Source organism: Photorhabdus hainanensis (assembly GCF_018448965.1).
In the GTDB taxonomy this organism is placed as follows: domain Bacteria; phylum Pseudomonadota; class Gammaproteobacteria; order Enterobacterales; family Enterobacteriaceae; genus Photorhabdus; species Photorhabdus akhurstii.
The window spans coordinates 57,672-112,678 of the sequence record NZ_RCWD01000018.1 but is presented as its reverse complement, the minus strand read 5'-3'; the positions used below and the strand labels follow the sequence as shown (position 1 = coordinate 112,678).

Genomic DNA, 55,007 nt, shown 5'->3' with positions numbered 1-55,007 from the left:
CATCACGAGTGGTGTCGTGAAGACGTTCAAGTTTGATTTTTTGTTCTGATGTAATAAATATTTTCATAGCGAGGATAATGATCTCCATTTCGGATAAAATCAAGCATCTTCAATGATTACGGGTATATGCAAATAGAGTTTCTATTTAATCGACGCAATTAATTAAACGTATTAAGAAACAATTTTATCTATATATTCCACCTCCACTATTCTTTCCTTTTCTTATTAATAGCTTGACTAGCTGACTAATTTAATTCGAAGGTATTACGTGACCATAATAAATATTTTCAAGATATTGCATCTCATGCGAATAAACGTATACTGCCTCCGGGTGCTTGAGACTTTCTGTCTTGAGCATTATGTTCCAGGCAGAAAGAGAAAAGCCCCATCCGACTATAAATCGAAATGAGGCTACTCCATATGCATCAACAACATAAGGCTAGCCTCTTACCTGAAAAAAAGCAAGGAGAGAAGGCGATGAAGCCGCAAAAAATCGCAATATTTAGTTTGATCATTATTTGTGTGACATTACTCATATTCACGTGGATAACCAGGGGTTCAATCTGCAAACTCCATATCAAACGAGGTAATACAGAGGTTGCGGCAAGCATGGCTTACGAATCCAGCGACAGGTAAGGCAACCTTCGGCGGGAGGTTTTTACTCCCGCCTTTTGAGATGTTGTTATGACTTGGTTCTCAGGCACCCTTCATATTTAAGTGGAATTTAACGCAAATTAAAACTGCTGAAACTTTAGCATTAATTAATATATCAGCATTTATAGATTTAAATAAGAATTTTCAATTAGATCTTTCCCTATTAGAGTATTAATTCTTTTAAGATAATTCACCATTCCTATTCATCAGATATATACAATCAAACAACCCATAATATTATAAAAACATCGATAAGTTACATAAATATATATACTTCTTAAAGGTTATCACAATTAAATTTAATACGTAAATAAATAACCTTTTCACTTAAATAGTAGGTTATTTATCCATACAATAACCTACTTTCACTTTTGTTTTATATTTTATCCAGGCAAAACTGATGTAGTTAACCGAGAGGTACAGCACAAATGTTGCCGCTCATCAAAAATATCAATTCGCCACACTTGGTGATTACGGCCAATATGAAGAGGTTTACACACGCCTTTTACTTCACCACTACGAACTGACCGAATATGGTTAGCATTAATTTCCAATCCAACAACTTTTTTCTCACCTTCGGAACAGAGATACCCAGCTAAAGAACCGAGTGATTCTGCCAGCACAACAGATGCCCCGCCATGCAATAAACCAAATGGCTGACGGGTGCGATGATCAACCGGCATTGTGCCTTCAATATAGTCATCACCGATATGCGTGATTTTTATGCCCAGATGGCCCATCATACATTGGCTATTTACTTGATTCAGGCTATCCAGTCCAATATCACGTTTCCAAATCATGGGATTATCTCCAATAAAGCTTGCAACGGATGCTTAAGTACTTGCCCTTCTATCCGTTTAACCTGACTGCGGCAGGAATAACCGGAGCTTAGACAGCGCTCCAATGGTAATTTCTGTAAGGCAGGTTGCCAGGATAATTTATAGATACCAATAGAGTGTTCTATGTTTTTGTTTTCATGACCATAGGTTCCAGCCATGCCACAGCAGCCTACACTGATATTATCCAGCTTGCTACCCAACCGATGGAAAATTTTTCCCCATTGTTGACTACTGCCCGGTAGCATAGTCACTTCAGTACAATGTCCAAATAGATACCATTTATCACCTGATTTTTCTTCATGATCACTTTTTTCTGGCAAGGCGTTAATCAACCATTCATGAACAAGCTGAACCTCAAACTTTCCACGCTGTTCTCCCAGAATTTCTTTATATTCGTCCCGATAGCACAAAACCAGCGCCGGATCGACACCGACCATAGGAATTCCCAACTCAGCAACCCGATTGAGGAAATCTGACGTCTTCTTGGCCGTTTTAGCAAAACGGGATAAGAATCCCTTGATATGTTGTGCTTTACCGTTTGGCGAAAATGGCAGTAGTACTGGTTTATATCCCAATTTCTCTACCAAACAGGCAAAATCAGCTACAACTTTAGCGTCGTAATAGCTAGTGAATGGGTCCTGAACGATCAATACATGTTCGTTACGATGAACCTGATCCATTTTTTCAAGCTGTTCTAATGTGGTGGAACGCGCACAATGACCCGCCAGTTGTTGGTGCAACGTCGGGCTGGATAACAAGGGTAAATCCACCATGCCGATAGTTTGGCGACTCAATTCTTGTATCCACGGCTGTTTCAGGAAGAAATTAAAGACCCGAGGAACTTTAGCCATTAATGGCGTGCTGCTTTCCGCACTCGCCACAATATGATCACGTAAAGGGCGAAAATAGCGACCATGATATAACTCAAGAAAACGTGCGCGAAATGACGGAACATCAATTTTAATCGGGCACTGTGTTGAGCAAGCTTTGCATGCCAGACAACCCGACATTGCCTCTTTCACTTCATGAGAAAAGTCATACTCCCCGCGCCATGCCTGCCAGCTATTGTGAGTCTTCTCGATCAACCCACGCAAACTTGGTCGTTTTTGTTCTAATCCCTGTTTCAGTAACGTCGGGTCCACACCCTGTTCAGTCAAAAGACGCAACCACTCACGCACGAGTGTCGCACGTCCTTTCGGCGAATGGATACGTTGCTGGCTCACTTTCATCGATGGACACATCGGGCTTTTTACATCGAAATTAAAGCAAAGCCCATTCCCATTACATTCCATAGCGCCACGGAATGTATTCCTGACATTTACCGGAATTGTCCGATCATATGTTCCTCGCTTAACGGCATCGACTTTCATCATAGGGGCATCAATCCCCATCGGCGGACAAATTTTACCCGGATTCAAGCGGTTATTCGGGTCAAAGGCAGCCTTAATCCGGCGTAATTCTTCATACAAGATGCTACCGAAAAACGCAGGACTGTATTCAGCACGAAATCCTTTACCATGCTCTCCCCACAATAAACCACCATAACGTGCCGTAAGACTGACAATTTCATCAGAAATCTGTTTCATCAGTATCTCTTGCTGAGGATCACACATATCCAGCGCTGGCCGAACATGCAACACCCCCGCGTCTACATGACCAAACATTCCATAATTGAGATGACGGCTATCCAATAGCTGTCGAAATTCTGCAATATAATCAGCAAGATACTGTGGCGGCACACACGTATCTTCCACAAAAGGAATGGGTTTCGCCGCACCTTTACTGTTACCCAACAAGCCAACCGCTTTCTTGCGCATTGCATAAATACGCTCAATATCAGCTAACTCTCGGCAAATTTGATAGCCAATAACCCCTGCTTGCTTGCTCTCCATCAGTTCATCAAGGCGCTGACAAAGTGTTTCTACTTGACGGTCTATCAAAGGTTGATCGTCGCCGCTGAATTCTACAATATTCAACCCCTGCATATCTTTGTCAGGAACATCAGTGATCAATTCCTTAACTGAATGCCAGACGATATCCTCACGCGCCAAATTCAGCACCTTAGAATCCACGGTTTCAACCGATAACGCCTTTGCCTCCACCATAAAAGGGGCATTACGCAATGCAGAATCAAATGAATCATATTTCACATTCACCAACCGCCTGACTTTCGGCAGCGGGGTAATATCCAAAACCGCTTCGGTAATAAAAGCGAGCGTTCCTTCTGAACCAGTTAAGATACGCCCCAAGTCGAATTTCCGCATATCGTCGCTGAAAACATGGCGCAAATCATAACCGGTCAGAAAACGATTGAGTTTAGGGAATTTTTCAACAATAAGTTCACGTTGTTCACGGCAACGACTAAGCACCGTGTTATAAATACGACCGATAACCGAATCTTCTTGCGCAATCGATTCCGCCTGGGCGATATCCATAGCGCGGGTGTCAAGTAATTCCCCCCCTAACAGAACGGCCCGCAGGCTAAGAACATGATCAGAAGTTTTACCATAGACGAGTGAACCCTGACCGGATGCATCGGTATTAATCATGCCGCCCAATGTCGCACGGTTGCTGGTTGAAAGCTCTGGTGAAAAGAAATAACCGTATGGACGCAAATATTGGTTCAGTTGGTCTTTAATCACCCCCGCTTCAACTCTGACCCAACCTTGCTCTGGATTAATCTCAAGGATACGATTCATATAACGGGACATATCCACCACAATGCCATCATTAAGCGACTGACCGTTTGTGCCTGTACCGCCACCGCGTGGAGTAAATGTCAAATTCTGATACTCTTTTTCACCGGCGACACGAGCCAATAAAACCACATCGGCACTGTATCGGGGGAAAACGACAGCCTGTGGTAAGAGTTGATAGATACTGTTGTCTGTCGCCATTGTCAGACGATCGGCATAACTGCTTGCAACATCTCCGGTAAATCCTTGTTCCTTTAATGTATCCAAGAACTTCTGTGCGACCTCACTGACGTGCGGCGCTTGTGATATACGTGGGATCATTGTCGTTTTGACCCTTTTAAAATGAGTGTCCACATTGCTCCATTTATACTATCTTTGAATCAGTGCCTTAATCAGCCGTAACCATTTACCACCGTTAACTGATTTGTCTGAGAAGGCAAGCGTTTACCTTATCATAATATTCACCTATTTTGAGTAACCTATAGATAACATCCTATTTATTCATTATCTTTAGCGCCACTCAATCCCTGAGAGAAATTAACTTATGGACAAATCTCAACCGCATTATGACCTGCCAAAGCTACTCTTTACTTTAATTTTCTTGTCACTGTTAATTGTTACGAGTTTTTGGGTGATAAAGCCCTTTATCTTCGGTTTTGTCTGGGCGGGCATGGTTGTTATCGCCACCTGGCCACTATTAGAAAAACTACAGAACAGCTTATGGGGTAAACGCTGGATTGCCGTCTCCATCATGACGCTACTGCTAATTCTATTGTTTGTAATCCCTGTCGCATTACTGGTCAGTAGCTTATTGGAAAACAGCGCGCCATTAATCCAATGGGCTAAATCCCCCTCCCATTTTCAGATACCGACAATGACTTGGCTGAATAGTATTCCTCTGGTTGGCGATAAACTTTACAGCGGCTGGAACTCACTCATTACTGATGGTGGAAATGTCCTGATAGCTAAAGTCCAACCTTATGTTGGAGAAGCAGCAACCTGGTTCTTTACTCAAGCGGCAAATGCCGGGCGCTTCGTGTTCCATCTCGGCTTGATGGTGCTATTCAGCGTACTCTTATATTTGAAAGGCGAACAGGTGGCGCTAAGTATTCGCCATTTTGCCATTCGCCTGGCAAGTAAACGCGGAGATGCCGCCATCCTGTTGGCGGCGCAATCCATCCGTGCCGTAGCGCTCGGCGTAGTCGTTACCGCGCTGGTTCAAGCCATTATCGGCGGTCTCGGCTTGGCTGTTTCAGGCATTCCTTATGCGACGTTGCTGACCGTACTGATGTTTGTCTGCTGTGTCGCTCAACTTGGCCCATTACTGATTTTAGTTCCTGCTGTCGCCTGGCTTTATTGGACGGGTGATACAACCTGGGGAACCGTACTACTGGTCTGGAGCTGCATCGTAACAACAATGGATGGATTTCTTCGCCCATTTTTAATTCGTTTGGGCGCAGATTTACCTATGGCGCTGATATTAATAGGCGTTATTGGTGGAATACTCTCATTTGGCATGATTGGCTTATTCATCGGCCCCGTTGTATTAGCGGTTGCTTATCGTTTATTAATCGCATGGATGAATGAAGTCCCAGAGCCTGAAAATGATTTAGCCGAAACGGAAAAATATCTGGAACAAGAATTGTCAGAATAATTTGTATGATATACCCGTTATCTTTCAAGTTGCCTCTTTGTTGGCTGCGCTCACTCACCCCGGTCACATAGTTATCTATGCTCCCGGGGATTCGCTCCCTTGCCGTCGCGATCCATCTTGAAATCCATAGGGTATAATTAATTCTGACTTACACAGCGAAAGAGAATTTAGCTCTTTCGCTAAAGCATAATCTTATAAAACTTACCACTCTTTTGCGGCACTTATTCATTAAATATAAATATTGTGAAAAAAATGTTAAAATTTAGTTAAATTTAGCTCATTTTAGTCGTAAATAATACGGAAATTAGGACAATTCTTAATGAATAAACCATATAACTAAATTAATATAAACGGGCTATGAACGAGACGTTTATTTCTCCTTTTGATGATTCTACTTGTTAGAAGCTCCTATATTGCTGTGTGTAGTCCTTGCCTATCACGCCCATGATAGGCTTTTTTTTTCGTTACTTTTCCACGGAAACTGTAATCAGCAACCTTAATCGTAAGAAAACCCGCCATTATTTTGACGGGCCTTTAATGCCAATTGCGTATTATTCTCAATTAACTCACTTTTGCTAATCCTAACCAAGTTTTTACAACGGTATCTGGATTTAATGACAGGCTGTCAATACCCTCTTTCATCAACCAGTGAGCGAAATCCTGATGGTCTGAAGGCCCTTGACCACAAATTCCCACATACTTGTTTTGACGTTTGGCCGCCTGAATAGCTAATGAGAGCATGGCCTTGACCGCATCATTACGTTCGTCAAATAGTTCAGATACCACCCCAGAATCCCGATCCAAACCAAGAGTCAATTGAGTCATGTCATTAGAACCAATAGAGAAGCCATCAAAATGTTCAAGGAACTGTTCTGCCAGAATTGCGTTGGACGGAATCTCGCACATCATAATGACTTTTAATCCATTTTCGCCGCGCTTCAACCCTTGGGATGCCAGTTCAGCAATAACCGCTTCAGCCTGAGCTACCGTACGAACAAACGGGATCATAATTTCGACGTTGGTCAACCCCATATCATTACGTACGCGTTTAACGGCCTCGCACTCCAACGCAAAACAGCGACGGAAACTGTCAGAAACATAACGCCCCGCCCCACGGAAACCTAGCATGGGGTTCTCTTCATCAGGTTCATAAATGTCACCGCCAACCAGATTGGCATATTCATTAGATTTAAAGTCGGACAAACGCACAATAACCCGTTTCGGCCAGAACGCAGCCGCCAGAGTGGCAATCCCCTCAGTCAAGCGCCCAATATAGAATTCAACCGGATTGTCATAACCGGCCATCAGCGATTTTATCTCCTGCTGTAACTCCAGAGTTTGCTGATCAAACTCCAGTAATGCGCGAGGATGTACGCCAATCATCCGATTAATAATAAACTCCAAACGAGCAAGACCTACGCCGTCATTCGGCAATCGGGCAAAATCAAATGCACGATCTGGATTGCCGACGTTTAGCATAATTTTTACATCAAGCTCCGGTAACTGATCGACCTGAGAACTTTGTACAGTAAAGTCCAGTTGATTCTGATAAACAAAACCCGTATCACCTTCCGCACAGGAAACTGTCACCGGCTGATTCTCTTTCAAACGTTCCGTTGCATCACCGCATCCAACAACCGCGGGAATGCCCAATTCACGGGCGATAATCGCTGCGTGACAAGTCCGTCCGCCTCGGTTAGTCACAATCGCAGCGGCTTTTTTCATAATAGGCTCCCAATCGGGATCGGTCATATCAGTGACCAGAACATCACCCGGTTGGATGCGATCCATTTCATTCAAGTTGTGAATAACTTTTACTCGACCTGCGCCAATACGATGACCTATGGCACGCCCTTCCACCAATACCTGACCTTGTTCATTCAGTTGGTAGCGCTCCATAACCTGCTGGTTTGAGCGGACAGTCTCAGGACGCGCCTGAACAATGTACAATTTGCCGTTATGACCATCTTTAGCCCATTCAATATCCATTGGCCGGCCATAATGTTTTTCAATTAATAATGCCTGACGCGCTAATGCCTCAACTTCTTCATCCGCTAAAGAGAAACGATTGCGTTGTGATTCTGCTACATCTTCGATACGTACCTGCTTACCATGTTCTTTATTGTCAGCATAGATCATATGCAGTTTTTTAGAACCCAGATTACGCCGCACAATTGCCGGTTTTCCCTTATTCAGAGTTGACTTATGAACATAGAACTCATCCGGGTTCACTGCGCCCTGAACAACCATCTCACCCAATCCGTAAGCAGAGGTAATAAAAACAACCTGATCAAATCCTGATTCAGTATCAATAGTGAACATCACACCGGAAGAGGCGAGATCGGAACGCACCATACGTTGTACACCCGCGGATAGCGCAACTCCTCGATGGTCATATCCTTGATGGACACGATAGGAAATAGCGCGATCATTAAACAACGAAGCAAACACATGCTTGATAGCAACCATCACCGCATCAATGCCTTGCACGTTTAGAAAAGTTTCCTGCTGCCCGGCAAAAGAGGCATCAGGCATATCTTCAGCGGTGGCCGAAGAACGTACAGCAAAAGAAGCTTCTGGCTCTCCTTCAGACAACAGTTGATAAGCATCCTGAATATCTTTTTCCAGTTGTGGCGTAAATGGCGTATCAATCACCCATTGGCGAATTTGCGCACCGGCTTTAGAGAGTTGATTAATATCATCAACATCCGTTTCATCCAGCAAATCATAAATACGCTGATTGACGCCACTTTGTTCCAAGAAATCATTAAATGCCTGTGCTGTCGTAGCGAAACCATTCGGGACAGAAACCCCCAATTCTGACAGGTGAGTGATCATTTCTCCCAGGGAGGCGTTTTTACCACCAACCCGGTCAATATCATGCATACCTAATTGGTTATACCAAAGCACATTACGCGGGGTGAGGTCATTATTGGGCATTAAAACAATCCTTTTAGCATTTGGGTACAAATCGGAAAATTGGCGCTGCATAGAGCAGCCATAAATAGATTAACACAATGTTTTCGCACACATAGAAAGGTGAATCGATCAACCCAACACATTATTTTTTTCTTAGGTATACTTTGCAGAAAATCGATACCCAGTTTTATTCAACTAAACAATAAAAGGTCACTATAAGTATCATGGCGGAATTCAGATTAGCAACATCAGCGGAACGTAATAATGTTGAAGGCGTTGAGAATGTTGAACGTACCGTTTTCTTTATTTCAGATGGCACGGCAATTACCGCGGAAGTATTGGGCCATGCTGTCTTATCACAATTTCCCATCAAAATAACTGCTTATACGCTTCCTTTTGTCGCAAGTGAAACCCGCGCAAAAGAAATAAAGCAACAAATAAACCAGATATATCAAGATACGCGTATAAGACCTTTAGTTTTCTATTCCATTATCTCTTCTGGAGTGAAAAATATTATTACCAGCAGCGAAGGATTTTGTCAGGATATTGTACAGACACTAGTTGCCCCATTACAGCAAGAAACCGGATTGGAACCCAAACCCGAACTTAATCGCACCCACGGTCTGACTGAAAAGAATCTCAGTCAGTACGATGCGCGCATAGCGGCTATTGATTATGCCCTGGCCCATGATGATGGTATCTCTCTGCGTAATCTTGATCAGGCACAGGTTATCCTATTGGGCGTATCCCGCTGTGGGAAAACACCCACCAGCCTCTATTTAGCCATGCAATTTGGTATTCAGGCGGCAAATTATCCTTTCACTGCGGATGATATGGACAATTTACAATTACCTACGACATTAAAACAATTTCAGCATAAGTTATTCGGTTTAACTATAAGCCCTGAACGGCTGGCGGCGATTAGGGAAGAACGTCGAGAAAATAGCCGTTACGCGTCATTAAGGCAATGTAGAATAGAAATTTCAGAAGTTGAAGCTTTATTCCGTAAAAATAAGATTAATTATCTTAACACCACCAATTATTCTGTTGAAGAAATCTCGACCAAAATAATCGACATGATGAAGCTAAACCGACGAATGTTTTAAAAATATATCAATAGGAATAATGGAAAAAAATTTATCATATGATTAATTATATCATTTGTTTAACTTAGTCGTTTTCGTTTATTGTAATTTCAATTACCTATAGATCTGCCTGCTAATGTGAAACGAACTTTGAGAAAATATATGTACAAAACAGATGGTTTAAAGACTTACCGTGTCGATAGTTTGGTAACACCTCAAGCTCTTGCAATTCAATTTCCCGTCTCCGAAAAAATCGCTAACAATGTTACAGCGTCACGGAAACGCATTGCCGATATTCTCTGCGGGAATGACCCACGGCTTATGGTAATCATCGGTCCTTGTTCTATTCATGATATTGATGCTGCTTTAGATTATGCACAGCGACTGAACAGATTGCGTGAAAAATACCAGCACAGACTGGAGATTATTATGCGCGCCTATTTTGAGAAACCGCGCACAGTAGTAGGCTGGAAAGGTTTAATTTCAGATCCCTATCTCGACGGCTCTTGCCAGGTAAATCGGGGAATTACTTTGGCCCGGAAATTACTGGTCGACGTCAATGAATTGGGTTTACCCACGGCAACCGAATTTCTGGATATGGCGACCGGCCAATATATTGCCGATCTGATCAGTTGGGGCGCTATCGGAGCCAGAACAACAGAGAGCCAGATTCACCGTGAAATGGCCTCCGCCCTCTCCTGCCCTGTTGGCTTTAAAAACGGAACGGACGGCAACATTCGTATCGCCATAGATGCAATCCGCGCAGCCAGTGTCTGTCACACATTTCTCTCGCCTGATAAGCACGGTCAAATGACTATCTATCAAACCGAAGGCAACCCATACGGCCACATTATTATGCGTGGAGGCAAACAGCCTAATTACAGCGCCCAAGATATCGCTATAGCTTGTACCCAGCTACGCGAATTTAATTTACCAGAACATTTAGTTGTCGATTTCAGTCATGGAAATTGTCAAAAAATACATAAACGCCAACTGACTATAGCAAAAGAGGTGGGCCAACAGATTCAAGAGGGTTCTACTGCTATTGTCGGTGTGATGGCTGAAAGTTTTCTGGTTGAAGGCACCCAGAAAATCATTCAAGGACAACCGCTAAATTACGGTCAATCGATCACAGATCCTTGTCTAAACTGGCAAGATACAGAACAACTTATTGACATTCTCGCCGAAGCAGTAAGTTACCGTTTCTGAATCCTTATTCTGAGTTAGCCTTTATTCATTCATAAAAGGCTAACTGACAACAAATTAGGTAAATTTTATTAATATGATGATCATGACCACCAAAAATATTGCTTGAAGTCGCCTCCCCATATAACGATAATAATTCTCACTATGATAATAGTTAGTATTCGCAAAGTGGTTTTATGACTAAAATATGTCACCAACGTTCTTGCATTACGCTTGAAGAACGATACAGCACCTATCCTACTGAAATTGTAGAAATTGGCTACATTGACAGTAAACAACTATTAGGTGAGCTAGGAATTACCAGAATTCGTCACCAAGGAGAATTCTACCAATTACGCCAAACTAAAGCCGGTAAGCTGATACTAACTAAATAAAATAATAACTCAGCCAGCCACCCAGATCGCGTATCGGGGCAGCCAGCTATATCCATAACTCATAAAATATTATTATGGAGATTCGTCTGATGTCTCAATCTGCAAGATCAACACTTAAACTATCAGCGTTAAGTTTAGCGATTATTAGTACTATTTCTGCTCATGCAGCAACAAAATCGTCCGATTCCGGCAGTGATAAATCATCATCCCGTGATGTGATAACTGTTTATGCCACAGGTAATGAAAGGGATAGTTTCGAAGCTCCCATGATGGTCACTGTGATAAACAGTAAATCACCACAAAGTCAGACAGCAGGTAATGCTAACGACCTCATCAGAAAAATACCCGGCATTAACATAGCCGGTACAAACCGTGCTAATGGGCAAGATGTTAGTCTGCGCGGTTATGGTCCAAAAGGTGTTTTGACATTGATTGACGGTATTCGCCAAGGTACCGATACCGGTCATATCAATGGTACGTTCCTGGACCCGGCATTAATTAAACAAGTCGAAGTTGTACGCGGCCCTTCCGCCCTACTTTACGGCAGTGGCGCCTTAGGCGGTGTGATCGCTTATCAAACCGTTGATGCAGCAGACCTTTTGCAAGCAGGTCAAGATCACGGATTCCGCGTTTTCGCCCGCGGTGCAACCGGTGACCATAGTATGGGCTTCGGTGGTGCGACTTTCGCGAAATCGGAATCCCTGGATGGCGTATTTGCCTTCAGTACCCGTGATTCAGGTAATATCCGCCACAGTAATGGCGTGGTTGGCGATAATGATGAATTTATCAGTAACCTGATGGCAAAAGGCAGCTGGAAAATTGATGACAACCAATCCTTGAGCAGCCAATTACGTTACTACCGTAATGAAGCTAATCAACCTAAAAATCCACAAACTCTCACCGGAAAAAATAAAGACCCTGGCAGTTGGACTGACCGCACGACAACTCAACGTGACGCCCAACTTAGCTACCAATTAAATCCAGCGGAATATGATTGGTTAAATGCTAAAACTGACCTCTATTATTCTGATATCACTATTGATGCCCGTACTAAAGGAAAAGGGTTCGAAGGCCGTAAGCAGAAAACCTATGGCGTAAAATTGGAAAACCGCTCCCGCCTGTGGACAGATAGCCCGCTGGCGCATCAATTTACCTACGGTGGTGAAACTTACAAACAGAAACAGACCCCAAACGGCAATACAGATAGCTTCCCTGACGCTGATATCCGCTTTTATTCCGGCTGGTTGCAAGATGAGATGACGCTGCGCGACCTGCCAGTCTCTATTATCGCCGGCACTCGCTATGACAAGTACAAAGGAACCAATTCTAAAGATGAGGCTGTCAGCGCGGATAAATGGTCTTCCAAAGGCGCTATCAGTATCACGCCAACTGACTGGTCGATGCTGTTCACCTCTTATGCCCAAGCTTTCCGCGCCCCGACAATGGGAGAAATGTATAACGATTCTATGCACTATCCCGGAAACTTCTGGACTCCTAATCCAAATCTCCGCCCAGAAAGTAATGAGACGTGGGAGTCTGGTTTTGGTTTACGTTTCGATAATCTACTGGCAGATAATGACGAACTGAAATTCAAAGCGAGTTATTTTGATACTAAAGCTAAAGATTATATTAAGTCAGATGTAGTCAATCGAGGAAGGAATACAACATCTATCAATATATCTAGAGCCAAGATCTGGGGATGGGATGCTTCCATAAACTATGAATCCAATCTGTTCTCCTGGGAACTGGCTTACAACCGCACAGAAGGTAAAGATGAACAAAGCGGTGATTCTCTAGATAACCTTAGCCCAGATACTATCACCAGCATCTTGGATATCCCTATTGCACAGACCGGTTTCTCTGTCGGCTGGGTAGGTCAATTCACCAAGCATACTAATTTCAAAGGTAAAGATGCCAGAGGTAGAGATCCTAAACAACAAGCTGGCTACGGCATTAATGATTTCTATGTCAGCTATCAAGGTGAAGGAATGCTAAAAGGTGTGACTACCACGGCAGTTTTGGGCAATGCTTTTGATAAAGAATACTACTCGCCACAAGGAACGCCTCAGGATGGCCGCAACGCCAAACTGTTAGTCAGTTACCAGTGGTAATTAAATAAATATATTTCAAGGAGTTAAACTGTGAATTCGTCACTTTATGAACGTTACTTGCAAGCCAAAGCTGATAATAAAGCCAAATATGCCCGTGATTTGGCGGCCTATCTGAATGTCAGTGAAGGTGAATTATTGCATAGCCGCGTTGGCATCGATGCCAAACGCCTTAATGTTGACGCCCCAACTTTACTGGAAGAGTTGGCTATTGTTGGTGAAACTAAAGCGATCACCCGCAACGATTTTGCTGTTCATGAACAGATTGGCCGTTATGAAAATACACGTTTCAGCAGTCATGCAGGGCTGGTCCTGAATCCTCGTGAAATCGACTTAAGAATATTCTTTGAACATTGGAATAGTGTATTTTATCTGGTTGAACCCGCAAAAAATGGTATGCGCCACAGCATTCAATTTTTTGATCGTCAGGGTGATGCACTGCATAAAGTTTATGCAACAGACAATACTGATATGGCAGCCTGGGAAACACTGATTGAAAAATATCAGACAGAAAACAACCCTGAATTGGTCATCAAACCTATAGAAGAAACCACCTATTCAACCGTAACAAATGAACTGAAAGCCCAGCTTGATGAAGAGTGGCGAGCAATGACTAACGTTCATCAATTCTTCACGTTACTTAAACGCCATAACCTGAACCGCCAGCAAATTTTCAATGCGGTACAGGATGATCTGGCTTACAAGGTGGAAAATTCCGCACTGAATGAGCTTATCAACACCGCTTATAACGATCAGAATGAAATCATGATTTTCGTCAGCAACCACGGCTGCGTACAAATTTTCACCGGAAAGCTGGAACGTCTGATGCCATATCAGGAAGAAAACTCAGATCAGAAATGGATTAATATCTTTAACCGCAATTTCACACTACATTTAATAGAGAGTGCTATCGCTGAAAGCTGGGTAACTCGTAAGCCAACAGAGGATGGTTTTGTCACTAGCCTTGAGCTATTTGATGCTAATGGCAACCAAATTGCTCAACTGTTTGGTCAGCGTACAGAAGGCACTCCTGAACAAACTCAGTGGCGTGAGCAAATAGCTGCTCTGCCAAAACTGCAATCAGAACAGGAAGAGTGTATAGCATGAAACAATGGCTTCTGACATTTGTCCTCGCGGTATCATCGTTCAGTGCTTTTTCCACTGAACGGATCGTCACTATCGGTGGCGATGTATCTGAAATTGTTTTTGCACTTGGTGAAGGTGAAAAAGTTGTCGCCAGAGACAGCACCAGCCAGAAACCAACCGAATTGCTTACTTTACCCGATGTCGGCTATATGAGAATGCTCAACCCTGAAGGTATTCTCTCTATGAATCCGACACTGGTTCTAACCAGTGAGTTGGCAAAACCTTCACTGGCGCTTAAGCAACTCCAGGATTCTGGCGTAGAAGTGATTCAGATAACCGGAAAAGCAGCGTTAGAAGCCGTTCCTGAAAAAATTAAGACCGTCGCTAAGGCGGTCAATCAAGCTGAACGTGGTGAACAACTGATTCAGCAATATCAAAAATCGCTGGCGGAAATACCGACAACCGCATTGCCCACCCGTATTCTGTTTGTCATGAGTCACGGGGGTATCATGCCAATGGCCGCCGGGCAAAAAACCGCCGCGGACAAAATGATTCGCGCTGTCGGCGCCACTAATGCCATGCAAGGTTTCAATAATTATCGTCCACTTTCCCAGGAAGGTGTTATTGCCAGCGCACCAGATCTGCTATTGGTAACGGAAGATGGGATTAAATCAATGGGCGGTTTGGATAAAATCTGGCAATTGCCCGGCTTGAAACATACCCCTGCCGGCCAGAAACAACAGGTTTTAATTGTAGATGATATGGGGCTACTCGGTTTTGGCCTCGAAACCCCCTCAGTAATGAAACAACTCAGACAGGCGGCGGAGAAGACTCAATGAGCCGTATGAAGTCTCCGGGATTGGGTTTAGCGTTTCTTTGTTTGTTATTGTCCGGGCTGGCTATCGGCTCTGCCAATATTGGCGCATTATCATTATCTTTCAAGACATTATGGGAATCTTCCATTAGTGATCCACAGTGGCAAATCTGGCTTAATATCAGATTACCGAGGGTGCTATTAGCCATACTGGTTGGCTGTGCTTTAGCGGCTTCCGGCGCTGTAATGCAAGGATTATTTCGCAATCCACTGGCTGATCCTGGTCTGCTAGGTATCAGCAGTGGAGCCGCACTGATGGTTGCAATGGCAATTGTTCTGCCCGTTAGCCTACCATCTGTAATTGCTATGTACGGGCATATTATCGCTGCTTTTATTGGCAGCCTACTAATTTCATTACTGATTTTTTCACTCAATAAATATAACTACGGAAATCTGGCCCGCTTATTACTCGCCGGGATTGCTATCAATGCCCTTTGTATGTCTGCTATTGGCGTCCTGAGCTATCTCAGTGACGATCAACAGCTACGGCAATTCTCCTTATGGATGATGGGTTCACTCAGCCAGATAGAGTGGCCGACGTTGGCAATTACCGCTTCTTTAATTATTCCCGCCACTATCCTAACTTTCAGCCAGGCCCGTAAACTGAATTTGCTGCAATTAGGAGATGAAGAGGCCCACTATCTTGGTATAAATGTCCAGCGCACTAAATTCCAGTTATTACTACTCAGCGCTCTGCTTATTGGCAGCGCTGTTGCATTAAGTGGTGTTATTGGATTTGTTGGGCTAGTTATCCCACATTTGATCAGAATGCGATTTGGCGGTGATCATAATTGGCTGCTTCCCGGTGCTGCGTTAGGCGGAGCTTCTCTTTTGCTTACCGCGGATACACTGGCAAGAACATTGGTCTCCCCGGCAGAAATGCCCGTTGGCCTTATCACTGGTTTAATCGGCGGTCCATATTTTCTATGGTTGATACTCAAACAACCGGGGAACCGTGCATAATGGATGCCATAAAAAACAATATTTCTCTGCAAGCACAGAATTTAAGCTACTCAATTGGCAACCAGAAAATAATTGATAATGTTTCGCTCTCGGTAAATAAAGGCGAGATTGTCGCCATCATTGGGCCAAATGGCGCTGGGAAATCCACATTATTGCGACTATTAACGGGATATATAAAACCTGAACATGGACAATGTTATTTACATGGAATACCCATTGAGCAATGGCCGGCGGAACAATTAGCCCGTACTCGCGCCGTCATGCGTCAACATAACTCACTCGCTTTCCCTTTCAGTGTGGAAGAAGTGATCGCTATGGGACGCTCTCCTCATGGTATCCATCATAAACAGACAGCGATCGATACCGTTGTTGAGCAGACGGATTGCCAGGAGTTACGTCATCGTGACTACCGGCAACTCTCCGGTGGTGAACAGCAAAGAGTACAACTCGCTCGCGTCCTGGCTCAACTTTGGTATCCAACACCAATAGAATGCTGTTTATTTCTTGACGAACCGACATCAGCCCTGGATCTCTACCACCAGCAACATACTTTGCGTCTGCTTTACCGACTAACTCGGGAACAACCTATGGCTATGTGCTGTGTTTTACATGACCTGAATCTTGCTGCTCTCTATGCAGATAAAATCTTTCTGTTACATAAAGGGAAACTTGTCGCTGCGGGTACACCAGAAGAGGTACTAAATGATCATACTTTGAGAAAATGGTATCAAGCAGATCTTGGTATTACCCGCCATCCCGAAACCCAGCAACCTCAGATTTATTTGAGGCAATAACAGCAAATCTGACAGGCAAATTATTTCAATCTCTTGCCTGTCTTACTTTTCACTTACGAAATTTTATTGCATCGGGCAGATACCAGAAAGTTGCAATCAGGCACAAGCAATAACCCAGAAGTTCACACCCCTCTTCAACCATATTTTTCACAGTTCGATCAAAATTTTCGAGCATCAAACCTTGCCATAATTCTCCCATACCAAACAAACGGGAAAAAACCAGTACACACAAAATACCCGCAACCATCATGCTGTAACTTTGATGGCGCGTAAAATGCACAAGCCCAACCAATGTATCCCGGCCTTTACGAACAGCATAAAAAATACAAATTAACGCTAACGGAATAGCAACCCATGCCCAGGCGCCATGAAATATTTCATCGAAAATAGTATCCAGCTCCCTTATCAATAAACAAGCAAAAAAACCTGATATCAAGATTAATGCGGGGCGCAATTGACTATTCTTCTTTGCTTCTAACAGGAATATAGCAGAAATAACAAGCAGGATACTTTCCTGAGAAATTTCAGTTAATGAACTCTCTTTCACCCCATTTTGCAAATAAATAATATCAATAAAGAGTGCGCCTATAACCATAGTTAAAATCAGAGCATAAAGAACAAAAAATGCCAATTTTTTCGTTAAAAAAATCAAGTCCGATTGCATTACAACCTCCATTAAATTAAATGACGAACGATGATACTGTTTTAAATAAATTAGTGAAGATCATTTGATGCTAATTATTATTAAAACAAAGGAAACTTGCGCAAATGATAATAATTATCAATTATAAATAGCACTTTTTGCCTATAGATATCCCGGATTTATTTTAAAATACACACATTAGTAACCATCGTTATTATCCTTATAAGAATAACTAACGAAATCTAATGTTTTAGCAACTAGCCCACCATTAGTGGGAGGTGAAAATGTCAGAAAATGTAGTAAATGATATTGTCAGATGGCTCGAAACTCAGCTCGAACGTAACGAAGGTATAAAAATAGCGACCATTGCTGACAAAAGCGGTTATTCAAAGTGGCATCTACAAAGAGTGTTTAAAGAAGTGAAAGGCTATACCCTGGGTGAATATGTTCGCAAACGGCGTTTACATGAAGCAGCAAGATCTCTACGTGAAGAAAACTTACCAATCCTTGATATCGCCTTACAGTATGGGTTCAGTTCTCAGGCAACATTCACTCGGATCTTTAAAAAACACTTTAATACCACACCTGCCAGATTCAGAGAAAATGGCAATCTACCTGAATTAATGTACTTCTTAGATCATAAGCAATAACCGAGTCCATAATAACCTCATTGATAGTATTCCCTAATGGTCAATATTTTATTGACCATTTGATTTTTATGCTATCTGAATTCATTAACATCCTAATTGTTCAAAAAACCAAATAAGGATTTTTCAGAGAACTATTGGCTAACTTAAATGACTATAAGATTCATTCAGTTTTATTAATCCACTGCGAATAAACCAATTAGTATAATTTAAAAATAAAAATATTTTCATATAAATCATAACAATAATGTGAAATATCTTTATCTAACCAGCAAGCAGATAAAAAACACCATCTTGCCTATTTTTAGGCAATGTATATTAACGAAAGATCCTTATTTTTTATTAAATAGTATTAATTAGAATACCTTTTTAACAACACTTGACAACCCAGAAAAATAAAACTAAAAAAATATACATCAGGGATTTATAAATACCTTTATCCTCAAGCTCAATGTATGTTCAGTTATTAAAAATTAAAAACCCCGAAGATTAAACATCAGGGTTTTTATTCAAAATTAATTCCAATTCACTATTTATCCCAATGGACATTATTTTGCTGACAGTTTGAATACGGCCAAAGTTTAAAATGGAAAATAAAATAATTTAATGGGATAGACTTTTAATACCTTTAACGTAAATAATAGCGAATAATATTTTCTATAGGAATTTTCACTCCGATCATTCCTAGTTTTTACCGTCCTTTATTATCCACCAGTTCCGCCACCAGTTCCACCGCCAGTTCCGCCGCCAGTTCCGCCGCCAGTTCCACCACCAGTTCCACCGCCAGTTCCACCACCAGTTCCACCACCAGTTCCACCACCAGTTCCACCACCAGTTCCGCCGCCAGTTCCACCACCAGTTCCGCCGCCACCTCCCTTATCCTCCTTAATTAATACGCCGTTGATATATCCATGTTTATTATATTCATATCCGGTAGTTCTAATAGTGACTTTCTTTGAATTAAGATGTGCAAGAATCAAAGCTATTAAACTACCACTCCCTTGATAACCACCATCAGAATTATCCAAAAGAAAATCCCTTGAAGCGCCTTTGTCATCAACAATTATTATATGAACATTGTTTCTGGCTATCTCTGGAGCAATTTGAATGGAAGACACAGTTACATCAGAAATCGTTACATTAGGTGCAACTATATTATTAGAATTATTTTGATCAATCATAATATATTATTCCTTATAAGGTTAAATTCACACCAAGTTATAAATATAGAAAACCATATCAAACTAAAAAACTTAACTAATTTACTGAACATCCATATTCAACCATCATAATCCATAAACTTATAAAAAATAAACACACTTTTCAACTTTAAAAATAGTGCAGAACCAATAGTGCGTCAATAAAAGACCAAAGAAAATAAAAACCAAAAAAAATAAGCATTCAACATTAATTTATAATAACAAATTAAATTACCGTATATTTTTTATTTTTAACCTAGTGCTAGATAATCCATATATTACGTTATTTACACTAAACATACAGTAAAGAAGAAACCTTCCTAATAGTAGTAGCTAGTAATTATATAATCAACAGAAAATTCAAGTTAAAAAATATAACAGATAGATAATCAAAAATTCATACAGTTATAGCAATAGAGAAAAATATTTCGCATTGAAATCAGATCAGCTATTAAAAATCATAATAACCGATTGAATAACAGCCACCACATCAGGAAAAATGTCAAAACACAAAATGAGCCAGATATCTTTAATAGAATAATCTGGCTCATTACTTACTACTTGATAGTAAATTCAATTGACCATGCGTAGGCCACAAAACTAGTAGAAGTGATGGCCGCATGACAAACAGCTCCCCCTACTCGGCATTGTTCCCTTATTCAGCTTTAGAACTTTAGCGCCACTAACATATGTATTCACGAAAGTGGTCATAAATTCACAGGTCTTAAGCCCTTATAATAATAACGCTTTTTGCAAGGAACTACCGTTTAAATATATTGTTTATCTTTACTATAGACATGATAACCCTCATTATTATTAATATATTATTTATTCTGTTTTCATAAAAATAATTCTAATCATTGATTAAACTTTTAATTAATGAATCAAACTCCGACGGATTATTATCTAGTAGCCACTGCATAGCTGACTCGTGATCAATGAATGGTTTATCCTGAGATAATTTAAAACGACCTTCAATGTATTTCGGCACAACGTTCAGTCCCAGAATTCCAGGTAAATTCTTAACTACGCGAGGATCTTCCTTATTTGGTCGGAAAGAATCCTTACTAATAGCCAAACGCTCACTGGTTTCTAGCAAAGTATTTAAATTCATTGAAGATTCTACAATAATATCAATACTGGCATCCATATGTACTGCCGTATAATTCCACGTAGGCAACTGCCTATTCTTATAAGCCTCAGGAGGGATATAACTGGATGGTCCTATGAATACAATATGCGCATCAAATGAAACAAGATCATTAACCATAGGATTACGACGATCTGTATGCCCGAATAACATATTATCAACACCTTGGAATAAAGGAATATGGCTAGTAATGAAACCAGTGCTCATATAACGCGTTATTAATGCCAGAGGGTATGCATCAATAAATCGCCATAATAACTCTACATTTTTGCAAATGAATTCATGATAATGGAACGAGAAAGTTTTCATAATATTAATTATCCTCTAAATTTTCTTCATCAATTTCAACATCTATTTAAATAATATTTCCATTCTTAATGTTATATATTTCACTCTCAATAGACAATTAAACCATTTCTAGCACAAAATGTTAGGCATATTTCTTATACCCATCTGGCTCGAGATAAATGTTGACTTAACGAATCGACAATTGTTTTAGAACGCAATGCAAGCAAACTAAATGAACCAGCATCACCCATACCATGAGTCGATTCACACAATCCATTTAAATAAATAGGAGTAAAATCCCCCTTCGTTAAATATTTCACCCTGTAATCTCTTCCTATAGACAATATATCTCCCTGATTGGTCAGTAATTTCTTAATAGGTAATAATAACTTAGGATAACTCTCCTGGCGTTCTCCAGTGCCTAAATCAAGGAATCCAGTAGCAAGTACAACTAAATCAAAACACTCTTCAAATTCATTGCTATTAATAAAGTTTCGACTTTTTAGCAGTATGCCATTTGAAATACTCCGGCAATCCACTATTTCATTGCAAGTTAATATCTGCATTGAATTTTGATGTGACAGTTTATTTTCATACTGTTTAATATACAATTGATTCAAAACATCAATATCTGCCGACGAATAATTCGTATGTACCAATTCTCGACGAAGGCGAGCCTTATTTTCCGGCGTAGCTTCATAGAATGTATCGACAAATTCAGGGAAATAAACTTCATCAGAGAAAGGACTCGTGTCTTTCTGCCGGAATCCAAAATTCCGGGTGACGCCAACGAGTCTTTTGATATCATTTTGGGTACTGGCGTGTAATAGAATTTCTACTGCGCTTTGACTGCCGCCAATAACCGCAACGCTTAAAGAATTACTGTATTTCCTGGCCTGATCTAATGAAGGCAAATAATGGTTAAGATGAACAACACGCGCATCTTTCAATTGATTAAAAGGTTCAGGTATGAAAGGAGTACGGCCGGGAGCAAGGACAATACTTCTCGCTCTATAGATATCTCCTTTAACGGTATTGACACAATAATGATCTATATATTCACTTTGGCTATCCAGAACAGGCAAGATCTCTGTCGCCTCACAATCGTAATCAACCTGATCATTGAAAAAATTCGCCGCCCAACTTATATATTGCGCATATTCTAAACGCAAAGGATAATGCAAAGGTAAATTAAGGTGCTGATATAATCGATCAGTTTCATAAAGGAAATTGGTGAACGAATAATGACTTTTGGGATTTCTTGGCGTAACCAAATCACGCAACGGATGATTTTGAATATCAGATCCCGGCAACATCATTCCTGGCTGCCAACATGCGCTTTGTTGACGCTCAATAAACCGGACTGAAAAATGCGGGGCTAATTCCTCTAAAGCAATAGATAAAGCAATATTAGCAGGCCCAAATCCAATACCCAAGATATCATAAATTGATGAAGAGTTTTTCATAATCTCTCCTTAAATTATTTTGCTTCACGATGGCTGATAATTATAGTTTGAGCAAGCAATAGAAAATGCTGTTCTTAAACGCTCTACAATATTATTTACGTCTTGAGGAGTAATGATCAAAGGAGGCAACATCCTCAAAACAGCACTTTGCCGCCCTCCACTCTCGATAATTAAGCCTGCATCAAAACAACACTTTTTTACCATTTGAGCTAATTTTCCATTAGCTAAAGGATGCCCAAGCGCATCAGGAGGAGAATTTAAATCAATTAATTCTAAACCCAACATAAGCCCCCGACCACGCACATCACCAATAGCAGGATAATCATCTTGTAATTCAAACAATCTGTTTTTCAGGAGATTACCTGTATAGTTAATCTGATCGAGAAGATTTTCTCGCTGGATGAAATCTAAGGTAGCAGCGCCACTGACTAAAGCAATCTGATTACCTCGAAATGTACCGGCATGCGCACCCGGCAGCCACTGATCATATATGTCTCGATAGAGAAGCACTGCAAGCGGATATCCTCCCCCTATCGCTTTAGAAAGAATAATCGCGTCAGGCGTGATATCAGCGAATTCATAAGCAAACATATCACCCGTACGCCCAATTCCTGTCTGTACTTCATCAATAACCAGAGGAACATCATGTCGCGCGGTTATTTCCCGGATCTGGTGTAACCAATTAGCACTCGCCGGAATACAGCCACCTTCACCCTGAATAACCTCAACCAGCACCATTGCAGGTTTGGTTATACCACTTTCTGGATCACTAAGGAGATTTTCCAGGCTTACAAGACTCAAGCGCTCCGTTTCGCTGACACTGGTATTTGCACCAAAGGGGCTACGGAAAATATATGGATAAGGTAGAAACTGAATTTCAGCAGAAAGCCCTGTCACAGATCTCTTTGGCGCCAAATTACCCATCAAAGAAAGTGCGCCATGAGTCATACCGTGGTAAGCCCCCTGAAATACAACAATAGAACGCCGTCCGGTGGCTGTTTTAAATAATTTTAACGCTGCTTCTATCGCATCAGTCCCCGTTGGACCACAAAATTGTATTTTTGCCTGACGAGCAAAACTTTGAGGCAATATTTGATAAAGCTGTTCAACAAAGTTGATTTTCGCGGGGGTTGCTATATCCAAAGCCTGCTGTAATTGACCAGATTCCAAAAACTCAATAACTTTTTGCTTTACAAAAGGATGATTATGCCCAAGTGGTAAAGCGCCGGCACAAGCTAAACAATCAATATATTCTTTATTTTCACTGTCATATACATAAGACAATTTCCCTTTACTTAATATCCTGTCTATATTTCGCGAATAAGTACGCGCATTAGATTCGCGATCGACAAGTCGATATAATCTAAAATCATTATTCATTCTAATACCTTTTTTAAATAGGAAACTAAAAATGAGATTCTCTTGTTTCTGAGAGAATGACTTCACATGCTTTAAGCCCCAATATTTTTAACCATCGACGGTATTCCAACCCCATTCGATCACTACTGAGATGCATTTCTTGCCGTGGATCAAGCGGCAATCTTACTGGTCGTTGAGATTCAACAATAATTCTGTCTTGTTCAAATACGGTATCTTGTCTGGAAAGTATTTGTTCCAATGTAAGGTCATGACCAAAATTAATTGCAACAATCAGCCATATAATACATTCATCTTCATCAACTGGGGTCGCATTGAAGAAAGTACAAAAACGCTCAATATCCCCGGTCTTTTTCTCAAAATAAGCAGTCGTAGGATTGAGTACTGAGTAGCAATAACGTGCAGTAACCGGTATTCCCCGATGGTCGCCATAAGGTTGAAATACACTAATTTCAGAAGAATGAAGCCCACGATCATCTTGATTAACAGTATATTTCTTTATCTCCTCTGGAGCATCAGGCAAGCCGTTAAGATTGGCATGAACAAAAGGAAAATGCGAGGCATCTATAAAGTTTTCCAATGACCTTAACGCATTAGCTTTATAATAATAAGGGCCTGCAACCACTTTCCTGAAATTGGGTTTATCCCATTCTGGAAAGAAAGGAATAGGACGCAATGGTTCTAACAGGCTTACCCATATAAAACCATATTTTTCTTCTGCATAGTGACAGAAAATCAATCTCTTTGACGAAGGTGGGATATTATTCGGATGCGCAGGTGTAAAAGTACAATTCCCTTTAGCGTCATATCGCCATCCATGATATGGGCACTCAATATTCCCATTTTTAATACAACCTAATGATAGTTTAGCGCCCCGATGTCCACAATAATCTTTCCATGCGTGTATTTTATTCTCATTATCTCGCCAAAGCACCAATTCTTCACCTAATAAACGAATCGCTTTTGGTCGATTATTTTTGACCTCCTTAGAATCTGCAACAACATGCCATTGATTATTTAAAGCACAATAATCAAGCTCCTCTCTATTCCATTTTCCTGAGTACAACATCGTAACCTCCACCATTAATATATACCCGTTATCTTTCAAGCTGCCTCTTTGTTGGCTGCGCTCACTCACCCCGGTCACATAGTTATCTATGCTCCCGGGGATTCGCTCCCTTGCCGTCGCGATGCAACTTGAAATCCATAGGGTATAATAGGAGTTTAAATAGTGTAATAATGCTGATAGAAATACGATTTAAATAATATGACTATAATGTTTCTATATTATTAGGTTCAAAGCGCCAACCGTTATCTACCCAACCATTCAAATCATAGTCAGATAAACATTTATTCACTAAATCATTACATTGATCCATTATTCCAGTGGCTTCACAATGTTTCAGCATATCAAGGCGAATTTGTTCATGATTACCAGCATAATTATGTTCATATAGTTCATGACGCCCGGCGAACTCACTCCCTAATGCATCCCAAAGAAGTTTAATGAGTTTCTGGCGTTCAATAGCAGATTGGTTAGTACCCTGATAATAGCAATCAATCAGTGGCCTAACCTCCGTATTTTCAATATCCAACCAACTTGAAACTTGCATAATAGGCGAGCCTCCCAATATCGTGTTGAATATAGGTTTTAACTGTGACATGACTTGAGTGCTGAAATATCTCACCGTTGTGGCCACATCCAATTTAGGTATTACAGAACCGTCGTCTCTTTTTTCGGGATTTTGACAAAGATTTTCTGTTAACGACCACATTAGGTTGCGTATAGCAACAATATCAGCCAAATGGCTCCTGACTCCTCTGAATTGATCTGAACCATTGGATTTCAAAACATTAGCAAATAGCCCACATATCAGATCCATTTTAACGGCCAATCTTGTACCTGACTGCAAAGGGTAACGATTAAGAAAACCAGATACTGAATAGAAATTTCGTGCTCTCTCTATATCTCGATAAATCAATACATTTTCCCACGGAACAAAAACATTATTGAAAATCAAGACGGAATCATTTTCGTCAAAACGACTCGATAAAGGATTATCAAACGGGCTTAATGCCGACGACTCATAAGATTTTCTACATATTATTTTTAGATTGGGAGAATTCATTGGCACTATAAGACATAGAGCAAAATCCTCTTCCCTGCCCTTCTCATAATGGGTGGCGCTGTTTTGTGCAACAAAGGTAGCATTTGAAATTGCCGCACTCGTCGCAACCATTTTTACCCCTTTGACAATGATTCCCGCATCAGTTTCCTTTTCGACATGCAAATAAATATCTCTCATATCTGAAACATTCTTAGCCCTGCCAACAGGGGGATTAACTAATACGTGGTTAAGAAATAGTACCTTCCGCGCACTTTTACGATACCAGGATAGAGCGTTATCACTAAACGAGCCATATATTTCAGGAGTCGAACGCAACGTAGCCGTAAACCCTGCTTTATAATCTGGTGTTCTTCCCATAAATCCATAGGTTAATTTTGCCCAATGTGCTATGGCATCTCGTGCTTTTAATAAATCCTTAGCGGACTTGGACGGCATGAAATACCGATGCGTTCGATAGCCGTCAGGATCAATATCGGTTAATATCTCCTGAGAATCTGAATTATGTAACGCGTCATAGAGTCTAGATATCGAATAAGCACTATTACGGAATGCCTTATGTGTCGTAACATTACGCACTTTTTGCCCATATATTAATACATCACGCCCATCATCTAAGCTACTAAGATATTCTTCACCGGTCATCATTTCATTCTTATCAACACTTGCCATACTATTACTCCTTATAACTCTCTATCTTGAGTATTAATAAAAATATTTAACTATTAACATCACACCAGAAACTAATACTACAATATTAACCAGTTTCAAGAATTGCTCACGCGACATTCTCAACGTAATATACCGACCAAATGTAATACCAACTAACATGCCAGGAGCAAGTACCAACACCAACAAAATTAAATCAGTATCGAAATATACGCCAGCTAAACCAAAAATTACTACTCGCGTTAATGTACTGAGACCAATAAGCGTTGTTTGAGTGATACGCATAGCCTCTTTATTTTCAATCCGCCCGCTTAGATAAATAGCATATAGAAAACCACCGCTACCAAATAATGCACTGAATACGCCGCCAATTAATCCGAAAGGGAACGAAGCAGTCGATGAGAAATTCCGATTTGGTTTTAAGCCACTCAAAGAGTAGACAGAATAGAGAACAACAAATACACCTAAGGCAAGCAATAATATTTCAGGTTTAGTTTTAAGTAATATCGCCGCACCAATAAGGCTACCGAAAATCATCAATGGAACAAGGCGTTTTAATTCTTTCCAATCGGCTTTACGTCCGTCACGACTAACATTAACGATCGCGGCAAACATATCTAGTAATGCCAGCAAGGGAACAATTTTAGCCACCGGAATATATAACGCTAGTACCGGGCTGGCAATTAAGGCCGTACCAAAACCAGCAATTCCAAATATAATGTAAGCAATCAACAAAGCACCGACTATTACGGCATAATTTGAGTAAGTTAAAGCATCCAACATTTTTTTCTTAGCCTATTTTATAAGTGGTTAATGAGATCATATTCACGCTATAGAACAGCCCAAACCATATTGTTTCAATTGACTAAGGCGGCTGCGTGTACGCGAAATATCCGCCAGTTCAACACCATCAAACATTTTATCATCCAGTGGGCGACAGCCGATCAAAAAGAGCTGGCAGCGTTGGTCATAAAGCACATCGACCACATTAATAAAACGTTGTTGAGCAGCGCTGGAGACCTGACCTAATTCAGGAACATCCTCAATAATCCAGCATTGATAGCGTTCACTTAAAGCCAGGTAGTCCATTACCGCTGTCGGACTGCTGCACAGATCTTGGAAAGTCAAATGAATTGTGCCATTGGCAGCAGATAATACAGACAACATACGGTAGCCAACTTTTAGATCTATAGTCGACATAAGATGTTCTGGCAAAGACAGCTTAATACGTTGTTCTTCATTCCCAGGCCAAACATAAGCACCTTGGCAAAAAGGATCGACATCATTACCAGCCAGACATCGATAATCAATTTCTCCCTCCATCGAAACTATCTTCATATTTTTTTCAATCAACTGAATAGCAGGTAAAAACCGCTCATGATAAAGGGGATTTGCCAGTAAATCATTAGGAGGATAATTTGAAGTTGTTATTAAGACTATACCACGCTGAAAGATAAAATTTAAAAGCCGGCTAATAAGCATTGCGTCTCCAATATCATGCAGATGAAATTCATCGAAACACAATAATTGGCAGTTTTGTAGCTGAGTATGTAAAGTTGCTTCCATTAAATCCTTCTTTCCTGCTTGAAGGTTCATTAATTGATGAAGTTCACGAAAGAAATGGTGGAAATGGACTCTACGTTTATTTTTTATAGGCGCCGCCTCGAAAAAAGTATCTAGTATGAAACTCTTCCCTCTTCCTACCGGACCCCAAATATAAATTCCCTTTACACAGGGACGTTTAAACCAAGAGCGACGAAGCATCGTATTAATTAAACATACCATATTCTCGACGACAGATATTTGATATTTATCAAGCGTGTATTTATAAAATTGAGCTTTTTTTTGAATAGCTTGTTGTAGCTCTATACCTTTCGCTCGCTTTTCCATATATAAACCAGACCCTTAGTGTTTAACTTATTAAAATAAAAACTAATAAAATCGCAGTCCATTTTTAGAAAATTATTCCCTAAAATAAATAAACACCAACAAAGGGAACTGCACAATAGCCTAAAGTTGTTTTTATGATTTTTATGATTCCTATCACATATGTATCACATAGGAATAATAATGTCATACCACTATGTTCTTTGACACATTTCTCAATAAATTCACAGGCTTTTGATAATAGTAACAAGTTATTTTTAAGGATCTTGTTATCATCAATTATGCAACGGAAAGATTAATTAACTGAAAAAATATGATCTCACTCTCAATAAACCAAATGGAAAATATGATGAGCCAGACATATCTCATAAAGTATCTGGCTCGCCTCTGCTACTTCATCGTGAATTCAACTGACCATGCGTAGGTAGCAATATTAGTAGAAGTGATGGTTGCGTTACAAACAGCGCCTCCACTCGGTGTTGCTCCTTTATTCCATTTTGGAATTTTAACGCCATTAACATATCCGTTCACAAAGGTAGTCATAAATTCGCAAGTCTTAACCCCTATCTTATATCGCACCATCGCATAGTTTACGTCCGGTGAAAGCGGGCTTTGAACCTGATAAATATTGACTCCTCCCGGCGCTACGTTCGAACTAGGTTTGGGTGTCGCGTTGACATAGGTACCGGATTCATTATTAGTAATGATGGTATAAACAGCATCCGAGCCACCAGACGCACCAAGATGCTTAAATGTAACTGTTACCGGCGGACCTGCATAAGCAATACCTGTGGCAGTTAAGGAAGCAGTTGCAAACAGGGCCAACAACGATTTACGTACTAACATGTTAGATACTCTCCTTTATGTTGTTTAGATTGGCTTACTGCGTTTTAATACAACTTTCTTTTCTATAATTTATTTTTACGTACAATATATACTCAATCTCATAAAGTAAATTTCCACTTTATGCCTCTATAATATAGACCACTTTTGCAGAATTTATTTAATATAATGCGCCATTAGTAGGATTTAAGCATTTTTTGAAATGGATGGAGAAGCCCTTCATGTTCACATTTTGATTGACAGTTATGGTCGAGATCTTACTTTGCTGTAGCGCAAAGGAGGTAACGAAAGATCATCAATTGCAGATTTAAAAAGTTAAATATTGTGACAAATGAACTGCCAATATATAAACCTTCACAATGAGATATTCCATCCCAATTAGGTTATCTGATTAATGAGATTAAATCCGTTATTTCTGCCCAGCAATTTCAACATAGCCTGCTTCCAACCCGCTCACCTCTACACCTTGAGGAACAGCATGCCCCGGCGTCACTATAATTTGCTGAGTTTGTGCGTTTACTTCACGGCGATAGTTAACGAAAGTTCGTCCATCAGAGCCGGTATGTAATGCCTCAGCTGGCACGGCCAATCCACGTTCATTGCGATAGGTGACAATAGCCAGTTTCGCACTCATATTCAGCCGGATACGCTGCCGCTGTTCGGGAGTAAGGGGAGCAATCGCCACTAATAGGTCATAGGTTACACCCGCTCCCTGCATTTCCTTTGAATTCCCCTGTACACCAATTGTTTTAATTTGCCCCTGTAGAGATAGCCCGGCAAAACCATCACCGGTGATCTCAACCGGCATTCCTTCATATACTTGATGAAGGTCAGCCTCTTCAATACGCGCCACCGCCTGAATTTGTTCCAAATTAATCACCCCTAACAGAGGTGTTCCCTGAGTGACACGAGTCCCCTTTTGAATAAATAACCCCTTATCTGATTCCGGTACCTGAGGGCGAATAACAATGCCATCAAAAGGCGAAATCAATTCACGTTGCGCTTGCTGGGTTTGAAGCGCTTGATGACGCGATTGGGCATTCGCTAATTCCATATCCGCAATCTGGCGATTCTCCCCTGTACCCTTATCAAGAACAGTACTCAGCTCCGCCTTAGCGGCAGCAAGATCAAGCTGTTGGACTCTAACCTGCTGTTCCAGTGTATCAACCTCCATACGGGGAACAATGCCACGCTCGAACAAAGCCCGAGTATCGATTAACTTGCGTTCGGTATCACTCAAACTGAATTGCGCATTGGTTAAAGTTCTACGTACCCTGGCGACATCGGGACTGTTCTCCCACCCCACCAAATCTTGTACAGTTTTCTGGGCTTTTAACAGTTCCGTGAGCGCCTGCCGCAACTGAATGTCCAACTGTGTTGTGTCAAGACTCAACAGCGGTTGCCCGCGCTTAACGCGCTGGCCTTCCGTTACCATCACTTCGGCAATAACGCCATCAAATGGCGCGGCGATCGTCAAACTGGTTGCCGCCTGAATACGGCCAACTAACCCAAGACGATTTTCCAGTAATTGAGGTTCAACATGTACCCACCGTTGCGGTGATGATGTATCAGTTGAGGAAGAGAGGAAAACATAAGCAATGGCAGCCCCAATGACTAATGCAATAGCAAGCGTCATCAGCCAACGCGTCTTATATTTGGAACGGGCAAGTCCCTTGATCTTAGTCGTTAAGTGCAATATCCCAACTCCCTAACGTGGTGCCCAATGTTTCGTCCAACTCCGCTTGTGCGTTTAAGTAGGTGATCAACGCATTGAGACGAACATTCTCGGCATTGCGCAAATCGGTTTCAAAGCTCAATACTTGAAAGTTGCTGGAGCGGCCCACCGTCAATTTTTCACGTTCAATTTCTAGCTTGCGCAAGGAGAGATCCCTGGCACGTTGTGCGATCTCATATTGACGCCAACGCGTGCCAATATCGCGCACCGCATTACCCACATTACGTTCCAGTGACTGTTTCGCCTCAGCCAGACGAATGTCCTGATTCTGAACATCAACCCGCGCCCGCACTTCCGCCTGACGCTGACTCAAATCACCAATGGGTATCTCTACCTGAACACCGGCATAATTTTCCCAATTACGGGAACTATTTGACCCTGTTCGATCTCGTATCTGGCTGGCTCCACCAACCAAAGAGACATCCCATAAACGTTCGTTACGAGCAACTGTCAGGTTAATTGCAGCCTGTTCCGCGGTAATCAATTGAGTAAGATACGATGGTTGTTGCTCTTGTGCTAAATTCTGCGCCTGTAGCAGGTTAATATCTACGCGTTTAGCTTCCAATCTATCAGTCGCCTTCACCTGAGTTTGTAAGTCTAAGGCGAGCAAACGCAGTAGTTCCAAACGACTGGTATCCAATTGATTAGCCGCTTCCTCCGCGGACAGTTCCTGCATTGCAACGTCAGCCTCGGTCTGGACAATCTCAAAAGCAGCCATTCTGCCTGCGGAGATCATGGCTTTGTTAACTTCCAGCAATTGACGCGAACGTTCAAGAGCATCACGGGCGATTTGTAATTGTTCTTGAGCACGCAACAATTCACGGTAAGCCATGATAATTTGCGTGATAGTCTGGGATACCGTCGTTTTTAGGTTCAAACGATTTGTCTGCTCCATCAATTGAGCGAGGCGTACAGGCGCTGTCGCCACATCTTTGCCGGCACCACGCAGCAGAGGCTGAATAACCGAGAATGAAACACCATCATTACGGCTACGACCCGCATTGTCTGCCCATGTCGTTCGATTCGTCCAAGACAAACTAAATCGAGTGCCATATTCTCCAAGCAGCGTAGAGGTGGGGGTAATCTCGCTTTGGCGATAACGATCGCTCTGATTGCGGGCAGCAATATAACGGCTATTAATCAACAATTTGGGCGTAAAACGGTCCTCAGCAACGCGTAAATCGAATTTCTGCGCAATCCGATCCAGATAAGCGCTGCGAATCGAACGATTGTTTCGTAACCCTAAATAGATTGCATCACTAAGCGTCAGACCAATAGTTTGCTGATTAAGCGAAATTGTCTTCGCCGCAGGCATGGTTGCCTGTGATGGATTCAACTGTTCCGCTAAAGCCTGTTTGATAGATGCGGCTATTATCAGGGCAATGATGATGCCAATAGCACGTTGAAAAACTTGGCTAATCATCGCGAAGCGCCTCTACAGGTTGTAATCTGGCCGCCGCTAATGCCGGATTGATACCGAAAAACAGACCGATCACTAATGAACTGGCGATACCCAGAGGCAAAGAGAATAGAGATAACGTAAATACCCAGCCCGAAAATTTTACAAATAGGTACCCTGCCGCGACCCCCAACAATGAACCAATCATTGCGCCGGCAATGGACAGAATGGCAGCCTCCAACATAAACAGCATACCAATATCAACAGGCCGAGCGCCCAAAGCCATACGAACACCAATTTCACGCCTGCGCTCCGAAACATTCATCAGCATGACATTCATCACGCCTACCCCTCCCACCAGCAACGAAATTCCCCCTAAGCCCGCGAGCAAATAGGAGAATGTCCTCGCCTGACGGGTCAATCCATCAAGCAATTGTTTCGGGATCTCAACTTCGACACGACGACCTTTTGATAATGAGACCAGGTAGTCACGTAGCGACGCCGCGTCACTGCTTAGCGTTGTTGTGTCACGCGCTCTGGCAACGACGCTGCCAATTTCTGGCGCAGACCGCAACCGTCGCATTGCTTCAATGGGCAGTATGATGGAATGATCAATAGAGCCGGGGAGTAAAGGGTTCGGCCCCTGAGCTGCGAGAATTCCTATCACTTCAAACAGATATTCCCCAATTTGCAATTGACTGCCTACTCGAATAGGTTGATTGGCTACTTTTAATTGTTTGGCAATATCCGCGCCAAGCACGGCATAGGTGGTTTGGCGATCATAGTCCGATAGAAAACGTCCCTGCTCGATCTGTAAATCCAGCACCGCAGCCAGATCAGAGGAGGTACCGGTAATATTCGTATCGATTCCTTGCCCGTGAAAGCGTACACGAGTCGAATATAACGTGATAGGCGCAGCATGTGTAATAGTCGGTATTGTACGAGTCAGCGCCTGAGTATCCAGCGTAGAGGGCGCGGGTTTGACATCGACACCGGGAATAAAAGCAAAATGAGCAACTAAAATATTGCTTCCCATACTTTTAAAAGTGCTGATAGCTTCATTAACAGCGTTATGACCGATGTTTAAAAGTGCAATAACCGAAGCACATCCGACTGCAATACCAAGCAAAGCAAGCAAGGAGCGTTTTCCTAGCAGGCGCAGACTACCCAGTGATTCTCGCAGGGCTTGCGTGAAGGAAAAACCGTAGCGCCCAGAATTCACATTAAGCATCGGGGCTACCCAGCCACAGATCGGTTTCGGAAAGCCGCCCGTTGTTAACATAGAGACAGCGCCGCATGTTTTTGGCTATGGTTTCATCATGCGTAACCATGACCAGCGTAACGCCTTGCTCACGGTTCAATGACAGAAGAAGCGCCATGATATCTCGCGCCGTCGCACTATCGAGATTGCCTGTCGGTTCATCCGCCAAAATCAGAGAAGGCTTACCAACCAAGGCTCTGGCAATGGCGACACGTTGCCGCTGCCCCCCGGAGAGATCAGCCGGACGATGGTAAATACGGCCAGCCAGACCAACCAACTCAAGCTGGTATTTCGCCTCCTGCCGAGCTAGAGAACGAGAATATCCGCGATATAATAATGGTAGCGCGACATTATCTAACGCCTGCATTCTGGGAAGTAAATTGAAACTCTGAAACACGAAACCAATTTCCTGATTTCTTATTTTCGCCCGTTCATTAGGAGTAACATTTGTTATATTAACGTCCCTAAACTGAAAATATCCAGAAGTGGGTTGATCCAGTAAACCAAGAATATTGAGTAGAGTACTTTTACCCGAGCCGGAAGCGCCGACAATCGCACAACTTTGTCCGCGCATGATAGTGAATGATATTTTATCAAGTACTGGGTAATATTTTTCCCCCATACGATAAGATCGACAAATATTTTCCATATGAATCAAGGCTTCCTGACATGAGGAAGTCGTGATTGTCATGTCTGATTTATTCATCGTTTTTTACATCCATTAAACGTATCACTGACTCCATTGGGTTGTTTAGCAGGTTTTATATCATGGGAAGATCTTCTTGTAAAAGATTACGGCCTAAGTAACAAGCACAAACATCGAACAGCGAAAATATATTAGATTTACTTAACACAATTTCAAACCATCCATTGCATTTTAGGGTTAATCCCCCCAAATTACTCCTGCCTACTTTGGCATTGCGTACATGCTTTTATAAAAATTCAGGAGATACAGGGCGCGAGATCAAAATGTATATCTAAAAGCTCTCGCAATAGAAAATTATCAGATATTGGGGTAATGGCTATGAAATTAAAAAAAATCTTTGGTATTGGTAGCGCTTTATTGTTAACTATGTTCTCACAGACAGTAGCTGCGGCAAGTGGCAGCTATCACTCTTCAGTTGTTTTGCCCACACTGTATTCCAAAAATTTCTTAGAAACTGTTAACGTTCCTATTGTTGGTTCTCCCCCTGCAACAGGAAAGATTACCAATGTATCTTGGACTTGGAACGTTGTTGGATGGCCTAAGAATTTATCGGTTTATCTTTGTCAGGGAGATACCAGCAGTTGCGTAGATATATCACGCACGCGAAGAATGTCGACAGCCGCATTTAATAATAGAAGCCCAGCCCAGCAGTTCCTTTTCGCCTTAAGTGTTGGAAACGGTAACGTTATGCCAATAGCAGGTCAAACCGGAGAAATTACTGTCAGTTGGCAATAACATTTCAATAACTCTCCAAAGATTGCCGTCAGTATTATAGGCGGCAATTTTGATTTGCTTTGAATATTGTAGGGTTTAAGAAAATTACTAGATGATTTCTTCAAGGATTATAGACATTCACCCTATTCTTATAGTGCTTTGCCGCTTTAAGCAGCTTAGAGTTTGCTTTTGGCGGATTTTCCAAAGCTGCCAACAAAGCATCAGCCCCCTTCATCGAAAGATGTAAGGTTTCAGTTCGTTCAGTCGCTATTTGTATGATCTCTTGAATCTCTGTGGAAATTCTTGCAACTAAACGAGTCTCTTTGCGTTCTGTATTAGTAGCCATGATTTCATCTGCATTTTTAATCCATATAAACATGGTGCCATTATGGCATAAAAAATAGACGTTCATTAATATGTATGTCGAAAAGGCACAATATGAACATCCAAGAATGTATTATTTTCTACCTGATAATAGATAACGACGGCCTCGGCCGCCATCTTAGTCTCCCTCAGATAATTAATCCTGCGGTAATTGAACCCCTTTATAACCAGATAAAATCAATTCCCATTCCTGTTGGGCAAACCATATCTGGGTTTTGTCATCATAATGAATACTATCAGGCAGAAAAACACCAAACTCCGGCGCCTTTCCGGTATAGTCAGGAGAATTCCGTGCATCAATTAGCGTTCGATATTGGGGAGCATCAGCGATAACATTGTTAATTGCTTCAAGTACATAACGAGTGTTAATAGGTTCAAATACAACCGAAAGTGGATAATACAATCTCCACGGTATACAGCGAGAACCCAAAGCATCACTGATACCAGTAATGATGCGGGTAAAATTCTGCTCTGATGCCTGTGCCGCCAATAAACTTTCAGTTTCTGCTTCCCACTGGTTCCAATGAACAGCCAAAATACGAGGATTTTTACCTAGTTTACGCAGTGATTCGACCGCCATGCGCAAAGTTCTGATCGCACGCGGATAGAGCGATTCCACATCACAGGGATCTCGTTCAGGAGCCCAACGGTTATTCGGCGGATTATCCAGATACATGCCCTGCCCGCCCCACCCCATTAAAATGACATAAAGATCAGGTAAATTAAGCGCATTACCCCGGTTAATGTGGCCTTGCCAAAGTTTGGCAAAACGGTTGGCGACATTGACTGGATGATCCTGATTGCCAATAGGTAAACCGATAGGAGTGCCAATATTGGCATTACCAAAGCTAGTCAGCCCTGTCCAGTTAATTGCGGGAAAGTCAATGCTGTAAACTTCTGGCTGAGATAATGTAAATACGTTTTTTAAACCTTGTGTAATTTTTTCACCTTGTGGTAATTGTGTTCCATGACCATAACTGTTGGATTGCCCAAGTATGATAAATAATGGCGCATCATTGGGCGCCCACGGAGAATATTTTATTTCAGGTAAATAAGGTTGTTTATTTGTCATCAGTTTTCCTCTTGAGATGATTTAATTTATTAGGTCTATTCTCTTCGCCAAAATAATAATTAATTTCTGGCAGATAAAAATCATCTGGTTAATTAATCATATTTATAATCCGAGAATGTAAAACTGTTTTAAATATTAATTTTCTGTTTCTAATTTAAAATATAATCTGATATTGTTCTTCACAAATCAGTTAATTATATTTCATCTTGAAAAATACACTTATTAGTAGAATATAGCAAATAAAAATATAACTCATAAAAACAAGCCGGCTTGATAAATAATGTTCAGGTCTTTTTTATCATAAAAAATAAAAATGTTTTTTATTGTGTTTATCATTGATGATATTTTATTTTTGAATAAAAAATTTACTGAAAATATATATTGCATCTAATTACTACAAGTTATAATAACACTACAACAGAAATAACAAAATAGTTCTATGATAGATGTTCTAACCAGTTCCCTATATGTTAAGGAGTTGGTTATTTATTTCTAAGCTTCCTTAACGAATATACCTTAAATTCTACGAGCTTGCCAAAAAGCTTTTTTCCAGTAAACATTATTCATAGATGAACGAGTAACACCTTTATGGGTTGATGCATGAATAAACTGGTTATTGGCATCATAAATGCCAACATGTAACCCATGCTCGCCACTACCTGTTCTGAAAAAGACCAAATCACCCGGCATTAAATCGCTTTTATCAATACGGGCGCCTAATTTTATTTGCCCATCGGTAGTGCGAGGTAACTGAATATCAAACCGGTCACTGAAAGTACGGTAAACAAAACCAGAACAATCTACTCCCCGACGATCCATTCCTCCATAATGATATGGCGTACCATGCCATTGATTAAGCTGCTCCTTAAGTTGAGCAATTACCATGATGGGATCAGAAAGCGCCGTTTTTAACTCAGGCGCCGGTGTCCTGGGGGCGTGGCTGGAACAGCCAATAAGTAACAGACTGAGCAACAATAGCAGCTCTTTTGTTCTTATTATCATTACCCCCTCCTCATAAGATCAGCAAAACAAGTTAACTCTATCCGGCACTCGATAAAAAAACAAGGTTGTACTTTAAGTAAAACAGTTAAATATTCTTCATTCTGGACGGCTAATCAACCAGACACCACACAAAATGAAAATGACACCCGCAGTTTTCAATAATGTGATGGTTTCATTAAACCAAGGCAATAAAGCCGCCATTAAATAGACAAATACATAACTTAAGCTTATTAACGGATAGGCTTTATTTAATGGTAAATATTTTAACGTGAATAACCAGCACAGCATAGATAATAGATATCCGGCCAGACCGGCCATTACCATCATCAGGGAATGGCGATGACTCCACAGCCACTCAATATCAAACCAATGCAAGCCAAGATTCAATGCCGGTAAATTGACAACACCCCATTTCAGTAATAACTGGGCTATTGTCACCAGTAATACGCTAACTAACCCCCAAATATAACCTTTCATTCATTCAAGCTCATCAGCAAAATTCCTAACATGATAAATACAACTCCACTCCAATGTTTTCTGCCTGCTTTCTCCTGATAGAAAAATTTCCCCGCTAACGTGACCATAATAAAATTTATACTTAACATGGGATAAGCAATTCCTAATGGCAATATCTGCAATAGACGAAGCCAGAATAACATGCCAACAGCCAATAGAATCACAGCCCCTATCAACCATTTCAGCGCAGATACCCGCTGATAAATATCACTCTGCCAACATATCACAGCCTGTTTCTGACATAACTGACCAGCACATGTCAGTAAGCTAACCAGCAACAATAAAGTGAAATTTATCATGGTCGCTTCTCATAAACTAAAATAGCAAAGCGATAATTGCGATTAATGTGATCCGCTTTTGGCAAATCAGGTAATTTTTCATTTTTATATAAATGAAACAGTACTGATACCCGCCCTTCTTTACGCGCTTTCTCTAACCATTGTGGAAAATCTTTATAACTGATATATCGATATCGGCTATCTGGATAATTCAACCCATATTCCAATTCACCCCAATTCTCAAGCATATAAATATCGCTACGCTTCATCTCCCAAGCCACCGTGGTTGCAAGACCAACACTTTCCGATAGAATGTACCGACTGTCTGCAAGGTCCTGATGATGTAACTTAATAAAACTTTGCGGTAATTTAGAATTAACGGTATTCTCAGGCAACGCATTACCTATCACTAAACTGACAACTATGGAACAAAATGCCGACCACAACCAGTATTTTCCATTCAACGCAAAACACAGATAACCAATAATTCCCCAAATACCAAAAGCAACAATCGCTAAAACCCATTTAGGCCATTCTGATGGTTGATATAAAGAGTGTTTTGTTACTGCTTCCATAGCAAATAGAATCATTACCGCCATCAGACCAATCAATACGTTAACCATTCCATTGATCTTCAGCAATTTCATTTTGCCATCTCTTACGCAATCAACGCCAAATTTAGCCATCATCATTGCCAATGGCGCCATGCAAGGCAAGATATAGGTCGGCAGTTTTCCTTTCGCGATACTGAAAAATAAAAATGGTACGACAAACCAGCAAAGTAGAAAAAACATTTCAGGATTGGATTTTCTCTCTTTCCAACCTTTAATCACCGCGCCGGGTAATAATCCCAACCACGGAATCACACCAAGAATAAGAATCGGTATGTAATACCAGAATGGTGCAATATGCTGTGCGTCATCGGAAGAAAAACGCTTAATATGCTCAATCCAGAAGAAATAATGCCAATAGTCAGGCTCCCGTTGGGCAACCGCAATCACCCACGGCAAACTGATTGCTACCGCCGAAATAATGGCAAGTGGGCCAAAGTATATTATTTGCAGAACCCGCTTCTGATAAATGACAATGGGCAACATCGCAATGACCGGAACGGCCAATGCCAGAAATCCCTTGGTCATAAATCCCATACCACAGCATAAGCCCAGTACCAGATATGCCATAATCCGCTGTTTGTTACAATCGGATTTTAACGCCCAGAAGCTAGATATCATGGCAGCCGTTATCCATAAAGAAAACATTGGATCGAGTACGCTATAAGTGCCAATGGCAAATACCAGAAACATTGAGATGTAAATAAGGCTGGCGGCAAAAGCAATATGCCGGTTATGCCACATCATCATAGCAAGTCGATATAATAAAATCGCGCTGATAAAAATACAGAAAACCGACCCAAAACGAACAGCAAAATTATTATCACCGAAGATCCATTGGCTAATATTATTAATCCAATAACCCGCTACTGGTTTTTCAAAATAGCGAATATCCAGCAAATACGGAACAATCCAATCCCCTCGTTGCAGCATTTCTCGGCTAATTTCTGCGTAACGGGTTTCATCAGGCTGCCATAGCAGACGGCCATTAAGGGGTAATAAATAGGTGAGGATAAAAAAAAGAGCCATCAGAAAGGCCCCCACTTTACACGCCCGGTTATTTAACATAGATAAGTTAAACCTCTTGTTGGCATCCTAACCATCCTTCTCTACCGGGAAATTCGGAACGAATAATTCTCCCGACAGGAAGTCGCTGTTTATTTTCAGGCAGCAGATGACTCAATGCACAAAATTGTATGTTTTCCTGATGAACCATTTCCAACAGCGTTGCAAATTCTGTGGACTTGGACATCCCTTCAACTTCCGTATGGATGGTATATACCGGAACTCCCTGGCTGTTTTTCATCTTATCAAGGATAAATTGGTTAAAATCTTCATCTTTAACCTGAATTCCTATCACTTCGTCATAAGTTGGCAACGTCACCGGAATTTGCACAGTACCAAGAGTACCATCAGGCAAAATGGGCCTGAATGGATGAGTTCCCCGACAATCGCTGTTGTAATCAAAACCAAACTGTTGCTTTACCGCGAGTACGCGTTCATCAGCCCGCCAACCCGCAACAGCAGAGCAAGTTACCCGTTGGCCAATTGCCTGTACCAATGCATCCACCCCCAGTTTAACCTGCTCTGTCAACTGAGCTTCTGACCAACGGTCGACTTTCGCCTGCCAACACTGATGATCCCAAGCATGCAGACCCACTTCATGGCCTGCATCCAGAGTTTGTTTCATCAAATAGCCTAAATCCTTAGCGATCTTCTTACCCGGCCATGCCGTTCCCGCCAGTAAAATATCAAGACCATATAGAGATGCTGCATTTGACCTCAACATTTTCCATAAGAATTTCGGCCGTAAAAGACGCCACAAATGGCGCCCCATATTATCCGGCCCAACACTAAAGAAAAAACTGGCCTGAATCTGATGTTTTGCCAAAATCTTGAGTAATTGCGGCACCCCTTCAACGGTTCCTTGATAGGTATCCACATCAACTCTCAAGCCAACTTGTTTCATTAATTTTTCCCTAATTCTTCCACTGCGCCACGCAAGAAGAAATCCAGTGTTTCATTTATCGTCTGTTTCATGTCGATGGTTGGCTTCCAACCTAATAACCGCTCCGCGTTTCTAATACTTGGTTTACGGTGTTCAACATCCTGATAACCTTTTCCGTAGTAACTGCCGCTTTCAATCTTTTTAAATCCAGCAAACGGAGGAAAATGATCTCTCAATTCATGGTTTTCAAAGCTATCAAGTAATATTTCCGCTAATTGACGAATACTGGCTTCATTAGTTGGATTGCCAATATTGATAATTTGACTGTCACATAACCCATCCCGGTTTTCAATAATACGGAACAGCGCCTCAATACCATCATTAATATCAGTAAAACAGCGTTTCTGTTCACCACCATCCACTAGTTTGATCGGTGAACCTTCAACTAAGTTCAATATTAATTGTGTGATCGCTCTGGAACTGCCGATACGCGCGGAGTTCAAATTATCCAAACGTGGCCCCATCCAGTTAAATGGACGAAATAGCGTGAATTTGAGTCCTTCTTTCTCACCATATGCCCAAATAACACGATCTAGCAATTGTTTTGATACAGAATAGATCCAACGCTGTTTGTTGATCGGACCAACGATCAGACGAGAATCATCTTCATCAAATTCTTTATCATCACACATGCCATAAACTTCTGATGTGGATGGGAAAATAATCCGTTTATTGTATTTAACGCAATAACGGACAATTTTTAGATTCTCTTCAAAATCTAATTCAAATACACGCAGCGGATTACGGGTATATTCAATTGGAGTCGCAATGGCTACTAATGGCAAAACAACATCACACTTTTTAATGTGATATTCGATCCATTCAGTATGGATATTGACATCACCTTCGATGAAATGGAAACGCGGATTACCAATAAAACGCTCAATAGCGGAAGAACCGATATCCATACCATAAATATCATAGTTGCCATCACGTAATAGACGTTCTGTTAGATGATTACCGATAAAGCCATTTACACCGAGAATTAATACACGTTTCCGGTGACTAATTTGGGCGGTTGCCTTTGGACCAACACGGATATCAGTCACCATGCTCATATCTACCGCCAGACGATGGCCCTGAACATATAACCCCGATTCACTCTGCCCATTGATAATTTCTAACGCGCCTTCTCCACAGGCAATAATTAACGGATCTACCGATAATACTGTTCCCGGTTGTTTATCATGAATCTCATTCAATGGAGAGGCGCGCCAGATAGTAATCTTACGTTCACCTAAGAAAGTAAACGCCCCCGGATATGGCTCAGTCACTGCCCTGACAAGATTGTTAATTTCAGCGGCTGATTTGCGCCAGTCAATCTCACCATCCGCAGCAGTACGACGCCCAAAGTAAGTCGCCTGACTTTCATCTTGAGGTATCGCTGGATAAGTTCCTGCTTTAATCTGAGGTAATATGTGATTAAGCAGTTTTTCCGCTGCCTCACGAATTTTACCGTGCAAAGCCAACGCGGTATCTGTTTCTGCAATCGCAACCTTGTGTTGAGCGATAATATCCCCGGCATCAGGTTTCAACACCATTTTATGCAAGGTTACACCGGTTTCCACTTCACCATTTAAAATCGCCCAGTTAATCGGGGCGCGACCACGGTATTTTGGCAACAGTGAACCATGCAGATTAAATGCGCCTGTGCTCGCCAGCGATAAAATATCCTCGCTCAGCATATTTCGGTAATAAAAAGAGAAAATCACATCAGGTTTTAGTTCCCGGATACGTTCAATCCAAAGTGGATGGTTGACATTCTCTGGCGCAAAAACCGGTAGTCCTAAATCTGCGCTTAAACGGGCAACAGAAGAGAAAAAATGGTTTTCATTAGGATCATCTGTATGGGTAAATACCGCCTGAATATCAAAACCCGCTTTAGTTAAGGCATTGATCCCGATACAGCCGATATCATGATAGGCAAATACAATTGCTTTCATTTAGTACTCTTCCTGGTTGTTGTTGGTCTTTTTATTTCCGACCACTTTTTGAATAAAATAACGTGGGCGCGCCCGAACATCGTTATAGATACGGCCTATGTATTCACCTAATAAACCCATCGCGACGAACTGCGCACCAATAAACATGAAAAGGATGGCAAATAGAGTAAATACCCCTTCTGCTGCCCATATGGCGCCAAAAATCAAACGTAAAACCACCAATAATACAGCCAGCAAAAAACCAGAAACTGCAATCACACTGCCTACGACGCTTAACAAACGCAAAGGCGCGGTTGTCAGACAGGTCAGCAAGTCATACATCAGATTAATCAGCTTCATGAAGCTATATTTAGAATCGCCAAATTCACGCTCTGCATGAGCGACATCAATCTCAATGGTTTTACGAGCAAACGTGTTTGCCAGAATAGGAATAAAGGTGCTGCGCTCATGGCACTGCAACATAGCTTCAACAATATGGCGACGATAGGCACGGAGCATACAGCCATAATCTCCCATAGAGCGGCCTGTTGCCTTAGTAATCAGTGCATTGATGAGTTTTGAAGCTGTTTTACGAAACAGAGAATCCTGCCGATTAGCCCGGCGAGTACCCACAACGTCATAACCTTGTTCAGCCGTTTTAACCAGACGGGGGATCTCCTCTGGCGGATTTTGCAAATCGGCATCGAGCGTAATAATTAAATCGCCATTGACCTGATTAAACCCCGCCATAATCGCTGAATGCTGACCATAATTACGGTTAAGTAAAATTGCAACAATATGATTTTCATATTGTTCCGCAGCCTGAATCAGAATTTCCGCAGATCTATCACTACTACCATCATCGACAAGAATAAGTTCATATTCCTGAGTCAATTGTTTACAGGCCGCTAAGGTTCTTTCCAATAAAAGAGGTAAACTTTCTTCTTCGTTATAAACCGGAATAACAACAGAAACTTTTTTAATTTGTTCAAATAACACTTATCTGTGCTCCGAAATAATTTCTTGTAAAACATCAATAACATAATCCACATCGTCATTACTCATATCAGGAAAGAGCGGCAATGAACAAAGTGTTACTGAATTCCATTCTGATTCGGGTAATGACAATTTCGGATACCGATCCCGATAATATTTTTGTGTATGCGCAGCCCTGAAATGCAAACCTGTACCAATATTTTTCTCTTTCAAACGTTCCATTAACGTATCGCGATCAATGCCACAAACATCCTTATCAACCCGCACCATAAATAGATGATGTGCATGCATATGCTCATAATTAGGCACACTTAACATCTGCAAAGGCGAATCTTTTAATGCCGCTGAATAGCGGGCAACAATTTGCCGACGGCGAATATTCATTGATTCCAATTTACTTAATTGCACAACAGCAATCGCAGCATGAATATCAGATAAATTATATTTGTAGCCCGGTTCTACAACTTCTGCCTGTGGTCTCCTGCCTTGTATTTGACGATCAAAAGCATCAATACCCAATCCATGAAACTTTAGACACCGAATTCGTTCAATAAGTTCATTATTATCAGTAGCAATTAACCCCCCTTCCGCACAAGTGGCATTTTTTATGGCATGAAAAGAAAAAATCGCAGTACCATGCTCACCAATCCATTCACTCTTATAACGGGTTCCTAATGCATGAGCCGCGTCTTCAATCAATGGAATACCCGCCTCTTGAGCAATCCCACGCAATGCATCTAAATCACAAGGCGCACCGGCATAATGAACAGGAATAATCGCTTTGGTTTTGGAAGTAATCGCCTTTTTTACTGCCTGCGCGTCGACCATTAACGTATGACGATCAACATCAATCATGATCGGTTCAGCACCAAGCAAGCAGATCATATTTATTGTGGAAACCCAAGTTTGAGATGGTGTAATCACTTCGTCACCAGGGCCAATTCCCAACGCCATTAGCGTCAGATGCATACCCGCCGTTGCAGAGGCCAATGCAACCGCATGTTTACAACCAAACATGCGGCAAAAGTCCTGTTCCAATTGATGATTTTGCGGGCCTGTTGTAATCCAACCCGAACGAAGAACCTTTTCTACTGCCTGAATTTCTTCATCACCTATCGCAGGACGAGAAAATGGAAGAAAACGATCCATAAAACACAGTCCAATTCATTCATAATATAACGATATATTAGATGACTATATTTTAACGAATCGTAAACACAGGTATGATTTAACAAATTAAGTGGAAATTACTATATATCTACAGTACGTACAGATCTACGGTACGTACAGATTCACGGTAGGCACATACGGCGGGACTATAATTAAGGTAAGAAAACCCGCCAATACTTATCTGTCCTTTCTGGCACACATTTGATGTCAGCAGCAAAAACTTTAGAGAGCGTATTTTCTTTCATTACCTCATCCGGTTTTCCATTCGCAACTAGTGCTCCATTAGCAAGCAACCAGATCCGATCAGCTTTATCATAGCTATGATTGAGATCATGACCACTCATGACTACGGTTCCACCGAGTTCACAAAATTTCTTTATTAATAGATCAAGTGCGGCTACCTGAGTGATGTCAAGATTATTCGTAGGCTCATCCAAGAGCAATAATTTGCCTTCCGAATTGATTGTCGGCCAGACTTGCAAAAAAACCCCTGTTAATCGCACCCTTTGCCATTCACCACCAGATAGATGACCTACAGGTGTCTCCAGAAGTTTTCCCAACTTAAAAAAGGAGCAAAGTTCTGACAACACACTGTCACAATTAACAAGATGGGCAGCTAAGTACAGTTGCAGATATTGAAAAACCGGCATTATCGGCACAGAAGAAATTTGCTGACTAAGCCATGCTCTGTGCCGTGCTAACTGGCAGTGACTATATTGACTAAGACATTTTTGTTGCAAATTGATGGCGCCACTATAGGGTAAAATACCGGCCATACAGGCCAGTAATGTACTTTTTCCTGAACCATTCGGCCCAATGAGATGTACCTGTTCACCTTGTTGCACCAACGCTGTCAGCGGCATTAATCTGTTTCGTACTGATACTTGGCTGAGAGACATCAACTGATTGGTCACTTTCACATTGTCCACTTTTTTAACTCCAGTCTCTGACTCTCAATAATAACCAAATAAATACCGGCGCACCCAGTGTCGCAGTCACAACGCCAATCGGCACTTCTGCATTATTCAAGCTAAGGCGAGAAAATAAATCAGCCAGCAATAATCCACAACCACCGGATAGAACACAGGCAGGCAGTAGTGTTTTATAATCTGTCAGACCACATAAACGTAAAATATGTGGAATAACCAAACCAATAAAGCTGATTGTTCCAGCAAGTGCAACGCTTAATCCGACCAATAACCCAACAGCAAATACAAATAAATTACGCCAATAGTAAAGCGAGATACCTAACTGTTGAGCCTGTGTTTCTCCCAGTGAAAGAAAATTAAGTACTTTTCCTTGCCTGCTCAACCAAACGATCAAAGGAAACAAAGCGACTACTAACCATTGCTGCCGCCAGTCTATTCCACTGAAACTTCCCATCATCCAATACATTAGCTGACGTAAGTCCAGGCTAGTACTGAAATAAACCATCCAGGTCATTAACGCACCTGAAACGACACCAAAAGCAACCCCTACCAATAATAAACGGGCATTATTCAAATAACGCTTTCTTGCAAAAGTCAGCAATATCATTGTGACAGTCAACGCTCCGAGCACAGCGCTAATACTTAGTAACCAAAATGGCGCAATACCATGAAACATCAACACCAGAAATACCACCACCACGCCAGCGCCATTACTGACGCCTAATAGCCCAGGTTCCGCCAACGGGTTTTCAAACAGCGCCTGCATTACGGCGCCCGCCACAGTCAAGCTCGCACCCACAGCAACTACAGCTAATACACGGGGAAAACGCAATTGCCACACAAACAACTGACCGGTTTCAGAAAACCATTTATCAGGCCAGATCCAATTTTCTCCGGCACAGAGTGAGAGAAAAAAAACCAATAAAAATAAACAAGTGAGAATCGCCAGAAAACGATAATCACGCTTTTTCTGGCGAGTCACTAATTCAGTGATGGAAGAGATGGGTTGCATGGTAAATCAAGCTCATGAGGGAGGATCGTTTAAGAAAAAGGCCGCTATTGATGCGGCCTTTTTGATTATTCTTTAGGCGTGGCTTTCTCAACCCTGCTTTTTAACTTCTGACCAGGACGGAATGTCACTACTCGGCGAGCTGTAATCGGAATGTCCTCACCAGTCTTAGGATTACGCCCCGGACGTTGGTTTTTATCCCGTAAATCAAAGTTGCCAAATCCAGACAATTTTACCTGCTCACCATTCTCCAAAGAACGACGCACTTCTTCAAAGAATAATTCAACCAGATCTTTAGCATCACGCTTGCTAATTCCCAGTTTCTCAAACAGATTTTCTGACATTTCAGCTTTAGTAAGCGCCATAAGTTCAGTCCCTCAAGGATGCTTGGAATCGCTGTTTCAGCACTGCAACACATCTATTCACAGTCGCAGCAATCTCTTCTTCTTCCAGTGTACGCGCGGTATCCTGCAAGATAAAACTTATAGCAAGGCTCTTATGACCCTCTGCTACACCTTTACCACAATACACGTCAAACAAGTTTATGCCAACTATATGATTTACGCCAACTTTCTTGCACTCAGCCAGAACATCTTCTACAGCAATATTTTCAGGCACCACGATCGCAATATCACGACGGTTTGACGGGAAACGTGAAATCTCTTTCGCATCAGGAATCACGCGGCTTGCCAACTTGTTCCAGAGTACTTCGAATACCACTGTGCGGCCATTTAAGTCAAGTTTACGTTCCAATTCCGGGTGAACTACACCAATATATCCGATGTATTCATTTTCCAAATAAATCCCGGCGCTTTGACCTGGGTGCAACGCCGGATTTACATCTGCTCTAAAAGAAATCTTAGATAATTTTCCGGTTAACTCCAGAACAGCTTCCAAATCGCCTTTCATATCGAAGAAATCAACTGACTGTTTGTCCAGTGACCAATGTTCTTCAAAACGATTGCCGGTAATGACTCCCCCTAACATCAGCTCCTGACGAATGCCCTGCTCCGCATTTTCATCAGGAACAAAACGCAAACCCGTTTCAAACAAGCGCACACGGTTTTGCTGGCGGTTCTGGTTATATACCACTGTCGTTAGCAAACCCGTCAGTAGAGATAAACGCATTGCTGACATATCCGCTGAAATTGGGTTAGGCAGCATCAACGCTTGTTGCTGTGGATGTAACAGTGCCTGAATTTTGGGATCAACAAAGCTATAAGTAATCGCTTCTTGATAACCTCTGTCAACCAGCATCGTTTTAACTCGTTGCAGGGAAAGATCCGCTTCACGATGTTTTTTCATGATAAGATCGGCACGCATCGGTACATCTGGAATATTGTTATAACCGTAGATACGGGCAACTTCTTCCACCAGATCTTCTTCCAACTCCATATCAAAACGCCAGCTTGGCGCAACCGCTTGCCAGCCATTTTCCTGAATAGTGACCTTGCAACCTAAACGGGTCAGGATGTCACCAACCTGTTCATCAGGTATACAGTGACCAATCAAACGATCCAGTTTTTCACGACGTAATGTGATTGTCGCAGGCTGTGGCAATTGAGATTCATCAGTAACATCAATAATTGGACCGGCTTCACCACCACAAACATCAATCAGCAGTTGAGTCGCTCTCTCTATTGCTTTGTGTTGTAGCTGAGGATCAACTCCACGTTCATAGCGGTGAGAAGCATCAGTGTGTAAACCATAACGACGAGCACGGCCAGCAATCGCTAAAGGGGCGAAAAATGCGCATTCAAGTAAAATATTTTGCGTCTCTTCATTCACACCTGAATGTTCACCGCCAAAAATACCTGCCATTGCAACAGCTTGTTTTTCATCAGAAATAACTAACGTATCAGTAGAAAGGTTGGCTTCTGTACCATCCAGCAGCACCAATTTTTCATCCTGCTTCGCCATACGCACAGTGATTGAGCCATTCAAGCGTTCCAGATCAAACGCATGCAACGGTTGACCTAATTCAAGCAATACATAGTTAGTTACATCGACAATCGGGTCGATGGAACGGATACCACCACGACGTAATTTTTCACGCATCCACTGTGGTGTTGTCGCTTTCACATTAATGTTTTTAATTACTCGTCCCAGGTAACGTGGGCAAGCTTCTGTTGCTTCAACACGAATAGGGAAAACAGCATCTGTTGTCGGTTTTACTGCTTCAATTTGTGGCTCAGATAGGGGCATTTTATTAGCAACCGCCACATCACGCGCAACCCCTATAATACTTAGGCAGTCAGCGCGATTAGGCGTAATACTAATTTCAATGACTTTATCATCCAGCTTCAAATATTCACGCAGATCAACACCTAAAGGAGCATCAATCGGCAATTCAATAATACCGTCGTGATCCTCAGAAATACCCAGTTCAGAAAAAGAACATAGCATCCCTTCGGAAGGCTCACCTCGCAGTTTTGCCGCCTTGATTTTAAAGTCACCCGGTAATACAGCACCCACAGTTGCTACTGCAACTTTCAACCCCAAGCGGCAATTTGGCGCACCACAAACAATGTCCAGCAGCCGTTCACCACCGACATTCACTTTTGTTACCCGTAGCTTATCTGCATTTGGATGCTGGGCACATTGAACAACTTCACCGACAACTACACCATGAAATTGACCGGCAACGGCTTCAACGCCATCAACTTCCAGACCTATCATGGTAATTTGATCAGATAATACTTCACTGCTAATGGCTGGGTTTACCCATTCGCGTAACCAGAGTTCACTGAATTTCATGAGATATTCCCGCCTTTATTTAAACTGTTTGAGAAAACGCAGATCATTTTCGAAGAACGCACGCAAATCAGTTACACCGTAACGTAACATTGTCAGGCGCTCCACCCCCATACCGAAAGCAAAACCAGAATAAATTTCAGGATCAAGGCCAACATTATGCAATACATTGGGATGAACCATACCGCAACCCAATACTTCCAGCCATTTGCCATTTTTACCCATGACATCAACTTCCGCCGAAGGTTCTGTAAATGGAAAGTAAGAAGGCCGGAAACGAACCTGCAAATCTTCTTCAAAAAAGTTAGTCAGGAAATCGTGCAACGTTCCTTTCAGATTGGTAAAACTGATATCACGATCAATAATTAAACCTTCTACCTGATGGAACATGGGTGTGTGTGTCTGATCGTAGTCATTACGATACACGCGACCCGGTGCAATGACGCGAATTGGCGGCTGTTGACTGTGCATAGTTCTAACCTGAACACCTGAAGTCTGAGTACGCAACAGACGTTTGGCATCAAACCAGAAAGTATCATGATCAGCACGGGCGGGATGGTGAGCTGGAATATTCAGCGCATCGAAATTATGATAATCATCTTCAATCTCAGGGCCTGATTCTACAGAAAACCCTAATTCACCAAAGAAAGTTTCAATACGCTCTATTGTGCGGTTAACCGGATGTAGTCCGCCATTTTCCATACGGCGACCGGGCAATGATACATCAATCTTTTCCGCTGCTAAACGGAAGTTCAGAAGGTCAGTCTCCAGTTTTTCTTTACGGATATTCAGAGATTCCAGAACTTCCTGCTTAGCCTGATTAATAACCGCCCCTGCTGCTGGACGTTCTTCGACCGGCAGATCACGCAGCGATGACATTTGGAGAGTTAAATGGCCTTTTTTGCCTAAATATTCAACACGCACCAAATCCAACGCAGCAACATCCTGGGCATCTTCTATGGCTGCTCTTGCTTTTGCAACCAGTTCAGCGAGATGTGGCATCGTTTTCCTCTTCCTTCGGCCTAACGGCCTGCTAGTAATGATCGTTAATGACCTTATATATACCCGTTATCTTTCAAGTTGCCTCTTTGTTGGCTGAACTCGCTTCCCACGGCCACATAGTTTGCTATGCTCCCGGGGATTCGCTCCCTTACCGTCGCGACGCACCTTGAAATCCATAGGGTATACCTATTTCTGCTTTTACTGTCATAAAAACAAAAAAGCCTCCACAACGGAGGCTCAGGCGCTACTTTTCGTTTCTTTTCTTACGCGCAAAGCCCCCTGAATTCAGGTGCTAAAGTAAAAAAAGATGCGAAAAAAAGCTAAGGACATAATGTTGGTTCTCTCGGAATAAAATTCTGTTTCGGCAACAACACTCTTGTAAGCCACATTTGACAACAAAGTAAAAGAGGGAGCATGCTCCCTCCTTACTACCCTAACTTATGCCAGAGTGCTCTTCGCTTTTTCAACTAAAGCAGCAAACGCCGCTTTGTCAAACACAGCGATGTCAGCCAGGATCTTACGGTCGATTTCAATAGAAGCCTTTTTCAGACCATCAATGAAACGGCTGTAAGAGATACCATTCTGACGTGCAGCAGCGTTGATACGTGCAATCCACAGTTGACGGAACTGACGTTTCCGCTGACGACGGTCACGGTAAGCGTACTGCCCTGCTTTGATTACTGCCTGGAAGGCAACACGGTAAACGCGCGAACGGGCACCGTAGTAACCTTTCGCTTGCTTTAAAATTTTCTTGTGACGTGCACGGGCGACAACACCACGTTTTACGCGAGCCATATACTTCTCCTATCGTCTCTGAGTTCTAATCTAAAATTGCTTACGCGTACGGCAAGCAAGCAACAACCAGGCCCAGATCACCTTTGGAGACCATGCCCTTTGGACGTAAATGACGTTTACGCTTGGTTGATTTCTTAGTCAGAATGTGACGAAGGTTAGCGCGCTTACGCTTAAAACCACCACTTGCAGTTTTTTTAAAGCGTTTAGCGGCGCCGCGTACTGTTTTAATCTTTGGCATTTTAATTTCCACTTCGCATTGTGAATTACAACGAATTAATCAGGCGAACAAGCCCCAACCAGATGAACCGACTGGAGCTTATTACTTGATTGCCTAACTATTTCTTCTTAGGAGCGAGCACCATTATCATCTGACGGCCTTCAATCTTCGAAGGGAAGGATTCAACTACCGCCAGTTCATCCAGATCGTCGCGGATGCGGTTAAGCATTTCGACGCCAATCTGTTGGTGCGCCATCTCACGCCCACGGAAACGCAGGGTGATTTTGGCTTTATCGCCATCTTCCAGAAAACGAATCAGGTTGCGTAGTTTGACCTGATAGTCGCCTTCATCTGTACCAGGACGGAATTTAATTTCCTTAACCTGAATAACTTTTTGTTTTTTCTTCTGCTCTTTGATCGACTTACTCTTCTCATAGAGGAACTTGCCGTAGTCCATAATACGGCAAACCGGCGGCTCGGCATTCGGGCTGATTTCAACTAAATCAACATCCGCTTCCTCAGCTTTTTCAAGAGCTTCCCTCAGACTGACAATGCCAATCTGCTCGCCATCTAAACCTGTTAAACGAACTTCAGAAGCGCGAATCTCTCCATTAATGCGATTAGGACGCGCTGTTTGAATTCTTTTTCCGCCTTTAATACCTTATTCCTCCAATTGATGAAGATTGCGACTGCGTATTTCTATAAGCAGTTTTTCGATGAACTCGTTAACATCAATGCTACCCAAATCTTTACCACGGCGGGTACGAACGGAAACTTTTCCTGATTCGACCTCTTTCTCACCACAGACAAGCATGTAGGGAACACGACGAAGAGTGTGTTCACGGATTTTAAAACCAATCTTCTCGTTTCTCAAGTCTGCTTTTGCACGAATGCCCGCATCTTGAAGTTTTTTTACTAATTCCTGTACATAATCAGCCTGGTTATCGGTGATATTCATCACTACCACCTGCTGTGGAGCAATCCATGTCGGGAAGAAACCCGCATACTCCTCGGTCAGGATGCCGATAAACCGTTCCAGTGAACCTAGAACCGCACGGTGAATCATTACAGGAACCTTACGTTCATTATTTTCACCTACGTAGGACGCACTCAAACGGCCTGGTAGTGAAAAGTCGAGCTGCACAGTACCACATTGCCACGCACGATCCAAACAATCATGCAAAGTAAATTCAATTTTCGGTCCGTAGAAGGCGCCTTCGCCCGGCTGATATTCAAATTGAACGCCATTTTCTTGTAGTGCCGCCGCCAAAGCTGCTTCCGCTTGATTCCATTGTTCCTCAGTACCAATGCGCTTCTCCGGGCGGGTTGACAGCTTAACCACGATTTTTTCAAAACCAAAAGTGCTGTAAACGTCATACACCATCTTAATGCAACTGCTGACTTCCCGGTGAATTTGCTCTTCTGTGCAGAAGATATGAGCATCATCCTGAGTAAAACCACGGACACGCATCAAACCATGTAATGCCCCCGATGGTTCATTACGGTGACAACTACCGAATTCAGCCATACGTAACGGCAAATCACGATAGGATTTTAAGCCTTGATTAAAAATCTGAATATGCCCCGGGCAGTTCATCGGCTTAACGCAATATTCACGGTTCTCTGAAGAAGTGGTAAACATATGCTCACCGTAGTTTTCCCAGTGACCCGTTCTTTCCCACATTACACGGTCCATCATAAACGGACCTTTAACTTCCTGATATTGGTATTCTTTCAGTTTAGTGCGAACAAAAGTTTCCAGCTCACGGAAAATAGTCCAACCATCGTTATGCCAGAATGCCATACCAGGAGCTTCTTCCTGCATATGGTACAGATCTAATTGTTTACCAATTTTACGATGGTCACGTTTAGCCGCTTCTTCCAAACGTTGCAGATAAGTATTGAGCTGTTTCTTATCAGCCCACGCAGTACCGTATATTCGCTGCAACATTTTATTGTTGCTATCACCACGCCAATATGCCCCTGCGACTTTCTGCAACTTAAAATGGTGGCAGAAACGCATATTTGGCACATGTGGGCCACGACACATGTCAATATATTCTTCATGATTATAGAGGCCGGGACGATCATCACGACTGATGTTTTCATCCAAAATCTGTACTTTATAATCCTCGCCACGAGCAACGAAGGTATCACGAGCTTCTTGCCAGCTCACTTTTTTCTTGATGACGTCATAGTCTTTTTTGGCAAGTTCCAACATACGCTTTTCAAGCAGCGTAATATCTTCCTGCGTCAGAGCGCGGCCAATATCAACATCATAGTAAAAACCATTATCAATAATCGGACCGATAGCCATTTTCGTATCTGGCCATAATTGTTTAATCGCATGACCTAATAGATGAGCGCATGAGTGGCGGATAATTTCCAGCCCTGCATCATCTTTACTGGTGATGATGGCAAGATTTGCATCTGAATCGATTAATTCACAAGCATCCACTAGCTCACCATTTACGCGGCCGGCAATACATGCTTTCGCTAAACCCGGACCAATATCACAGGCAACATCCATTACAGAAACGGCACGGTCAAACTGGCGTTGGCTACCGTCAGGAAGAGTAACAACAGGCATTTAAAATCCTTATCTACAGTGGTGACCCACACGAAAGGTCACTTGAAGGAGTTTGATATTCAACTAAAATAACGATTTAAATTATTATCTCGTCAATCCATTAAAGTTTGGTACTAAAATTGGTACACAATGTAAAAAGTGACTGCCTTCAATACCTAAACATCGCGAAAATATACCACCAACAACCATTCAGGTCACGGCGATGTTTAGTGTAGGTACAATCATTTGCACTTATTTTTATGCAAATGCACAAACTATAAAAAATAATTTTATAATGAAATAATATGTTTTAAGTAAAAACAGATAACATGCTCTTCAAAACACACATAGAACAAATCCGGCATAAGTTATATATGCCGGATTATCATACATATGGATACAGGATCGTTT

48 protein-coding genes and 1 other annotated feature are annotated in these 55,007 nt (G+C 41.9%); of the genes, 12 read left to right on the top strand and 36 right to left on the bottom strand.

The window, feature by feature from the left end; genetic code table 11:
• Positions 1 to 405: 405 nt before the first annotated feature.
• Complete coding sequence (locus EAE92_RS12850) at positions 406 to 636, top strand: Hok/Gef family protein (RefSeq protein ID WP_422616056.1); 231 nt, start codon at positions 406 to 408, stop codon at positions 634 to 636.
• A 401-nt stretch (positions 637 to 1,037) separates the two neighbouring features.
• Here EAE92_RS12850 and menI read toward each other — a convergent pair whose 3' ends face one another.
• Positions 1,038 to 1,454 carry a 1,4-dihydroxy-2-naphthoyl-CoA hydrolase gene (menI, locus tag EAE92_RS12845; RefSeq protein WP_036805375.1) on the bottom strand — a complete coding sequence of 139 codons (417 nt, stop codon included), beginning with the start codon at positions 1,452 to 1,454 and terminating at the stop codon, positions 1,038 to 1,040.
• Positions 1,451 to 4,510, bottom strand: a complete 3,060-nt coding sequence (gene ydiJ / locus EAE92_RS12840) for a D-2-hydroxyglutarate dehydrogenase YdiJ (protein WP_214068362.1) — start codon at positions 4,508 to 4,510, stop codon at positions 1,451 to 1,453. Before ydiJ ends, menI begins: the two co-directional genes overlap by 4 nt.
• Positions 4,511 to 4,733: 223 nt before the next feature.
• Here ydiJ and ydiK point away from each other — a divergent pair, with 223 nt between their 5' ends.
• Positions 4,734 to 5,843, top strand: coding sequence for an AI-2E family transporter YdiK (gene ydiK, locus EAE92_RS12835; RefSeq protein ID WP_214068361.1), 1,110 nt, complete (start codon positions 4,734 to 4,736; stop codon positions 5,841 to 5,843).
• Positions 5,844 to 6,404: 561 nt separating this feature from the next.
• On the opposite strand, the gene ppsA is transcribed toward ydiK, so the two are convergent.
• Positions 6,405 to 8,783 carry a phosphoenolpyruvate synthase gene (gene ppsA, locus EAE92_RS12830; RefSeq protein ID WP_214068360.1) on the bottom strand — a complete coding sequence of 793 codons (2,379 nt, stop codon included), beginning with the start codon at positions 8,781 to 8,783 and terminating at the stop codon, positions 6,405 to 6,407.
• A 203-nt stretch (positions 8,784 to 8,986) separates the two neighbouring features.
• Here ppsA and ppsR point away from each other — a divergent pair, with 203 nt between their 5' ends.
• From ppsR to EAE92_RS12790, 8 genes are all read left to right on the top strand, one after another.
• On the top strand, positions 8,987 to 9,868 hold the full coding sequence (gene ppsR, locus EAE92_RS12825) for a posphoenolpyruvate synthetase regulatory kinase/phosphorylase PpsR (RefSeq protein WP_214068359.1): 882 nt from the start codon (positions 8,987 to 8,989) through the stop codon (positions 9,866 to 9,868).
• A gap of 141 nt (positions 9,869 to 10,009) precedes the next feature.
• Complete coding sequence (locus EAE92_RS12820) at positions 10,010 to 11,056, top strand: 3-deoxy-7-phosphoheptulonate synthase (protein ID WP_214068358.1); 1,047 nt, start codon at positions 10,010 to 10,012, stop codon at positions 11,054 to 11,056.
• A 173-nt stretch (positions 11,057 to 11,229) separates the two neighbouring features.
• Positions 11,230 to 11,427, top strand: coding sequence for a hemin uptake protein HemP (gene hemP / locus EAE92_RS12815; RefSeq protein ID WP_214068357.1), 198 nt, complete (start codon positions 11,230 to 11,232; stop codon positions 11,425 to 11,427).
• A gap of 89 nt (positions 11,428 to 11,516) precedes the next feature.
• Entirely contained in the window at positions 11,517 to 13,538 is a 2,022-nt protein-coding gene (locus EAE92_RS12810; protein ID WP_214068356.1) for a TonB-dependent hemoglobin/transferrin/lactoferrin family receptor, read from the top strand.
• A gap of 30 nt (positions 13,539 to 13,568) precedes the next feature.
• Complete coding sequence (locus tag EAE92_RS12805) at positions 13,569 to 14,642, top strand: hemin-degrading factor (RefSeq protein WP_214068355.1); 1,074 nt, start codon at positions 13,569 to 13,571, stop codon at positions 14,640 to 14,642.
• Entirely contained in the window at positions 14,639 to 15,460 is an 822-nt protein-coding gene (locus EAE92_RS12800; protein WP_214068354.1) for a heme/hemin ABC transporter substrate-binding protein, read from the top strand. Before EAE92_RS12805 ends, EAE92_RS12800 begins: the two co-directional genes overlap by 4 nt.
• Positions 15,457 to 16,458 carry a FecCD family ABC transporter permease gene (locus EAE92_RS12795; RefSeq protein ID WP_214068353.1) on the top strand — a complete coding sequence of 334 codons (1,002 nt, stop codon included), beginning with the start codon at positions 15,457 to 15,459 and terminating at the stop codon, positions 16,456 to 16,458. Before EAE92_RS12800 ends, EAE92_RS12795 begins: the two co-directional genes overlap by 4 nt.
• Positions 16,458 to 17,252: a heme ABC transporter ATP-binding protein gene (locus EAE92_RS12790; protein ID WP_214068352.1), complete on the top strand. Its 795-nt coding sequence runs from the start codon at positions 16,458 to 16,460 to the stop codon at positions 17,250 to 17,252. Before EAE92_RS12795 ends, EAE92_RS12790 begins: the two co-directional genes overlap by 1 nt.
• 49 nt (positions 17,253 to 17,301) lie before the next feature.
• Here the strand turns inward: EAE92_RS12790 and EAE92_RS12785 are convergent, their stop codons facing one another.
• Complete coding sequence (locus EAE92_RS12785; protein WP_214068351.1) at positions 17,302 to 17,916, bottom strand: hypothetical protein; 615 nt, start codon at positions 17,914 to 17,916, stop codon at positions 17,302 to 17,304.
• A gap of 263 nt (positions 17,917 to 18,179) precedes the next feature.
• On the opposite strand from EAE92_RS12785, the gene EAE92_RS12780 reads away from it, so the two are divergent.
• On the top strand, positions 18,180 to 18,545 hold the full coding sequence (locus EAE92_RS12780) for a helix-turn-helix domain-containing protein (RefSeq protein ID WP_036775906.1): 366 nt from the start codon (positions 18,180 to 18,182) through the stop codon (positions 18,543 to 18,545).
• Between the two features lie 701 nt (positions 18,546 to 19,246).
• On the opposite strand, the gene EAE92_RS12775 is transcribed toward EAE92_RS12780, so the two are convergent.
• From EAE92_RS12775 to EAE92_RS12715, 13 genes are all read right to left on the bottom strand, one after another.
• Positions 19,247 to 19,723 (bottom strand): hypothetical protein, encoded by a 477-nt coding sequence (locus EAE92_RS12775; protein ID WP_214068350.1) that lies wholly within the window; start codon positions 19,721 to 19,723, stop codon positions 19,247 to 19,249.
• An 871-nt stretch (positions 19,724 to 20,594) separates the two neighbouring features.
• Positions 20,595 to 21,200 carry an FMN-binding negative transcriptional regulator gene (locus EAE92_RS12770; RefSeq protein WP_214068349.1) on the bottom strand — a complete coding sequence of 202 codons (606 nt, stop codon included), beginning with the start codon at positions 21,198 to 21,200 and terminating at the stop codon, positions 20,595 to 20,597.
• Positions 21,201 to 21,334: 134 nt separating this feature from the next.
• Positions 21,335 to 22,645 carry a SidA/IucD/PvdA family monooxygenase gene (locus EAE92_RS12765; RefSeq protein ID WP_214068348.1) on the bottom strand — a complete coding sequence of 437 codons (1,311 nt, stop codon included), beginning with the start codon at positions 22,643 to 22,645 and terminating at the stop codon, positions 21,335 to 21,337.
• Positions 22,646 to 22,669: 24 nt separating this feature from the next.
• Complete coding sequence (locus EAE92_RS12760) at positions 22,670 to 24,025, bottom strand: diaminobutyrate--2-oxoglutarate transaminase family protein (protein ID WP_214068347.1); 1,356 nt, start codon at positions 24,023 to 24,025, stop codon at positions 22,670 to 22,672.
• 25 nt (positions 24,026 to 24,050) lie between these two features.
• Positions 24,051 to 25,091: an aromatic ring-hydroxylating dioxygenase subunit alpha gene (locus EAE92_RS12755; RefSeq protein ID WP_214068346.1), complete on the bottom strand. Its 1,041-nt coding sequence runs from the start codon at positions 25,089 to 25,091 to the stop codon at positions 24,051 to 24,053.
• A gap of 202 nt (positions 25,092 to 25,293) precedes the next feature.
• The gene (locus EAE92_RS12750) at positions 25,294 to 26,820 is read right to left on the bottom strand and encodes a 4-hydroxyphenylacetate 3-hydroxylase family protein (RefSeq protein ID WP_214068345.1); all 1,527 of its coding nucleotides are present in this window, start codon (positions 26,818 to 26,820) and stop codon (positions 25,294 to 25,296) included.
• 33 nt (positions 26,821 to 26,853) lie between these two features.
• The gene (locus EAE92_RS12745; RefSeq protein ID WP_036775912.1) at positions 26,854 to 27,600 is read right to left on the bottom strand and encodes a sulfite exporter TauE/SafE family protein; all 747 of its coding nucleotides are present in this window, start codon (positions 27,598 to 27,600) and stop codon (positions 26,854 to 26,856) included.
• 42 nt (positions 27,601 to 27,642) lie between these two features.
• Positions 27,643 to 28,707 (bottom strand): cell division protein ZapE, encoded by a 1,065-nt coding sequence (gene zapE / locus EAE92_RS12740; RefSeq protein WP_214068344.1) that lies wholly within the window; start codon positions 28,705 to 28,707, stop codon positions 27,643 to 27,645.
• A gap of 387 nt (positions 28,708 to 29,094) precedes the next feature.
• On the bottom strand, positions 29,095 to 29,550 hold the full coding sequence (locus EAE92_RS12735) for a hypothetical protein (RefSeq protein WP_214068343.1): 456 nt from the start codon (positions 29,548 to 29,550) through the stop codon (positions 29,095 to 29,097).
• A gap of 406 nt (positions 29,551 to 29,956) precedes the next feature.
• Positions 29,957 to 31,183: an efflux RND transporter periplasmic adaptor subunit gene (locus EAE92_RS12730; protein ID WP_214068367.1), complete on the bottom strand. Its 1,227-nt coding sequence runs from the start codon at positions 31,181 to 31,183 to the stop codon at positions 29,957 to 29,959.
• A gap of 43 nt (positions 31,184 to 31,226) precedes the next feature.
• Positions 31,227 to 32,705, bottom strand: coding sequence for a TolC family protein (locus EAE92_RS12725; RefSeq protein ID WP_214068342.1), 1,479 nt, complete (start codon positions 32,703 to 32,705; stop codon positions 31,227 to 31,229).
• Positions 32,698 to 33,912 carry an ABC transporter permease gene (locus EAE92_RS12720; protein WP_246545171.1) on the bottom strand — a complete coding sequence of 405 codons (1,215 nt, stop codon included), beginning with the start codon at positions 33,910 to 33,912 and terminating at the stop codon, positions 32,698 to 32,700. The genes EAE92_RS12725 and EAE92_RS12720 overlap by 8 nt, the downstream gene beginning before the upstream one ends.
• Positions 33,905 to 34,648, bottom strand: a complete 744-nt coding sequence (locus EAE92_RS12715; RefSeq protein ID WP_377312141.1) for an ABC transporter ATP-binding protein — start codon at positions 34,646 to 34,648, stop codon at positions 33,905 to 33,907. The genes EAE92_RS12720 and EAE92_RS12715 overlap by 8 nt, the downstream gene beginning before the upstream one ends.
• 318 nt (positions 34,649 to 34,966) lie before the next feature.
• Here EAE92_RS12715 and EAE92_RS12710 point away from each other — a divergent pair, with 318 nt between their 5' ends.
• Positions 34,967 to 35,383, top strand: a complete 417-nt coding sequence (locus EAE92_RS12710; protein WP_246545170.1) for a flagellar protein FlhE — start codon at positions 34,967 to 34,969, stop codon at positions 35,381 to 35,383.
• A gap of 100 nt (positions 35,384 to 35,483) precedes the next feature.
• Here the strand turns inward: EAE92_RS12710 and EAE92_RS12705 are convergent, their stop codons facing one another.
• From EAE92_RS12705 to thrS, 19 genes are all read right to left on the bottom strand, one after another.
• Entirely contained in the window at positions 35,484 to 35,708 is a 225-nt protein-coding gene (locus EAE92_RS12705) for a type II toxin -antitoxin system TacA 1-like antitoxin (protein ID WP_246545169.1), read from the bottom strand.
• 174 nt (positions 35,709 to 35,882) lie between these two features.
• The gene (locus EAE92_RS12700; RefSeq protein WP_214068340.1) at positions 35,883 to 36,818 is read right to left on the bottom strand and encodes a hypothetical protein; all 936 of its coding nucleotides are present in this window, start codon (positions 36,816 to 36,818) and stop codon (positions 35,883 to 35,885) included.
• 516 nt (positions 36,819 to 37,334) lie between these two features.
• Positions 37,335 to 37,820: a C40 family peptidase gene (locus EAE92_RS12695; protein ID WP_105397158.1), complete on the bottom strand. Its 486-nt coding sequence runs from the start codon at positions 37,818 to 37,820 to the stop codon at positions 37,335 to 37,337.
• Positions 37,821 to 37,916: 96 nt separating this feature from the next.
• Positions 37,917 to 38,297, bottom strand: coding sequence for a 4-amino-4-deoxy-L-arabinose-phosphoundecaprenol flippase subunit ArnF (arnF, locus tag EAE92_RS12690; protein ID WP_110090626.1), 381 nt, complete (start codon positions 38,295 to 38,297; stop codon positions 37,917 to 37,919).
• Positions 38,294 to 38,635, bottom strand: a complete 342-nt coding sequence (gene arnE / locus EAE92_RS12685; protein WP_214039430.1) for a 4-amino-4-deoxy-L-arabinose-phosphoundecaprenol flippase subunit ArnE — start codon at positions 38,633 to 38,635, stop codon at positions 38,294 to 38,296. Before arnE ends, arnF begins: the two co-directional genes overlap by 4 nt.
• Entirely contained in the window at positions 38,632 to 40,293 is a 1,662-nt protein-coding gene (arnT, locus tag EAE92_RS12680; protein WP_214068339.1) for a lipid IV(A) 4-amino-4-deoxy-L-arabinosyltransferase, read from the bottom strand. The genes arnE and arnT overlap by 4 nt, the downstream gene beginning before the upstream one ends.
• Positions 40,294 to 40,300: 7 nt before the next feature.
• Positions 40,301 to 41,194, bottom strand: a complete 894-nt coding sequence (gene arnD, locus EAE92_RS12675) for a 4-deoxy-4-formamido-L-arabinose-phosphoundecaprenol deformylase (RefSeq protein ID WP_214068338.1) — start codon at positions 41,192 to 41,194, stop codon at positions 40,301 to 40,303.
• On the bottom strand, positions 41,194 to 43,176 hold the full coding sequence (gene arnA, locus EAE92_RS12670; protein WP_214068337.1) for a bifunctional UDP-4-amino-4-deoxy-L-arabinose formyltransferase/UDP-glucuronic acid oxidase ArnA: 1,983 nt from the start codon (positions 43,174 to 43,176) through the stop codon (positions 41,194 to 41,196). The genes arnD and arnA overlap by 1 nt, the downstream gene beginning before the upstream one ends.
• On the bottom strand, positions 43,177 to 44,154 hold the full coding sequence (arnC, locus tag EAE92_RS12665) for an undecaprenyl-phosphate 4-deoxy-4-formamido-L-arabinose transferase (protein WP_040150606.1): 978 nt from the start codon (positions 44,152 to 44,154) through the stop codon (positions 43,177 to 43,179).
• Positions 44,155 to 45,300, bottom strand: coding sequence for a UDP-4-amino-4-deoxy-L-arabinose aminotransferase (gene arnB / locus EAE92_RS12660; protein WP_214068336.1), 1,146 nt, complete (start codon positions 45,298 to 45,300; stop codon positions 44,155 to 44,157).
• Between the two features lie 173 nt (positions 45,301 to 45,473).
• Positions 45,474 to 46,220, bottom strand: a complete 747-nt coding sequence (gene btuD, locus EAE92_RS12655; protein WP_214068364.1) for a vitamin B12 ABC transporter ATP-binding protein BtuD — start codon at positions 46,218 to 46,220, stop codon at positions 45,474 to 45,476.
• A gap of 34 nt (positions 46,221 to 46,254) precedes the next feature.
• Positions 46,255 to 47,262: a vitamin B12 ABC transporter permease BtuC gene (gene btuC, locus EAE92_RS12650; protein ID WP_214068335.1), complete on the bottom strand. Its 1,008-nt coding sequence runs from the start codon at positions 47,260 to 47,262 to the stop codon at positions 46,255 to 46,257.
• A 65-nt stretch (positions 47,263 to 47,327) separates the two neighbouring features.
• Positions 47,328 to 47,624, bottom strand: coding sequence for an integration host factor subunit alpha (gene ihfA / locus EAE92_RS12645; protein ID WP_011146885.1), 297 nt, complete (start codon positions 47,622 to 47,624; stop codon positions 47,328 to 47,330).
• Positions 47,625 to 47,628: 4 nt separating this feature from the next.
• Positions 47,629 to 50,016 carry a phenylalanine--tRNA ligase subunit beta gene (gene pheT, locus EAE92_RS12640; RefSeq protein ID WP_214068334.1) on the bottom strand — a complete coding sequence of 796 codons (2,388 nt, stop codon included), beginning with the start codon at positions 50,014 to 50,016 and terminating at the stop codon, positions 47,629 to 47,631.
• 15 nt (positions 50,017 to 50,031) lie between these two features.
• Positions 50,032 to 51,015 carry a phenylalanine--tRNA ligase subunit alpha gene (gene pheS / locus EAE92_RS12635; protein WP_036775936.1) on the bottom strand — a complete coding sequence of 328 codons (984 nt, stop codon included), beginning with the start codon at positions 51,013 to 51,015 and terminating at the stop codon, positions 50,032 to 50,034.
• A 211-nt stretch (positions 51,016 to 51,226) separates the two neighbouring features.
• Positions 51,227 to 51,351 (bottom strand) — a sequence feature (Phe leader region).
• Positions 51,352 to 51,453: 102 nt separating this feature from the next.
• A complete protein-coding gene (gene rplT / locus EAE92_RS12630) occupies positions 51,454 to 51,810 on the bottom strand; it encodes a 50S ribosomal protein L20 (RefSeq protein WP_214068333.1) in 357 nt (118 codons plus the stop codon).
• Positions 51,811 to 51,850: 40 nt separating this feature from the next.
• Complete coding sequence (rpmI, locus tag EAE92_RS12625) at positions 51,851 to 52,048, bottom strand: 50S ribosomal protein L35 (RefSeq protein ID WP_011146889.1); 198 nt, start codon at positions 52,046 to 52,048, stop codon at positions 51,851 to 51,853.
• Between the two features lie 97 nt (positions 52,049 to 52,145).
• Positions 52,146 to 52,685 carry a translation initiation factor IF-3 gene (gene infC / locus EAE92_RS12620; RefSeq protein ID WP_071647077.1) on the bottom strand — a complete coding sequence of 180 codons (540 nt, stop codon included), beginning with the start codon at positions 52,683 to 52,685 and terminating at the stop codon, positions 52,146 to 52,148.
• A gap of 3 nt (positions 52,686 to 52,688) precedes the next feature.
• The gene (gene thrS / locus EAE92_RS12615) at positions 52,689 to 54,617 is read right to left on the bottom strand and encodes a threonine--tRNA ligase (RefSeq protein ID WP_036775941.1); all 1,929 of its coding nucleotides are present in this window, start codon (positions 54,615 to 54,617) and stop codon (positions 52,689 to 52,691) included.
• Positions 54,618 to 55,007: the final 390 nt, after the last annotated feature.

Bases quoted from the DNA above. Each gene is read 5' to 3' on its own strand.
- EAE92_RS12765 (WP_214068348.1), bottom strand. From the start codon at position 22,645: ATGAAAAACTCTTCATCAATTTATGATATCTTGGGTATTGGATTTGGG.
- arnE (WP_214039430.1), bottom strand. From the start codon at position 38,635: ATGATAAATTTCACTTTATTGTTGCTGGTTAGCTTACTGACATGTGCT.
- EAE92_RS12810 (WP_214068356.1), top strand. From the start codon at position 11,517: ATGTCTCAATCTGCAAGATCAACACTTAAACTATCAGCGTTAAGTTTA.
- arnA (WP_214068337.1), bottom strand. From the start codon at position 43,176: ATGAAAGCAATTGTATTTGCCTATCATGATATCGGCTGTATCGGGATC.
- rpmI (WP_011146889.1), bottom strand. From the start codon at position 52,048: ATGCCAAAGATTAAAACAGTACGCGGCGCCGCTAAACGCTTTAAAAAA.
- ppsR (WP_214068359.1), top strand. From the start codon at position 8,987: ATGGCGGAATTCAGATTAGCAACATCAGCGGAACGTAATAATGTTGAA.
- EAE92_RS12695 (WP_105397158.1), bottom strand. From the start codon at position 37,820: ATGATAATAAGAACAAAAGAGCTGCTATTGTTGCTCAGTCTGTTACTT.
- EAE92_RS12800 (WP_214068354.1), top strand. From the start codon at position 14,639: ATGAAACAATGGCTTCTGACATTTGTCCTCGCGGTATCATCGTTCAGT.
- EAE92_RS12850 (WP_422616056.1), top strand. From the start codon at position 406: ATGAGGCTACTCCATATGCATCAACAACATAAGGCTAGCCTCTTACCT.
- thrS (WP_036775941.1), bottom strand. From the start codon at position 54,617: ATGCCTGTTGTTACTCTTCCTGACGGTAGCCAACGCCAGTTTGACCGT.
- arnD (WP_214068338.1), bottom strand. From the start codon at position 41,194: ATGAAACAAGTTGGCTTGAGAGTTGATGTGGATACCTATCAAGGAACC.
- EAE92_RS12715 (WP_377312141.1), bottom strand. From the start codon at position 34,648: ATGAATAAATCAGACATGACAATCACGACTTCCTCATGTCAGGAAGCC.
- arnF (WP_110090626.1), bottom strand. From the start codon at position 38,297: ATGAAAGGTTATATTTGGGGGTTAGTTAGCGTATTACTGGTGACAATA.
- EAE92_RS12730 (WP_214068367.1), bottom strand. From the start codon at position 31,183: ATGACGCTTGCTATTGCATTAGTCATTGGGGCTGCCATTGCTTATGTT.
- menI (WP_036805375.1), bottom strand. From the start codon at position 1,454: ATGATTTGGAAACGTGATATTGGACTGGATAGCCTGAATCAAGTAAAT.
- EAE92_RS12785 (WP_214068351.1), bottom strand. From the start codon at position 17,916: ATGCAATCGGACTTGATTTTTTTAACGAAAAAATTGGCATTTTTTGTT.
- ppsA (WP_214068360.1), bottom strand. From the start codon at position 8,783: ATGCCCAATAATGACCTCACCCCGCGTAATGTGCTTTGGTATAACCAA.
- EAE92_RS12750 (WP_214068345.1), bottom strand. From the start codon at position 26,820: ATGGCAAGTGTTGATAAGAATGAAATGATGACCGGTGAAGAATATCTT.
- EAE92_RS12770 (WP_214068349.1), bottom strand. From the start codon at position 21,200: ATGAAAACTTTCTCGTTCCATTATCATGAATTCATTTGCAAAAATGTA.
- EAE92_RS12795 (WP_214068353.1), top strand. From the start codon at position 15,457: ATGAGCCGTATGAAGTCTCCGGGATTGGGTTTAGCGTTTCTTTGTTTG.
- pheS (WP_036775936.1), bottom strand. From the start codon at position 51,015: ATGCCACATCTCGCTGAACTGGTTGCAAAAGCAAGAGCAGCCATAGAA.
- EAE92_RS12735 (WP_214068343.1), bottom strand. From the start codon at position 29,550: ATGTTAGTACGTAAATCGTTGTTGGCCCTGTTTGCAACTGCTTCCTTA.
- EAE92_RS12820 (WP_214068358.1), top strand. From the start codon at position 10,010: ATGTACAAAACAGATGGTTTAAAGACTTACCGTGTCGATAGTTTGGTA.
- ihfA (WP_011146885.1), bottom strand. From the start codon at position 47,624: ATGGCGCTTACTAAAGCTGAAATGTCAGAAAATCTGTTTGAGAAACTG.
- EAE92_RS12755 (WP_214068346.1), bottom strand. From the start codon at position 25,091: ATGTTGTACTCAGGAAAATGGAATAGAGAGGAGCTTGATTATTGTGCT.
- EAE92_RS12760 (WP_214068347.1), bottom strand. From the start codon at position 24,025: ATGAATAATGATTTTAGATTATATCGACTTGTCGATCGCGAATCTAAT.
- btuD (WP_214068364.1), bottom strand. From the start codon at position 46,220: ATGTCTCTCAGCCAAGTATCAGTACGAAACAGATTAATGCCGCTGACA.
- EAE92_RS12790 (WP_214068352.1), top strand. From the start codon at position 16,458: ATGGATGCCATAAAAAACAATATTTCTCTGCAAGCACAGAATTTAAGC.
- zapE (WP_214068344.1), bottom strand. From the start codon at position 28,707: ATGGAAAAGCGAGCGAAAGGTATAGAGCTACAACAAGCTATTCAAAAA.
- EAE92_RS12700 (WP_214068340.1), bottom strand. From the start codon at position 36,818: ATGACAAATAAACAACCTTATTTACCTGAAATAAAATATTCTCCGTGG.
- EAE92_RS12710 (WP_246545170.1), top strand. From the start codon at position 34,967: ATGAAATTAAAAAAAATCTTTGGTATTGGTAGCGCTTTATTGTTAACT.
- EAE92_RS12775 (WP_214068350.1), bottom strand. From the start codon at position 19,723: ATGATTGATCAAAATAATTCTAATAATATAGTTGCACCTAATGTAACG.
- EAE92_RS12745 (WP_036775912.1), bottom strand. From the start codon at position 27,600: ATGTTGGATGCTTTAACTTACTCAAATTATGCCGTAATAGTCGGTGCT.
- EAE92_RS12705 (WP_246545169.1), bottom strand. From the start codon at position 35,708: ATGGCTACTAATACAGAACGCAAAGAGACTCGTTTAGTTGCAAGAATT.
- arnT (WP_214068339.1), bottom strand. From the start codon at position 40,293: ATGTTAAATAACCGGGCGTGTAAAGTGGGGGCCTTTCTGATGGCTCTT.
- EAE92_RS12725 (WP_214068342.1), bottom strand. From the start codon at position 32,705: ATGATTAGCCAAGTTTTTCAACGTGCTATTGGCATCATCATTGCCCTG.
- EAE92_RS12780 (WP_036775906.1), top strand. From the start codon at position 18,180: ATGTCAGAAAATGTAGTAAATGATATTGTCAGATGGCTCGAAACTCAG.
- EAE92_RS12720 (WP_246545171.1), bottom strand. From the start codon at position 33,912: ATGCTTAATGTGAATTCTGGGCGCTACGGTTTTTCCTTCACGCAAGCC.
- btuC (WP_214068335.1), bottom strand. From the start codon at position 47,262: ATGCAACCCATCTCTTCCATCACTGAATTAGTGACTCGCCAGAAAAAG.
- rplT (WP_214068333.1), bottom strand. From the start codon at position 51,810: ATGGCTCGCGTAAAACGTGGTGTTGTCGCCCGTGCACGTCACAAGAAA.
- ydiJ (WP_214068362.1), bottom strand. From the start codon at position 4,510: ATGATCCCACGTATATCACAAGCGCCGCACGTCAGTGAGGTCGCACAG.
- pheT (WP_214068334.1), bottom strand. From the start codon at position 50,016: ATGAAATTCAGTGAACTCTGGTTACGCGAATGGGTAAACCCAGCCATT.
- ydiK (WP_214068361.1), top strand. From the start codon at position 4,734: ATGGACAAATCTCAACCGCATTATGACCTGCCAAAGCTACTCTTTACT.
- hemP (WP_214068357.1), top strand. From the start codon at position 11,230: ATGACTAAAATATGTCACCAACGTTCTTGCATTACGCTTGAAGAACGA.
- arnB (WP_214068336.1), bottom strand. From the start codon at position 45,300: ATGGATCGTTTTCTTCCATTTTCTCGTCCTGCGATAGGTGATGAAGAA.